This window comes from Halopiger thermotolerans, assembly GCF_054654555.1.
The window spans coordinates 496,830-551,347 of the sequence record NZ_BAAIEU010000002.1 but is presented as its reverse complement, the minus strand read 5'-3'; the positions used below and the strand labels follow the sequence as shown (position 1 = coordinate 551,347).

Genomic DNA, 54,518 nt, shown 5'->3' with positions numbered 1-54,518 from the left:
ACGGGGAAACCGCCCGCATCAAGCCGCGATCCGGGATGGTCGACTCGATCAAGGCGGCGTTGGGATGGCGCCAGCCTCGCGAGGAGGAGGTGACGATCCGCGCGGACGCCGTCAGCGAGATCACGACCGAGACGGTCCGCCTCGAGGCGCCGTCGACGAGAAAATCGACCGACGTGCGGCCGGAGTCCGGTGAGGACGAGAGAGAGGGCGAGAGCGAGCAACGGGCGTCGACCGAGCCCGACGCGCCGTCGACGGCCGATCGGCCCGTAGACGAGGAGCCGCCGACTGAGGGCGACCGACTGACCGAAACGGACGCCCAGCCGGATTCCGACGTCAGTGACGGACCGGAACGCGGCATCGCCACTGACGACTCGGACAGCGGCCTCGAGATTGCCGATCCGAACGACGAGCTCGTGATCGGAGAGCCAGCGGACGGCGCCGACGCCGAAACCGACTCCGTCGACGACCCCACCGGCTCCGCAACCCCACCCGAACCGGGAAGCGGACCGAGCGGTGAGGGGGATACCGAGCGCGACCGGGATCGAGATCCGGGACGCGATCGTGAGCGGGCCACCGAGGCAGACGTCCGCGAACGGCGCGACGATCGCTCGACCGATCGCGAGTCCGAACCTGCAGACCGAAATTCGAGTCCGATCGAACCGCTCGAGACGACCGATATCGACGGCGATGAGCGAAGCACGACCGTCGACGCCGATTCGGACGTGGACGCAGACGCAAACGAACGCATACCGTCCACATCGGATTCTGCCCCCGAGTCCGACGACGATTCGATCGATGTCGCGGACGCGACCGCGACCGAACGCCCGAACCGGGTCGGCGAACCGGGGATCGACGAGCCGATAACCGAGCCTGAGCCAGAGGACGAAACCGCGGACAGCGGCGAGGCACAAACGGAAGGGGAAACGGAGACGCGGGATCTCGCCGACGAACCGAACCTCGGGTCCAGCACCCGCTCGCTCGAGGCCGTCGTCGAATCCGACGACGACGATTCGCCCGACGAAGATAGCCCGGCGGAATCGGCCGCGGCCGAGGGTACCCTCGCCGACGAACTGGACCGCGGGGTCGACATCGAATCCGCGGTCGACACCGAGTCCGCGGTCGACGACGCCGACGCGACGAACTTGGCTGACGAACTCGAGACCGGGACCGATCTCGAGGCGGCCGTCGAGCCGACCGTCGAGCCGACCGAGTCGGCGGTCGGCCCGGCGGACGGGACGCCCGAAGAGCACCGGGACGAGGGTCCCGACCCGGCCCTCGAGATCGAACCGTGGATCGACGCCGCTTCCGCGATGGAAGCGACCGACTCGACGTCGACAGCTGCCGGCGAGTCGAAAGCGGAGTCCGGACCGGCGGGACAGCGAACCGACGTCGATACGGGGCCCGAAACGGCGATGCACCGGGAGCTAACGGACACGGACGAATCGATGACCGAGGTCGACGACGCTGACGACGGCGAAAGCGACGGAACGCTGGAACCGAACGGCGAGCGAACACGGCGCCCGTCATCGGAACGAACCGCTTCGGACCGATCTTCGGCCGACTCGGTCGCAATGACGCCCGTCACGGCAGCCGTCGCCGCGCAGCGGACGGCGCTCGCGACTAACCGGACTGCAGCCAAGCTGGGAGCGACCGCCCAGCGGAACGCGGCACGGACCGCGCTCACGGGGACGTTGCTCGCGCAGCGAGGCACGCTTGCGTTCGCGCAGACGGCCGCGCGCGGCTACGCGAACGGCGTCGCAGCGATGCTGGGGACGGAGACGACGAGCGACGCAAATCAGCCGGACGAGGGCGATCGGTGAGCGGTCGCCGCGACGTCGTCAGTCGAAGCGCGCCTCGAGCAGCCGTTCGACGTACTTCGCGAGCACGTCGACCTCGAGGTGGACGGGATCGCCGGGCGCCTTCTCCGAGAGGGTCGTGAGTTCGTAGGTCGTCGGAATGATCGCGACGGTGACCCGGCCCGCGTCGGGATCGAACTCGGCGACGGTCAGGCTGATACCGTCGAGGGTGATCGACCCCTTCTCGACGACGTAGCGGCCGTAGCCCTCGGGGAGTTCGAACTCGAAGAACCAGTCTTCCTCGACCGACTCGACGTTCGTCACCGTCGCGACCGCGTCGACGTGACCCTGCACGACGTGGCCGTCGAAGCGGCCGTCTGCCGGCATCGCGCGCTCGAGATTGACCGCGTCGCCTGCCTCGAGGTCCCCGAGGTAGGTCCGCTCGACGGTCTCGCTCGCGAGGAAGACCTCGAACCACTCGCCGGCCGTGTGGTCCTCGACGGTGAGACACGCGCCGCTGACGCTGATGCTCTGTCCGTGCTCGAGGCCGGTCGCGACCTCGTCGGCGCCGATCCGGAGCCGGAGGCCGTCGTCGGTGCGCTCGCGCGCGACGATCTCGCCGGTCTCCTCGACGATTCCCGTGAACATACCCGACGGTTCCCGGCGACGGATAAAGGCGTTCCGGAGGCAAGATGCGTTCCAGTTCCGTTACTGCGGTCGGAAACGCCGCGGTCGAACACGGCGCGCAGTCGTCGCGCTTTTGCCGACACGCGCGCTATCGAGACGCGATGGCCGGTATCATCGACACGATCAAACTCGCGAGCACCCTCGTGCTCGCGATTCCCGCCGCGATCGCCGGACTCGAGTTCCTGCTGGTCCGCGGGGAGACGACGACCGGCGCAATACTGCTCGTGCTCGCCGTCGGACTCGTCGGCCTCCAGCACTGGGTGCCGACGCCGGGGGACCTCCCGGAACTGCTCGCCCAACGGGTCGTCGGCTCGGTGGTGAAGGAGCCAGACTCGGAGCCGAACCCCGAGTCGGACGACGAGCGATAACCGACCGCGGCTCGCTCGAGCGGCCCGAAGACGGCGCTCGACAGCCCGGAGAGCGAGTCGGGGAACGAAAGAGAATCGTCAGTTCGCGTTCTCGCTCTCGTCGTCGCCGAGCAGCGCCGTCGGCTCGAGCGACCGTGAGAGGGCGGCGAGCCGCTCGACATCGGTCCGTCCGTCGGCGTCGACCCCGCTATCCTTCGCGAAGACGTCGGCGATCCGAATCCAGGTGCCGTTGCCGTCCGCGTTTTGCTCGTCGGTCTCGCCGTCGAGATCGACGGCCGCCTCGAGACGGACGACGCTGCCCGGTCCGACGTCGTCGCCGCCGGCGACCGGCCGCTCGCAGGGCTCGAGGCCGACGCCCGCGACTTGGGCCTCGATCCGGCCGTCCTCGCCGAACGCGCGGATCTCCGCCTCGAGGTCGGCTTCGACGGCGGTCACGGACTCCGTGCCCGCGGTCAGCATCGCCCGACTCGAGCGGAACGCCTGCGTGACGGCGACGTGGGCGCGCCGCTCCCGGCCGCCGTCGCCGTCGACGACGAGCGTGCGTGCAAGTCGGCCGTGGTAGCCGTCGGGGCCCCGCGGCGTCGCCGCGAGGACGATCGGTTCGCCGGGTCGGAGCGCGGAGTCGGCCCCATCGTCCGCACCGGCGAACTCGACGACGGTATTGCCTCGCGGGAACGCACCGGCCTCGACGATCGCCGCGTCGATCGCGGTTCGGAGGCGGTCGGCCGTCAGCGGCGCGCCGTCCGCGACGAGCCGCCCGTCCTCGACCGCCGCCGACGCGAGCACCGAGGCGCCACGGCGAACGCCAGCGGCCGCGGCGCGCTGTGCGGCCTCGATGCGGGCGCGTTCGCCGTCGGTCTTTTCGGCTCGAGCGCGGTCGACGGCGTCCGTCGAAGACAGCGAAAACGCGCCCTCGCTCTCAAGGTAGAGCGCGGCGTCGTGGGGGATCGTAGGGGGCGTCAGGACGGTCGTCGGCGCTTCGTCCGTGGAACCCCCGGCGTCGACGGAACTGTCGGCAGCCGACGACGCCCGCTCCGAAAGATCCCTCGCGAGTTCGACTGCGGGGTGTGCCCCGGACTCGTCGGCCGATCGGCACAGCCAGTCGGTTCCGTCGTAGCCGATCGCGACGACCGTCCGCCCTCGAGTACCGTTCCGGTCGCCGCGACCGGTGTCGGCGCTGGCGGAACCGGACGTCGCGGAGCGACTCGCGGCCGACAGCTGCAGGCAGTACCGGAGCTCCGGATCGCGAACCGGCCCCGCGTGGACGAACGCCGTCGCGTCGCGGGACGCGAGTTCGTCGTCCAGCACTGCCTCGAGGTGGGCCGACTCGAGGACGGTCGTTCCGTCGCCGCCGCTCGGGGTGTGAGCTACGGACCGAAACGATCCGTCCGTCACGGGTTACGGCGCTTCCGCGCCCGCTTCGGGTTCGACTTCCTCTTCGTCATCGTCGTCGCCGGCGGGCTCGGTCGGCTGCTGGGCCTCCTCGATTAACTCCTCGAGTGTCCTGTCGGTGAGTTCGTTGTGCAACAGGACGTCGATCGGCAGCGTCGGCGCGCCGTCGACTAAGTTCTCCAGCAGGACGAGCCGCTCGCGGGCCCGGGACATGCCGACGTAGAAGACGCGCCGTTCGTTGTCCGTCAGCACCGGGACGGGCGAGGTCGACTTGGTGAACTCCTCGACGCCGGGGACGTCCTCGGGGTCGTCGACGGTCGCGACCATCTGCTCGACGACCTTCTCGGTGAGGTCCGTGCCGACGATGACGTGGTCGGCCTCGCGACCCTTGGCGGAGTGGATCGTGCCGACGCGGACGCGGTCGGTGTCCATCCCGAGGTACTCGCCGATCGCGAAGTACGAGCGGACGCTCTTCTTCTGGAAGTTGGTCACCTTCCGGACCATGTCGGCCGCCGACGCGGGGCCGGGCATGAACGGGACGTGATCCTCGACGACCTCGGCGGGGATCATCAGTTGCTGGAGGTCGTCGATCCCGACCTCCTCCTGACGCTCGTCGATGGTGTCGAAGAGGTCGTCGCGCTCGTTGGTACCGAAGGCCGACTCCTGGAGCATGTCCGCGAGTCGCCGAGCCTGCAGGCCGGTGACGTCCTCGCCCTCGTCGATCGCCTCGACGGCGCGGACGTACTGGGTGAGCCGGTCGGTCCACATCCGCTGGTCGGTCAGCGACGTGAACGGAATCCCTTCGGTGATGAACTCATCGATGAACTGGAACATCTGGTAGCGCGCCCGGAACAGGACCATAACGCTGCCGTCCGTCTCGAGGAGCGTCCGCCGGACGTTGCGGACGACGTCGAGCATCGACGCGTTCGCTCGCGCCTCGACCGCGCCGCCCTCCTTGCGGGGCTTGAGGTCCTTGTCCTGTCGCTTCTCGATGTGGCGGATCTCTTGGTTGACCGCGTTGAGGACGTTCGAGGGTAGACGGTAGGAATTAGGGAGAATGATGTCCTCGTCGACCTCCTCCTCGAGCAGCAGAGCGGGGTCGGCGCCCTGCCAGGAGTAGACGACCTGGTCGTCGTCGCCGGCGATCAGCACCTGCTCCATGTGGGGTTTCCACTCATCGTAGACGTCGTACTGGAGGGTGGTGATGTCCTGGAACTCGTCGATCACCAGGTAGTCGACGTTCGGGAGCAGCGAGCGCTGGCGGACGCGCTCTAGCATGTCTGCGAAGCCGATCTTGCCCTGTTCGCCCTTGTAGGAGCGCCACGCGCGGATCGCCTCGGGAACGTCGATCCGGTCGTCGTCGCTGGGCCAGGTGGGCGTGTACTTGTTGCCCTCCTGTGCGTTCGGGTCGATCTCGGGCGGCAGCCGGACTTCCTCCTCGTCCCACTGGAAGGGGACGTCGTACCAGTCCGAGACGTCCCGTCGGGTCCGCTGGAGCCACTGGCTCGTGGCGATGATCTTGTTGCCGATCGTGGTCGAGCGCGCGGTGCGGCGGCCGGCGCCGCTGTACTCGTCCTCGAACTCGAGGCCGTACTCCTCGCAGAACTCCTCCTTCTCGGACTCGCCGATGACGTCGCTTCGGGAGAGATCCAGCAGATCGTATGCCTTGGCGTGCATCGTACAGACGTTGCCCTGCAGCGCACGCGGACTCTCGTCGAGTCGCTCGGCCAGTCGTTCGCGAACTTCCTGGGCTGCCGCTCGCGTGTACGAGACGACGAGGATATCCCGGAACGTGACGCCGTCCTGCTCGAGGATTTCTTCGACGTGGTCGAGAAGCGCGGTCGTCTTCCCGCTTCCCGGACCACCGAACAGCCGGGTCACCTTCGTCTCCGTGGTAGCCATTGTACCCATTCAAGGGCGCGATACTCTTAAGTGACGTGGGTTCCGTGTAGGGGGAAAATCGTCGGCGCGATCGGAGACTCGGCGGCCGATTGGGACCGTCGAAGACCGTCGGGGACCGGTTACGGGTTCCGCGGCGAACGGGCGGCGCGGACCTCCGCACCGTCGCGGATCTTGTCCTGGCAGTCCGGACAGACGCGCGGATCGTCGACGCCGGGCGGCGTGAACACTCGAGCGTACGCGTCGGTCACGAACGAACCGCAGTTCTGGCATTCCGGCATGGTTTTACGTTCTATCTATTGGGAAATAACACACTATAATTGTATCGTATACTGCGGTCGGAACGAAGGTTGAATTAACGTTCCGTAGACTCACGGCGATGATCGAACGAACGGAAACCGCAACCGCGAGCGTCGTCGGACCGACGAACGACGACGAATTCGACGGGAACCGACGAGTCCGTCAGGCCGCCGGCTCCCAACCGCAGACGGAACAGATGTCGGCGGACGTGTCGTGGAGGCCGCCACACTCCGGGCACTGCTTCTTGTTATACTCCTGCTCCCACCCTACTTCTTCGACTGAGTGGCCGCGGTCGGTAAGGAACTGGTCGAAAACGTCGTCACCGGCACCATTGGGTGAGGATGCCATACGTGTGTCAATGATAGGCACAGTATTAAATCGTTGGGTTGCCCCGAGGATCTGCCTCATCTTTGCTACACACCCACATACGACGGCGGTACAAGGCGGGCGAACGGCGAGGGCGAACGCTGGCAGACGACGATCACCCGCGGGTTTTTCCCGGTCTCGGCCCTACGTCGATGTATGAGCGATCTCCGCCTCGATGCGACGCAACTCGACCGGTACTCGCGACACGTGATCATGGACGAGATCGGTCCCGAGGGCCAACAGCGGCTGCTCGAGGGCAGCGTCCTCGTCGTCGGCGCGGGCGGCCTGGGATCGCCGGCGATTCAGTACCTCGCGGCCGCCGGGATCGGTCAGCTGGGCATCGTCGACGACGACGTCGTCGAACGATCGAACCTGCAGCGCCAGGTCGTCCACGGCGACGACGACGTCGGCCGGCCGAAGGTCGAAAGCGCGGCCGACTACGTGGCGGCGCTAAATCCGGATATCGACGTCGATACGTACGAGACGCGTCTCACGGCGGACAACGTCGGGGATCTCGTTGCCGAGTACGACGTCGTCTTAGACGCCAGCGACAACTTCGCGACCCGGTACCTGCTCAACGACCACTGCGTGCTCACGGAGACGCCGCTGTCCCACGGCGCGATCTACCGGTTCGAAGGGCAGGTAACGACGTTTACGAACGAACGCGGCGGCGAGGACGAAGATCCACCCTGTTACCGCTGTCTGTTCCCCGAGGCCCCCGAGCCCGGCACCGTTCCGGACTGCGCGACCACCGGTGTCCTCGGCGTCCTCCCCGGCACCGTCGGCTGCATCCAGGCCACCGAGGTCGTCAAGTACCTGCTCGGGAAGGGCGAGCTGCTCGAGGGCCGGCTGCTGATGTACGACGCGATGGACATGACCTTCGAGACCGTCGAGATGCGTTCGAACCCGTCGTGTCCGGTCTGCGGCGACGACCCCGAGATCGAGTCCGTCGCGGACGCGACCTACGAGGGGACCTGTTCGCTGTCGGCTGACTGACCGCCGACCGTCCGACACTCGCAACCGTCTCGACTCTCGTTTCTGACGACGGTTCCTGCGACCGAGAGCGTGATGCGATTGCGAACCGGATCTCTATCTCGAACTCGAGCGGGGACCCGAAACCCTAGCTTCGCAACAACCCGCCGTCGATCGGTATCTCAGCGCCGTTGACGAAACTCGCCCGCGGACTCGAGAGAAACGCCACTACCTCGCCCAGTTCACGAGGTTCACCGATCCGATCCATCGGAATCTCGCTCGCGAGTTCCGCAAGCCCCTCCTCGTAATCGTCGTAGGTTCCCCGGTCGATCCCCGATTCGATCAACTCCTCGATTCGCGGCGTCTCGATCGTCCCCGGAAGTACCGCGTTCGCCCGGATCTCCGGCGCGAACTCCCTCGAGACCGTCTTTACCAGTCCGATCACGCTCCGGCGAACCGAGTTCGACAGTAAGAGCCCGTCGGCGACCTCCCGAACCGTCCGCGAGGTGATACACGTGATCGTTCCCTGCTCCGACTCGAGCAGGTGCTCGTATGCCTCCTCGATCGTCCAGACGACGCTCATCACGAGCAGGTCGTACGCCTGGTACCAGTCCTGCTCGTCCGTCTCGAGAAACGTCGTGCTCGGCGGTCCGCCCGCCGACGTCACGAGGTGATCGAGGCCGCCGAACTCGTCCACCGTCCGGCTTACGAGCCGAGAGATATCGTCTGGATCGGTGATATCCGCTTTGACGGCGATCACGTCACCGTCCGCGTCGGCTTCGACGAGTTCGTCGCGCGCCCGCTCGAGCCGGTCTGCATCGCGCCCGCAAATCGTCACGTCCGCTCCCGCCTCACGGAGCGCCTGTGCGCTCGCGAACCCGAGTCCGCTCGAGGATGCCGTTACCAGTGCCGCGCTGTCGTCGAGCTCGAGCTCCATACCTCGGCCGACTACGAGGAGCGTCAAAGTTCTCCGGCTTGTGGGAGTTACGACTGCTCGAGATCGATAACCCCACCGCTAATTGCTTCACGATGTGCTCCGCGTATGAAAGACGAAAAGCCCCGCCGGGCGACAACCACCGATGGCTGTCGCTCGACGGGGCTTAAGATGGAGTATGAGTGGGGCGGCGAATCGACGTTCCCAGAGGGTCGCCCACTCCAGTAGTTGCCGATACGCAGGCGAGCTTATCTTCCGTGTTCGGGATGGGTACGGGAGGAACCTCGCCGCTGTGGCCGCCTAACGCCGATCGACGGAATCGAACCGCCGTCATACCAATATCGGTGTGAGTGACCGTAGTGTACGTGTAGTCCAGTGTGCGTCTGGACCCGTTCGTGGGTCACAGTGCAGATCCAAATGCGTGTCTCAGTTATGAGTGTGTGGCTTGGCCGGTTAGTGCTCGCGGGCTCAACGCCTCGTTGCCTTGGCGCGTACACCCCGAGTCTATCGACCTCCTCTTGTAGGAGTGGCCTTGGTGGTTCCTCGTTTCCAGGTGGGTTTCCGGCTTAGATGCGTTCAGCCGTTACCCCGTGGTGCGTAGCTGCCCGGCGCGTGCTCTTTCGAACAGCCGGTACACTAGTGGCACCCATTCGTAGTTCCTCTCGTACTATACGAACGTTCCCGTCAGGAACCGTAACACCCCCAATAGATAGCAGCCGACCTGTCTCACGACGGTCTAAACCCAGCTCACGACCTCCTTTAATAGGCGAACAACCTCACCCTTGCCCGCTTCTGCACGGGCAGGATGGAGGGAACCGACATCGAGGTAGCAAGCCACCCGGTCGATATGTGCTCTTGCGGGTGACGACTCTGTTATCCCTAAGGTAGCTTTTCTGTCAGCAATTGGCCGCATCAAGCAGCCTAATTGGTTCGCTAGACCACGCTTTCGCGTCAGCGTCCGTCGTTAGGCCGGACACTGTCAGACTTCCGTTTGCTCTTGCGCTCTTCCTCGGGTCTCCGACCCGAGTGAGGAAATCTTGGGGCGCGCTCGATATCTTTTCAAGCGCGTACCGCCCCAGTCAAACTGCCCGGCTACCAGTGTCCTCCGCCAGGAGTGAGAGTCGCAGTCACCATCGGGTAGTATTTCAGTGTTGGCTCGGTGGCCCGCTAGCGCGGGTACCTGTGTAACGCCTCCTACCTATGCTGCACAATGGCGACCACGTCTCAGTGACAGCCTGCAGTAAAGCTCTATAGGGTCTTCGCTTCCCCTTGGGGGTCTCCAGACTCCGCACTGGAACGTACAGTTCACCGGGCCCAACGTTGGGACAGTGACGCTCTCATTGATCCATTCATGCAAGCCGCTACTGAAGCGGCAAGGTACTACGCTACCTTAAGAGGGTCATAGTTACCCCCGCCGTTAACGGGTCCTTCGTCCCATTGTACTGGGTGTTCAGATACCCGCACTGGGCAGGATTCAGTGACCGTACGAGTCCTTGCGGATTTGCGGTCACCTATGTTGTTACTAGACAGTTGGAGCGTCCGAGTCACTGCGACCTGCCTCTTTCCGAGGCAGGCATCCCTTATTGCGAACGTACGGGACTAACTTGCCGAATTCCCTAACGTCGGTTATTCCCGACAGGCCTTGGCTTTCGCCGCCACGAGTACCTGTGTCGGATCTCGGTACGGACAGTGTGCTCGCCTTTTCACGGGCTCTGGGTTGACCTGACTTGCGCTATCCTGCCATTCGATCGCTTCGTGCCATTACGGCTTCCACGATCTTCGACAGTTCGACTGGGCGAAAGCCCAGCTCAGGTGGCCCCAAAGCGTCGGCTTTGAGTGCACACTGGCACAGGAATATTAACCTGTTTCCCTGTTGTCTGCTGCGAGTTACGAGCAGACTTAGGACCGGCTAACCCTCAGCTGATCAGCATTGCTGAGGAACCCTTACTCGTTCGGCCGTCGGGGTTCTAACCCGACTAACGCTGCTACTATGACCAGGATTTTCGTTACTGAACGGTCCACACGAGCTCTCGCCCGTGCTTCCACCCGAACAGAACGCCGACCTACGCAATCACCCTGTGAGGGGTGTGGCCAGGTCTCGGTGGTGGATTTGAGCCCCGATCATTTTGGGCGCCCCGAACCTCGGCCGGTAAGCTGTTACGCTTTTCTTAGAGGGTAGCTGCTTCTAAGCTCACCTCCCGGCTGTCTAGGGCTCGGGACCACCTTCGATCGCACTTAATCCACACTTGGGGACCTTAACCCGGCGCTGGGTTGTCTCCCTTATGGTACACAGGCTTACCCCGTGCACCGGACTCCCTGCGTCGAGCGGCGTCCGTAGGTTCGGAGTTGGACAGGGGGGCGCACTCCTCTCGGAGTGCGGTCCCCCAATCCGTCGCTCTACCCCACGGACTACCTCGGCAGAGGTCATGCTTCGACATGTTTCGGTCGGAACCAGCTGTTTCCGGATTCGATGGGCCTTTCACCCCTAGACGTAGGTCACGCGAGGGTATTGTAGGACACCAACGCTAACAGACCTCCACGTGCCTTTCGGCACGCTTCGTCTTGCCCACGCCTAGATCATCCGGTTTCGGGTCGTGTCCGATTGACTCCCCGCGCTTGAACACGGCGGCCCTCGTCGTAAGACTGCGGCCATGTCGGTTTCCCTTCGCCTTCCCTGATGATCAGGTTAGACTCGCCAATCAGACACACTCCCTGGTTCGTTTTTCAAAACGCACGACGGAACATCGGCTTCCCTTACTTCTTACTGGTAGCTCGCGCTACGGTCATTGTGTAAGGGACCTTGTATGCCCCGTCGTTCGATCGCCAACTGATTTCACGCCCTATTGCACCTCCCTTCGTGGGGTGCTTTTCAGCGTTCGCTCACGCTACTTGTTCGCTATCGGTCTTGAGGAGTGTTTAGTCTTCCCAGTCGATGCCTGGGATATTCACGAGGGATATCCAACCCCCGCTACTCTGGAGCTGACGCACAGCATACTTCACGACAGTACGGGACTGTCACCCTGTTTCGTGCTCCGTTCCAGGAGACTTCGTGTCGCGCTTCTGCTGCTGAGAGTCAGTCCGAACACCACATTGCCCGAAGGCTTCGGTTTGGACTGTGTCGCGTTCACTCGCCGTTACTAACGACATCACGATTCCGTTTTCTCTTCCTGCCGATACTAAGATGTTTCAGTTCTCGGCGTTCCCCATTGCGCGAAGCAATTGCGGTGGGGATTCCCATTCGGAAATCCTCAGTTCTTCCCCTCCGTGCGGGTCCCTGAGGCTTATCGCAGCTTGGCACGTCCTTCTTCAGCTCTCAAGCCGAGCGATCCACCAGCTGGCACAGTAGCCACGTTCATCGGATCTGCGCTGCACAAGGCAGCATAGTGACCCGGGAACGGGTCCAGTGGACGCCTGGACTACACGTACACACGGTCGCATCTGCAGGCCAGTAGACGGCTGGCTGCATTGACCCTTCCCACCCACGTTTGCACGGGGTGGTGCATCGGTTTGCGTTCGGATTGAATCGAACGAGTCGTTCCCACTTAAGGGGAACGATTCGCCGATCCGCTCCGAGACATGGACCCACTGGGATTCGAACCCAGGGCATCCTCCTTGCAAAGGAGGCACTCTCCCACTGAGCTATGGGCCCTTCCCCTCGAACGAGGGGAGCGAGGTGTGAGCCTTGGTAGTTCAAAGGTGCCCGATCGGCCCGGACGAGTGGGTGACGATCGCGGCGAAATGGACCGCTTGGGTGGGCCGGGGCAGCGCCCCGGTCCCGGTCTGTGGAGGTGATCCAGCCGCAGATTCCCCTACGGCTACCTTGTTACGACTTAAGCCCCCTTGCGAAGCCCAGATTCGACCTGGTGGCCAGGCCTCATCCGGACCTCACTCGGGTGCTTTGACGGGCGGTGTGTGCAAGGAGCAGGGACGTATTCACCGCGCCCTTCTGAGGCGCGATTACTACCGAATCCAGCTTCATGCGGATGAGTTTCAATCCGCAATCCGAACTACGACCGAGTTTCGGAGATTAGCGTCGCCTTTCGGCGTTGCATCCCACTGTCTCGGCCATTGTAGCCCGCGTGTCGCCCAGCACATTCGGGGCATACTGACCTACCGTTGCCCGTTCCTTCCTCCAGTTTGGCACTGGCAGTCCTCCTAATGTACCCAACCACCACGAGGGTGTTGCTGGCAATTAGGAGTGCGGGTCTCGCTCGTTGCCTGACTTAACAGGACGCCTCACGGTACGAGCTGACGGCGGCCATGCACCTCCTCTCAGCAGGTCTAGTAAGGTCATCAACCTGACTGTCACTCCTGCTGTCGATGCTGGTGAGATGTCCGGCGTTGAGTCCAATTAAACCGCAGGCTCCTCCGGTTGTAGTGCTCCCCCGCCAATTCCTTTAAGTTTCATCCTTGCGGACGTACTTCCCAGGCGGTCTGCTTCACGGCTTCCCTACGGCACAGCACAGGCTCGTAGCCTGTGCCACACCTAGCAGACATCGTTTACAGCTCGGACTACCCGGGTATCTAATCCGGTTCGTGACCCGAGCTTTCGTCCCTCACCGTCGGATCCGTCTTCCTGAGGCGCTTTCGCCACCGGTGGTCCGTCCAGGATTACGGGATTTCACTCCTACCCCGGACGTACCCCTCAGGTCTTCCGGTCCCAAGCCAAGCAGGTTCCACCGGACGCCCGCATGTTGGGCATGCGGATTTCCCGATGGACTTGCCTGGCCAGCTACGGACGCTTTAGGCCCAATAATAGCGGTCATCACTTGGGCTGCCGGTATTACCGCGGCGGCTGGCACCGGTCTTGCCCAGCCCTTATTCCTGCACCACCTTACGGTGCAGAAAAGCGAGGACGATATGCCCTCGCAGATGGAGTCCCCTTATCGCACTGGCGTGCAGTGTAAAGGTTTCGCGCCTGCTGCGCCCCGTAGGGCCCGGTATCTTGTCTCAGATACCGTCTCCGGGCTCTTGCTCTCACAACCCGTACCGATTACTGGCACGGTGGGCCGTTACCCCACCGTCTACCTAATCGGCCGCAGCCACATCCTCTGGCGCCGGAGCATTTCACGTTCTCCCCACTCCAGGGTGAGAACGCTATTCAGGATTAGCCTCAGTTTCCCGAGGTTGTCCTGATCCAGAGGGTAGTTTGGCCACGTGTTACTGAGCTATCTGCTGCGGGTCTAACCCGCGCAACTAGCATGGCTAAATCGGACTCCACTAGCAATGACCTCCGGCAGGATCAACCGGAATGTCTCCCCTCACAAGGAGGGGGGTTGGCGGTGAATGTAGGTACACACTCACACTATGGGTCCAGTTCGGCGCGCTCGTCGGCCCACGGCGTGGACCGGTCGGGCGTCACCGAACTACCAAGGCTCACATCAGATCCCATCTGTACGGAAGACCGCAGGGGTGGAATCCTCATCTCCTTCGGACCTACTCGTAAGCCGTCAGGGGTACTTAACCCCTTCGGACTGCGAGCCGTCCGAGATGACGGCCCGGGTTGAACGGTCCGTCGATCACTTCTGCTTTGCAATCCATCCGAATCCCCGTATACACTTAAGGGCAACGGATCGCAGTCACGCCGAAAACCGCAGCCGGCGGACCGATTGCGTATCCTATAGTACGCGCCGAGCGTATATAAGGATCGCGTCTCGAGTCGATCCGAACGCCCTCAAGGAAGCGGCGGATAGCCGCTGTGCGAGGAGTGGATGGAGCGCCTGCCTCCGTGCCGGATCTCGGCCGGAGGGAACGTGGCGGAGTACGCCACGTCGTTCGCATTAGTGTCGAAGGCCGGGTTGATACATAAGGCCGTCGTCTCGGGAGCCGTCTGATCTACGTTGGTCAGTCCCACGAAGTAATGTCGTCGTAAGCGGAGACGCGGACGCCAGCAAGCTGGTCCGGGTAGTCGCGTTGCTCCGGGAGAGGACGGGAAAGTAGCGGTAAACGGTGTGGCGGCCGGATCAAGCCAGGGAAGCGACCGACGACCGATGAGAGAAGCGACGTTACGCGATAGCGGGGTCGGTAACTCGGTATTACTCAAGTGAGAATCGAGAAAGCAGTGACTGCACGCTACCCGTCGTGGATTCGGTCAGAATAAAACGGAGCGTGACGCCGTGAGAAGCGCCAGGACTGGGATTTGAACCCAGAATCCCGAAAGGGAACACGCTTTCCAGGCGTGCGCCTTACCGTTCGGCCATCCTGGCTCACCTCATCCTAACCGCGTCCGTCGTTTAACTCTTACTTTTACTGTCGCCGCGGTCGTGCGATTCGGTACCGTGGGCCGACTCGTTCGTCGCCCGCCTTGCGATCCGGGGCTCGAGGACGTACGTCCCGAATGCTGCGCCGACGCCGACCGCGACAGCGATGGCGATACCCTGAACGATCGTCACGAGCGGGGCGGCGACGAGGGCGTAGCCCTGAACGAGGACCAGAAACGCCAGCGCGCCGACGGCGCCCCAGAGCAGCGCGGACGTCGTCCGCGGGCCGAGCACCGACGCGATCGGCACGGCCATCTCACTCGAGGGAGGCGACGGCTTCGATCTCGACGCCGACGCCCTTGGGCAGGGCGGCGACCTCGACGGCGCTGCGGGCCGGGGGCTCGTCGTCGAAGTAGTCGGCGTAGGCCTCGTTCATCTCCTCGAAGTCGTCGATATCGTCGAGATAGACGGTGACCTTGAGGATGTCCTCGGAGCTCGCGTCGGCCTCGTCGAGGATGGCGTCGAGGTTGTACAGCGCCTGTTCGGTCTGGGCCGCGATGGGTTCGTCGTCGAGCAGTTCCCCGTCCGCGGTCAGCGGGATCTGTCCGGCGGTAAAGAGCAGCGAGCCGTTGCTGGTCGCCTGACTGTACGCGCCGACAGCGGCAGGTGCGTCATCGGTTTCGACGATTCGTTTCATATCTGGTACGACGGTCCGATCCGGCTTAAAAGGGGCGAAGCGTTACGCGAGGACGTCGACCTCGTAGCCGGCCTCGCGGAGATCCGAGAGGAAGGCGTCGACGTGGTCGGGGCCGCGCATCTCGAGTTCGATCTCGACTTCGGTGTCGCTCATCTCGACCTCCCGAGAGGTGCGATCGTGGTGGATGGCGTAGATGTTAGCGCGGTGGTCCGTGAAGATTTCGAGCAGTTCCTCGAGCGCGCCGGGCTGGTCGGTGAGGACGGTCCGGATCTTCAGGTAGCGGCCGGTTTCGACGAGGCCGCGGACGATGACGTTCGTGAGGGTGTTGAGGTCGATGTTGCCGCCCGAGAGGACCGGAACGATGGTCTCGTCGTCGGCGTAGTCGAACTTCTCGAACAGGACGGCCGCCAAGGGGACTGCGCCGGCGCCCTCGACCAGCGTCTTCGATCGCTCGAGGAGGTAGGTGATCGTGACGGCGATCTCGGGGTCGGAAACGGTGACGACCTCGTCGACGTACTCCTGAATGTGCTCGAAGGGTCGTTCGCCGATGCTGCGGGTTGCAATCCCGTCGGCGATCGTCTCGACGCCCTCGAGCGAGACTCGTTCGCCCTTCTGGAGGGAGGCCGCGGCGCTCGAGGCGCCTTCGGCCTGCACGCCGATCACGCGCGCGTCGGGGTTCTCGCCCTTGACGGCGGCCGCGATACCGCTGATGAGGCCGCCGCCGCCGATCGGGACGACGACGGTTTCGACCTCGGGGCAATCCTCGACGATCTCGAGGCCGATGGTTCCCTGGCCGGCCATGACCAGCTCGTCGTCGAAGGCGTGGACGTAGGTGCGGCCCTCCTCGCGCTCGAGTTCGTGGGCGTGCTCGGCGGCCTCGGCGTAGTCCGCGCCGTGGAGGACGACCTCGGCGCCGTAGCTTTCCGTTGCCTTGACCTTCGAGATGGGCGCGTGCTCGGGCATGACGATCTTCGAATCGACGCCCACGCGCGTGGCCGCGAGCGCGACCCCCTGCGCGTGGTTGCCCGCGCTCGCGGTGACGACGCCCGCGTCCTTCTGTTCCTCGGAGAGCGTCGCGATCCGGTTCGTCGCGCCGCGGATCTTGAACGCCCCCGTCCGCTGAAACGTCTCGAGTTTCAGGTGTACGTCGGCGCCGGTCATCGACGAATACGTGTGCGAGTACTCGAGCGGCGTGTGCCGAGACGTCTCGCGAACCCGGTCGCGCGCCTCGAGGATGTCGGAGCGGTCGAGCATACCCCCGACTACGGGGCGCGTCCCGTAAGGGTGTCGGACAAACGACGTGCACAGCACGTACTGATCGAGTCGACGAGCGCCGCGCTCGGCGGCGTCGGAAACTGTCGGGGAAAGGAAACCGGTCGATCCGGTGCGTGGCTATCGCCGTCCCCCAACAGGGAACAGGAATGTGTCGCCGGAGGCGACACGACAGGGAATACACGGCGTGTGACGTGCGAGTGAAGACGGGAACGCAGACCACATAAAACCCATCCCTCCGAAGTGAAAGTGAAATCGCAAGCGGGCGCCGGGGTCATCGGCTCGTCAGACGGCCGGCAGACGGGTGTCATCCGGTCCGGTGGACGGTCACATCGTGGCGAGTCACGAAGGTTCGGACGCGGTCCGCAAACGAGTCCCCGGTCGGCCAGTCGACCCGCTCGTCGATCCCCAGCCGCGCCGGCTCGCCGACGTACACCGCGGCGCGGTCGTCGCCATCGTCGACGGGGACCGACACTCGCACGTAGAGGCCACGGTCGACGCCCTCGTAGCGGTCCAGACGCTCGAGTCCGGGCTCGTCGACCGAGAGCAGCCGCCCGTCGACGGTGCCGCCCGGGGCGAGGGTTGGGTACTCGCCGTCGACGCGGTGGAGCCCCTCGAGCATCGCGTCACCGCCGAACGCGTACGCGGCCGGCGGCCGCCCGTCGAGGACGGTTTCGACGCGCTCGGGATCGGTCAGCGTTCCGTAGACGAACACGCGCACGCCCGTGAGTCGGACGGTGCGCCACTTCGCTGTTCCGCCGTCGGAGCGCCGGTTCGTGATCCGCTCTCTGCGGGCTCGCGGAACCGACCCCCATTCGACCCGCAGTCACGTTATACTACACAAAATCGTCGTATTGCTCGGGTCGCTGATCGGGATGTCGCTGCTCGTCCGCGAACTCGACTGAAACGACCGTCGAAAGAAGCTGAATCGAACTGCAGTGTGTCGCTGCTGTCGGCTGCCTCGTGGGCCGAACGGTTACCGTTCCTCGAGGGGCACGAACTCCTGGCTTTCGGGCCCGGTGTAGCGGGCACGCGGCCGGATGAGACGGTTATCCTCCTGGTACTCGAGGACGTGGGCGATCCAGCCGCCGGCGCGGCTCATCGCGAAGATGGGCGTGTACATGTCGATCGGGATGCCCAGCTGATAGTAGACCGAGCCGGAGTAGAAGTCGACGTTCGGGGCGATCCCCTTCTCGACGAGGCCCTTCTCCTCGGTGAGGTACTCCTCGATGGTGGTGGTGATCTCGTACCACTTCGGGTTGCCCTCGGCGGCGAGTTCCTTGCTGCGCTCCTGGAGGATCTTCGCACGGGGGTCCTTGACGTTGTAGACGCGGTGGCCGAAGCCGGGGATGCGCCGGCCCTCGTCGGTGGCCTCTTCGACCCACTCGAGGGGGTCCTTGTTGCTCTCGTCGATCTCCATCAGGACCTCCATGACGTCCTGATTCGCGCCGCCGTGGAGCGGTCCAGAGAGGGCGCTGACGCCACCGGTCACGGCGCTGTAGATGTCGGCCATCGTCGAGCCGATCACCATCGACGTAAACGTCGAGGCGTTCAGGCCGTGGTCCGCGTGCAGAATCAGCGCCTGGTCGAAGGTTTCGGCGGCGACGTCGTCCGGCCGCTCGCCGGTCAGCATGTAGAGGAAGTTCGCGGCCAGCCCCAGGTCGGGATCGGGGTCGATCGGCTCCTCGCCGAGCCGGTAGCGCTCGAAGGCCGCCAGCGCGGTCGGAATCTTGGCGGTGATGCGTCGCCCCTTGCGCAGTGACGCCTCGAGGTCGTCGGGCTCGGCGTCGGATTCGGGTTCGGCGGCGGAGAGCATCGAGACCGCCGTCCGCAGCGCGGCCATCGGCCGCTCGTCGGCGTCGGCGAGTCGCTCCATCGTCGCGAGCACGTCCTCGCTGACGGCGCGCTCCTCGTTGAGCGCCGCGGTGAACGACTCGAGCTCTCCCTCGTCGGGGAGGTGACCGTGCCAGAGGAGGTAGAGGACTTCCTCGTAGCTCGCGCCGCGGGCGAGGTCCTCGATCGAATAGCCCCGATAGATCAGTCGACCCTCGTCGCCGTCGATCGAGCTGAGTTCCGACTCTGCGACCAGAACGCCTTCCAGCCCTTTCTTGAGGTCGTCAACCATACACGCAATTTCGCACCCCGATGGAAAAGTATTGTCGTTTGTTCGCTCGTGACGCCCGAACGCGTCCGATGTGCCGTTTCAACTCCCGGACGCGGAGCACTGCGAGGAGTAACCGGACGGGACGGTAGACATATGTATAAATATCGGTCGAAGAAACGGTCTATAGTGGTTATTTGTCAAGGATCTCGGCCATCAGCTTCGTCTGGGCGGCGGCCAGGTGCTCGGTGAACGTCGAGCGCGCGACCCCCAACTCCTCGGCGACGTCGGTCGCGTTCGCGCCCTTGGGATAGTCGAAGTAGCCCAGTTCGTGGGCCGTCTCGAGGATCTCCCGCTGGCGCTCGGTCAGCACCTCCCGGTCGACGATCACCGGGTCGGCCGAACTGTCTTCGTGATCCTGCGTGAGGTCCTCGACGAGGACGCCGTCGAACCGCTCCCGGAGCTCGTCGACGATGGCGGCGATCTCCTCGAGTTCGAAGGTCCGGAAGGATAGCAGTAGGGAGCCGTCCTGCGCGCGGACCGACGAGATCGGCGTCCCCGTTCCCTCGACGATTTCGCAGGCGCAGTCGTTCGTGCTCTCCCGCTCGAATCGGTACACCGCCTCGCGGTCGTTCGACTGAACCGGGTCCAGATCGACGTCCGTCGCCAGTTCGGCGTCGTCGTCTCCCTCGACGGCGGCGTCGGCCGGGACGCCGAACTCCTCGACGACCGTCTCGCCCGTCGCTCCCGTCCCGCGAGTCCGGGTGACCGAATCGATCGCCTCCCCGACGTCCGCCGACACGGTGGCGACCGGGCACTCCTGCGGGTCGTGGACCACGACGGTTGCGCGAAAGCCCGTCATAGCTGCTAGTACGGGACATTCCGGTCATAACCGCCAGTGGGAATTCCCACGCCGTGAAAATTCTCGGGCCGCCCGCTAACACCACTCCTCGTACTGGTGGACCCGCGCCGGGTTCAGCGGCTGCGGCTCGCGGTCGGTGCCGTCGTAGGCCTCGCGGTGTCGCTCGTACGAGATGCCGATCTCCCCGTCGGGATCGAACTCCCGAGGCAGGATCGACTTCGCGCGCCGCTCGTTCCAAGCGGCGATCTTCTCGAGCGCCTCGGGGCGATCGATTGCAGTCGTCTCGAGCCCGTCGGCGGCCGTCGTCCACGCGTCTTGCCCGGTCTCGGTACGGACGACGACCGTCGAGTAGCCGTTCGCGCTGCCGACGTTGCCGGCGCTGATGTCGGCCGCGCCGCCGACGAAGTCCGCACACTCGTCGCAGCCGCGCAGCCCGGCGGCGTCGAACTCAGAGACGTCGGTCTCGAGCAGCGCCTCCCCGTCGGCGTCGAAGGCGACGAGGACGCCGTCCCTGACGTCGATCTTGTCGACTGTCTTGGGATCGACGCCATACGATTCGATCCGCGACAGCAGCCGCTCGTGCTCGAAGGTGCGGGTGCACATCAGCGCAACCGTCAGCGCGATCGGATCGGCCGGTTCGTGGCCGTAGCGGTCGAGCGCGGTCGCTCCCTGGATTACGCAGGGGGTTCCGACGAGCGCGAGGTCCGCCTCGCTCGGGTCGAGGTCGACGTCGGCGAGCAGGTCGTCGATCCGCCCCAGTCCCATCGTCTGCGTGTAGCTGCTACCGCTGGCCTCGAGCAGTTCCTCGCGAGAGGTCGCGAGGAACGCCTCGCCGCGAAGCGGTTCCTCGTTGCTCTCCCGCGCGACGACGGCACCGTCGATCTCGCCGGCCTCGAGCAGTTCGGCCAGCAGCGCGGTCACGGCGCCGCCGTCTTGTCCGGCGTCGGCGGCTTCGTCGTTCGCCCGTGCGGCGTAGATGTCGGGCTCCGCGAGCGAGCGCTCCTGATCGAGCAACTCGAGGGCGCGCTCGTAGCGGAGCCCGCTGCGGGGACAGAAGTCCCAGCAGCGCGAACAGCCGGTACACATCTTGACCAGCGTGGGGCGTTTCTCCTCGGCGTCGATGCCGATCGAGTCGGACGGACAGGCCGCGACGCAGGAGGCACACTGGATGCAGCGGTCGGCCTCGATGACGGCCTCGTCTAAGTCGCGGAACCAGATCTTGCCCGGCGCCTCCTCGACGTCGGGATTCTGCTCTCGCGGGTCGTTGCCGACGCCCTTCGGCTCCGTCGGTCCGTTCCGTTCGGGGACGCCCGGGTGATTCGCTCCCGACATCTCAGCTCACCTCCGTGCCGATCGCCGGCGGATCGCGCGCTGGCTGTTCGGTGATGATTTCGCGCAGGTCGGCGTTCGCGGTGCGACGCGTCCACTCGGCGAACGACTCGTCGGGCTCGCGGTCGTCCTCGTAGGCCAACATCGTCGCCTCGATGACGCTCGGTACGTCTTCGATCGGAATCTTGCCGACGAGCCAGTCGATGAACTCGTCGTTGCCCAGATCGCCGCCCAGGCCCATGTCGGCCGCGCGGCCCGATTCGAAGTCGTCGCGGTAGACCTCGCCGCGCAGGCCGAAATCGCCCAGTTGGGGCTGGGCGCAGGAGGCCGCACAGCCGGACATGTGGACGCGGACGGCGTCGTGGTTCTGGGCGATGCCGACGTCCTCGGCCCACTCGTCGAGCTGCCGGGCCCACCTGATCGCGCGGTTTTTCGTCTCGATGATCCCGTAGTTGCAGAACTCCCGCCCGGTGCAGGTGACGATCCCGCGGGTGAACGGCCCCGGATCGGGGCTGTACCGCTCGAGCAGGGGATGCTCGAGGAACCGCTCGAGATCGCCGTCTGCGAGATGGGGCACGAGCACGTTCTGATTCGGTGTGAGCCGCAGTTCGCCGCCGCCCAGTTCGTCGGCGAGGGCGGCCAGTTCGGCGAACTCGTCGCCGCTCATCCGCCCCGTCGGGACGTTCAGCCCGACGTAGGAGCGGCCGTCGGCCTGCTCGTGGACGCCGACGTGGTCGCCGCGGTAGTCGGTCGTCAGCCGCTCGGCGGCCGCGGCGGACTCGAGTTCGAAGTCGGCGTAGGTCGCGAGTTCCTCGCGGAACGTCTCGGGCCCGAGTTCCTCGACGAGGAAGCGCAGCCGGTTGACGGCCGTATCGAGGTAGCTGCCGTGGTCCATGAACAGGTCGGCCATCGCGGCGACGAGGTCGTCTACGTCCTCGGGTTCGACGAACAGGTCGATGTCGCTGGCGATGCGCGGGCCGTCCGAGAGGCCGCCGCCGACCTGCGCGACGAAGCCCTCACGACCGTCCTTTCGCGCCGGCGTCAGCCCGAGGTCCTGAATCTGTGCCCGGGCGCAGTTCTCGTGACAGCCCGTGACGCTGACCTTGAACTTCCGCGGCAGGTTTGCATAGTGGTGGTCCCCCAGGAACCGCTGGCTGACCCGCTCGACGACGGGCTGGATGTCGACCGTCTCGTGCGGGTCGATCCCCGAGGCGGGGCAACCGACGACGTTGCGCACCGAGTTGCCGCAGGCCTGCATCGTCTCGAGGCCGACCTCGTCGTAGCGGTCCCAGATCTCCGCGACGTCCTCGATCTCGATCCAGTGCATCTGGACGTCCTGCCGCGTGGTCACGTCGAGGAAGCCGTCGCCGAAGACGGGGTTCTGGTCGGGGCCGCCGTACTCCTCGGGGGCCCGGGCGAACTCGTCGGCGACCTCGCCGATCGTCCGGGCCTGCTCGGCGGTGAGGATCCCGCCCGGCGCGCGGGTTCGGAGCATGAAGTACCCGCGCTGCTTCTGGTGGTAGAGCCCGATAAGCTTCAGGCGATTCAGGACGTCCTCGCCCAGTTCTTCGACCATCGCCTCGAAACCGCCGCCGTTCGAGTAGGCCCGGACCTGCGCTTTGAGTTCGACGGGATCCCACTCGGGGGCCTCCGCGCGGACCCAGTCGGTCAGGCTGCCCTCGTAGAACGCGACGTTCTCGTAGCCGAGATCGCGGAGCACGACGAAGGTGTGGCTGAGCCGCCGCGCGGTGTTACAGTAGAGGACGATCCGCTCGTCCCGCGCGATTCCGCGGTCGGCGAGGATGGCCTCGAGTTCGCCCTCGGGCTTCAGCCGTCCAGAATCGTCGAGCAGGTCTTCCCAGCCTAGCTGCACCGCGCCGGGGATGTGCGACTGGTCGTACTCGGCGGCCGTCCGGGTGTCGACGACGACCGCGTCGCCCTCGACGGCAGCCTCGACGCCCTCGCGGTCGACCAGCGGCGCGTCGGCGTCGCGGTCGGCCTCGTAGTCGGTCGGTTCGGGATCGGGCGCCTCCTCCTCGAGGTCCCCACCGGCCTCGAGCCAGGCCTCGAGGCCGCCGTCGAGCAGGTACAGCGGGCCGTCGTGGCCGTAGACGACCGCCGTGAGCAGGAATCGGGCCGCATTGACGCCGTTCGCGCCGTCGACGGCGACGACGGCGTCGTCCTCGCGGATCCCAGCCGCCCGCATGAGCGCGGCGAAGTCCTCGGCCGCGGGGAGCTTTCCGGCGGCGACGCTGCTCGGATCCCGGAACGCGTCGGTCGGCACGTTGACCGCGCCCGGAACGTGGCCCAGTTCCGCGTAGTCGCGGGCCTCGCGGACGTCGACGACGGGCACCGAGTCGTCCTCGAGGCGGGTCTCGAGCCAGTCGGGGGAGACGACCGTCGGTCCCGCACTTCCGCCCTCGCTCATGGCCGATCACCCGTTCTCCACCGATCGATTCGCGTCGTTCGACGCTGCGGCCGCCCTGGGGGCGTATCGCGCGTCCGGTCCCCCGGCTTGACCCCCGTCCGGCGGCGCGTCTCTCGTGTAGTCATCCGTACCCCTCGATTGCCCCGCTTCCCCCTTTCAGCTACGCGTACGGGTAAGTCGTACCGTGGCTCCGGGACGACGGCAGCGAGCCGACGGCACTACTGACAGAATACGTACCCTTTATGCGAACCGACTTTATCCGGCGCTCGAGACGCGACGAGCGGTACGGACGATGTATCGGGTATTAGGGAGCGAACGGGTCCGTCACCGGATGCGGCAACTTCTGCGCGCCAAATGGTCTGCTAGTTGGTATTTTCGGGCGACGGTCTGCCAGCAGGAAGCGAGACGAAAACGACGAGAGGAGAACGAAATCGGTCCGGTCCGTACTGTCCCGCAGGCCGGGCAGTTCAGGCCGACTGGCCGAGCTTCTCCCGGCTGACGCGGACGCCGGTCGGCGTGATGATCATCTGGTCGTCGCCCTTCCGGACGATGTCGCCGTCGACCTCGCGGGCGACCTGCCGGAGCTCGTCGATGATGTGCTCGACCGTGCTGTCCTCCGTGCGCAGGCGGGTGATGTCGGCGATGACGATGTCGCCGTCGTAGACGGCGTCTTTGATGTCGATCGCGTCGGTCTGGTTGGCGACCTCCGCGATGCGAACCTGCATCGTCGCGTCGGCCGACTCCGCCGCAACGTCGTCGAGGTTCAGTTCGACGTAGTCCTCGGTCGTCCGGGACTGGTCCCCGCCGAGGATTTTGCTCATGAGTCCCATTGGCGTTATCCGTTATCCACCGGGGCCGCGAGTATAGTTCTTACGTCAGACGCTACCAGTCAATTAACTTAAATTCTCGGAGAAACGGCGCCGCTCGAGCGCAGCGGCCGCTGCGGACGGTACCGGCGGCTTCCGCGGGGACCGACGCCGCCGACGCCGGGACCGACACGCGTTGCTGCCACCCGAGGAATTTTGTCCGTCATCCGCCCCCACGAAAACGAGCGATGACGTTCAGCATCTGCGTCCACGAGCGCTACGAGACGCCCGACGGAACCGAGCACGAGCGGTTCGGCGTCGCCGTCACGACCCGCCTGCCCGGCGTCGGCACGCTCTGTCCGTTCGCCAGCGAGAACGGCGCCGTCGCGACCCAGAGCCTCGTCAACGTCGACCTCGGCAGCCGGGGCATCGAGTACATCGACGACGGACTGGCCGTCGAGGACGCCCTCGAGGCGCTGCTCAACGCCGACGACGGCGCGCCCCAGCGCCAGCTTCACGGGGTCGATAGCGAGGGCACGTTCGCCTTCTCCGGCGCGGAGTGCGTCGACTGGTTCGGCCACCGCGAGGGCGACCACTTCACCGTCGCCGGCAACATGCTCACCGGCGAAACCGTGATCGACGCCGTCGCGGAGGCCTACGAGGCGAACGCGGTCCACGAGACGACCGACCCGGCGACGGGACCGGCGGGCGTCACCGCGGACGTCGACACCGATCCGCTCGCCAAGCGACTGATCGACGCCTTGGCCGCCGGCCACGTGGAAGGGGGCGACAAGCGCGAGGAACTGCCGATCCAGAGCGCGGCGGTCGTCGTCGAGTCGACCGAATCCCACGACGTCGTCCCGCCGTACAACGATCTGCGGGTCGACGCGACCGAGACGCCGATCGCCGACCTGCGGGAGACCTACGACCTCGCCGCGCAGGGCTACCGGGACACGCTCGCCCGCTACGAGGGGGCCTTCGAGGACGACTCGCTCGAGGACGTCGACGGGTAGGTGGGCGGGGCCGCGGCCCGTCGACTCCCTCGCCGGGGCCGCAGCGCCGTCGCCCCGACGTTGCGCCGCCCGTGCACGAGCGCGCAACCGTTTACATCCGCTCGAGGAGTACGGCGAGCAAATGGAAACGGATCCCAGGGAAGCCCTCGCCGAGACGCCGCCGAGCGCCAAACTCGTCTTCAAGGCCCTCGAGTACAACGAGTCGCTCACGCAGGCGGAGATCGCCGAGGAGACGATGCTTCCGCGGCGGACCGTTCGGTTCGCCCTCTCCCGGCTGGACGAGGCGGGGCTGGTCGACGGACGGGTGTCGTTCAGGGACGCGCGCCAGTCGGTGTACACGCTCACCGACGACGGCGAACGGGTAACGCGGACGTCCGCCTGAATCCCGTCCGCGACCGAACGACCGGCCGTCCGTTCAGTCGGCCAGAAACGCCGCGAGGCGCTCCGCGTACGCGTCCGGCCGATCCTCGGGCACCCAGTGGGTCGCCTCCTCGAGGCCGACGACCTCGGCGGTCGGGATGTCCTCCTCGAGCCGCTCGGCGTACTCGATAGGCTGGAACTCGTCCTCAGCGCCCCACAGCAGGAGCGTCTCTGCCTCGATCTCGGCGAGATCGATCTCGGTCGTGTGGCTCGTGTTCGTGCCGATCGCGTTCCGCGACAGCGAGATCTTCGCTTCCTCGGAGTCCCACGGCGCGACCATGCCCTCGACGAACTCCTCGTCCGGGTCGTCGCCGTACAGCGTGTTCCGGTAGAGCTTCCGGAGCATATTCTGGAGGTCGTCGACGCTCATGTCGGCGACGGCGTCCGGCAGGCCGAGCTCGAGGATCGACTCGACCGGCCACGAGTCGTAGCAGACGGCGTTCGAGAGCACCAGCTTCGACACCGCGTCCGGCTCGTGGGCCGCGTACCGGAGGGCGACGCCGCCCCCGAGGTCGTGCCCGACGAACGCGACGGTCTCGAGGCCCAGTTCCGCGATCAGGCCGTCGATCATCGCCTCCTGAGCGCGGATCGAACGGTCGAAGCCGTCGCGCATGGCCGAGTTGCCGTAGCCGACCATGTCGGGCGCGATGACCCGGCGCTCCTCGGTCAGTTCGGGCGCGGCGTGGCGCCAGAGGAACGACGAGGTCGGGATGCCGTGGCAGAACACGACGGGGGCCGCGTTTGCGTCGTCCGCCGTCGGCCCCTCGTCGTAGTAGGCGACCTCGAGGTCGTGGCCGTCGACGGTGACGGTCGTCGATGCCTGTCGATCGGACCAGGTATCGTAGTCCATGCGTTGGTCTCCCACGGCGAGACCGAAAGCGGTTGGCGTAGAACGTGCGCGTAGCGCGTGGGCCGACCGTCGACGGCTGCGGAAGCTGGGACGTTCAGGGTCCGATCGACGGCGTCACTCGTCGGGCTCGACGATGACCGGGCCGCGCTCGCCGTCGTCCGTTCCCCCAACTAGTCGTTCGATCTTGTCCTCGCTGAGGTCGTCGATAACCGCTGTGGCCTCGTTCATCCACGCGGCCAGTCCGATCGTGAACTGCCGGCGAACCGCCTCGGCGGAGCGATGCGAGTAGACGTTGACGCGGCCGCCGTCCGAGAGGACCCGCGACCGCTTCTCGACCATTCCCAGGTCGACGAGGTGATTGAGGTGTCTGGTAACGACGCTCCGATCCCGATCGACGAGGTCGGTCAGCTCGTTGACCGTGAGTTCGCCCTCGGACATGAGCTGCCGACAGACCTCCAGTTCCGTCTCGGAGATGTCGAACACGGCTCGCATCAGGTGGGCTTCGTCCGGCGAGTTGATCGGAACCGCGTCGTCGACTTCCGCCATCGGCTCGTCGCAGCAGGTCGGCGCCGCGGACGCCAACCGGGACTCGCCGCACGATCGACAGGTGTAGACGGCGAGTTCGGGGTCGGAATCGGAAGATGCCATCGGCGTGGCTACGCCGGCTCCGCAGTAAAGCCTTTCAGCGATCGCCGGGCCAGCCGAGCGTGTCGTTGCACCGCCCCGCCGCATCTGACGCAACCGCGGCGCCGGGCGAGCAGGGATCGGCGATCCGTCTCAGAACGTGATGACCTCGTACCCGTCGTCGACCAGCGATCGAACGCTGGGGTGGCCCTCGTTTTCGTCGAGCCGCTCGACGCCGGCGTCCTCGACGGCGTCGGCCGCGCCGAACGCGCCGGCGCAGTAGTCGCAGACCGCCACCTCGTCGCGAACCGATCGGTAGAGCTCGTGGTACTCGTGGTCCTCGTCCTCGAGTTCCGCGACCCACTGCGTACCGGCCCCGTCGAAGATCAGCGCCAGATCGTCGCCGGCGGTCTCGGCGAACTCCCTGGCCGCCTCGAGGCCGTTGACGAGGCGACCGGTGTCGGCGCGCGATTCCGTGCCCGCGAGGATGAGTACGGCTGCGTCCACCATGTCGTCCCCCTATCGCGTGGCGGCATAAAACGGGACGGCGAGAGTGTGCGTGGGGGTCGTCACCCCGCGACCTCGAGCGACCCGCGCATGGTCTCGGGGTGGACCTGGCAGTAGTACGCGGCCATCTCGGCGGTCGCCGTGAACGTGACCGTCTGCGTGGCCCCTTCCTCGCCGACGAATTCCGACGCCAGAACGTCGTCGCCGTTCTCGTCCTCGATCGCGAAGTTGTGCTGCAGGCCGTCGGCGTTCTCCCAGACGAGCGCGTACTCGGTCCCCGCCTCGAGCGCGAGCGTCGGATTCTCCGCGTCCGCGATGGCGTCGGGAGCGACGCCCCGCCAGGCGGACGCGTCGCCCAGCAGCCTGATGTCGGCGTCCGTCCCGCCGGCTGATTCCGCGGTGTCGGGTGCCTCCGCGTCCGCTTGCCCGGGGAACTCCCAGTCGTCGAACGGCGCCTCGACGAGTTCCTCCTGCTCCCACATCGCGTGGATGAACGGCTGGGTCTCGCCGTTCGGGAGTTCCATCGCGGTCGGCACCGGATCGTAGACGGGACCTTCCGGCGTCGGCCGGATCGGCAGGACGACGCCGTGGGTGTGGTGGATCCGCCCCGCGATCGTCTCGTCGGGCGCGAGCGGCAGCTCCTCGTCGAGGACCATCCGGTACCGCTCGTCGCGGACCGTCTGGGTCGTCATGAAGTGGATGACGCGGAACCCGTCCTCGGTGGCTACCTCGCCGTTGATCCGGACGTCGCCGACGCCCCACGACGCGCCGTAGGTGTACACCCGGGGGAACAGCGGCGAGCCGGTCCCCGTGATCCCGTGGAGCCAGCCGCCCGACCGGATGCCGCCGCCCGTCTCGTAGCCCGGAATCGGCGGCTGCACGACGTGGTCGTGCTCGAGTTCGTACTCGTTGCCCGCCGGATCGGTGAACTGCGCCGCGAGTTCGACCCGATCGGTGGTGTCGCCCGGCGCGCCGGGCAGGTCGTACGGCTGGTGGTCGCGGTAGGTGATCTCGAACGCGCCGCTTGTCACCTCGGCCTCGTCGCTGTACAGCGTCGGTTCGGTGAACCGCTGCCGAGCGATGCCGTCCTCGTCGTCGATCGGTTCGCGGGCCGCCTCCGGCGCGGCCACGAGCGGCGGCAGGTCCGCGAGCAACTGCGGGATCGCCTCGTCGAGCGGCTCGGGGAGTCCCTTCGCCTGTTCGATACGGGCCTCGAGCAGGTCGCTCCCGCGCAGCGGGTTCTCGGGCGTGCCGAACACCTGCGGGCTCAGCCGTCGCTCGCCCGGCAGCACCCAGTAGAAGGCGTTGCCCGGTTCCTGCCGGACCGTGATCTCGCGACCCGAACCGGTCGCTTCCGCTCTCTCGCCGCCGTCGTCGTGTTGGCCGACCGCGGCCGACTCGGCCCCGACGCGCCCCGCGGCTGCGCCGACCGCGGTCGCGCCCCCGGCCGCGAGCAGCGCCCGCCGCGTCACTCGATCGCCCTCGTGCGCTCCGTTCTTATTTGTCATGTGTTACCACGAATGTCCCCGGCGGAGAGCGAGGGAAGAAACGGCCGAATCGTTGTGGCACGGCAACCGCTCATTCACGTAACGCTTTAGTAGGAGACTCCTGCGAACCGATCGGCTACCGGGCGATTCCGGCCACAGTTCGGTCGACTAAGTCGATATTACCGGGACGGACGCCGCTAGAAGCGACGGCGCCGGTCCCGAAATCGGCCGCGCCTGCGAAAACGAACTGCGGGCGGCGTTAGAACGTGATGATCTCGTAGTCGTCGTCGACGAGTGAGCGGATGCTGGGATGGCCCTCGTTCTCGTCGATGCGGACGATCCCCGCGTCGTCGACGGCGTCGTCGACGTCGAACGCGCCGGCGCAGTAGTCGCAGACGGCCGCTTCGTCCTGAACCGACCGGTAGAGGTCGTGGTACTCGTGGTCCTCGTCCTCGAGTTCGGCGATCCACTGCGTGCCGGCCCCGTCGAAGATGAGTTCCACGTCGTCCGCCTCGTTGACGGCGAACTCCCTGGCGGCCTCGAGGCCGTTGACGAGGCGACCGGTGTCGGCGTGCGATTCGGTTCCGGCGAGAATGACGACGGCTGCGTTTACCATTGCACTCGAACCAACGCCGTAGCCGTACAAAACGGGCCGCCGGGCGTGTACGCGCGGTGCACGACCGCCGCCGCGCGATCGGCGTCCCGTCGTCCGCCGTCGCCGACGCGTTCGGGCTCGAGTCCGGCGGCGCGGGGAAGCGACGAACCGACCCTCGCGGTCCCGCAGCTTTATTTCGGCGTTCGGTGACACCCTTCGTGGGCGGCCGCCGGCGCGACGCGGCCGCACGAAATCACGGTGACTACGCAATGAGCGACTCCGAGAACGTCATTCCCGTCGAGGTCGAGGCGGATCGCGAGACGCCGACCAAATCGACGGTCACGGCGCGAGACTTCGAACTGGTGATCGACGAACCCGAGGACATGGGCGGCCAGGACGACGGCCCGAACCCCCTCGAGTACCTGCTGGCCGGCCAGGCCGGCTGTCTCAACGTCACGGCCTCGCAGGTCGCGAAGGACATGGACCTCGCGCTCGAGGGCCTCGAGGTCGAGATCACCGGCGAGTTCGACGTCGACGCGTTCCAGACCGAACGGCCCGACGAACACGTCGGCGTCCGGAACATCGAGGTGCGGATGGACATCGACGCTGACGCGGATGAGGAGACCCTGCGGGAGTTCGGCGAGCGCGTCGAAAAGCGGTGTCCCGTCTCGAACAACATCGCGCAGACGACCGGGATCGACCTGACCGTCGAGCGGTCGTAAGCCGGCGAGGTCGCGGTGCGAAAGCCGGTCGCCGGCCGTCGGTCGGGACCGTCTTCTCGAGGACAATTCCCGGGTCGGATGACTGAAATCACGGCCGATGTCCAATCTTTACGGTCGGATCCGTGGAAGGCGCGCTCGCATGACCGACGACGAATCCGACGACGAGATGGACGAGGAAGAAACGGAAGAAAGCGAGGAGGAGGAAGAAGAGGAGGAGTCCACCGAACTCGAGTACGAGCACTACCACTCCCGCGATGAGGTCGTCGCCCACATCGAGTCGTTCCTTGAGGGGTTCCGCGAGGGCGAGACCGTCACGCTGACGATCGGCGAGGAGACGATCGACCTCGAGCCGCCCGAGCACATGAACTTCGAGGTCGAGTACGAGGAGGACGGCGATATGCGCGAACTCGAGTTCGAACTCGAGTGGGAGGAACGCAGCGAGGATCTGGAGTTCGGCGGGTCGTAACGCTCGCGACCGGAAGCGGCGATCAGTCGTCGCCGTCGGCCGGCGGCGCGTAGTCGCTACCGGCGTCCTTCCCGAACAGCATCTCACGCGGGGAAAGCTGGTAGTACTGCTCCTGGTACGTGCGCTCGACCGCCTGGAAGTAGTTGACGACGGTGACGAGCACCACGCCGCCGATCGTGTTGCCCAGCAAGACCGGCAGCACGAATTCGGTAATGCCCGTCGCGAGCGCCGGGTGGCCGCGGAAGGCGAGGAACGCGACCTCGGTCGCGGAGACGACGACGTGATAGAGGTCGCCGAGCGGGATCGCGAGGAAGGCGACGTAGACCTGCAGGAGACGGGCGCTCGTCTCCTGAGCCGCGTAGTCGAGCCAGACGAGGCCGGCGACGATCAGCCCGGCGAACATCCCCTTGAAGAACGTCGCCCACCGGTCGGTCTCGATCCCGGACTCGGCGAGCACGACCGCTGTCGCCGTCGCGTCCGCGGAGAGAACGCCCGTCGACGCGAGGACGAACGCGCCGACGGCGCCGCCGACGACGTTGCCGACCAACACGATCGTCCAGACGGTGAGGAGGGCGGGGACGCTCGCCAGTCGCTCGAGCACGAGCGCGACGGGCGGCAGCGTGTTCTCGGTGAACAGCTGGTAGTCGCCGACGATGATGTAGACGAACCCCAGCGGATAGAGCAGCGCGCCCACGATCGGGGCACCGCCGGCCGCCTCCGTCACCGACGCGTAGAGCATGAACGTTAGCGTGATCGCGAAGCCGGCGGCGAGCGCGCTGAAAAACAGCTCCCGCCGACCGGTCGCGATCTCGTCGTCGGCCGCGGCGACGATCCGGTGGAAGATCTCGTCGGTCGAAAACCGGTCGCGGACGACGGCACCGGCCGCCGGGACGCCCTCTCGCGACTCTTCGACGACCTCTCGAATCGATTCGTCGACGTCCGCTACGTCCGCTCCGTCGACGTCCAATCCGTCGACGGCCGACTCGGCGCCGTCGGCGGCCGTCTCGTCCGCCGGCGGCTCGACGCGGCGCTTACCGTCTTGCATGGTGACGAGCTCGGAGAGATGCGACTACCTGTCTCAGCACGTCTTCGATCTGGACGCAGCCGGTGATACGTGTTTCGTTACGCGCAGCCGCTACCGGGGCGTGGGTCCGACCCCGATCGGGACGAGGGAGCACGCCGCGGGGTGCGCTACGACTGCGACGGCGACCTACAGCGGGAACGTCGCCCCGGTGAAGAGCAGCAGGTAGACGATCGCGGCCACGAGCGCGAGGCCGAGCGTCAGTAGCATGAACGTGAACGTTCCCTCGGGCGTGTAGATTGAGGGGCCTGGCATGGACGGCGGGTGGATGTACGGGTTCCGGTCGGTTAAACGCTCCCGCGGTGCGGGACGTCGGATCCGCGTAGACCCCGGACCTCGAGCGCTCTGGACCGACCGTCGAATACTCAGGATCGGTCGGCGTCCCGCTCGATCACCCGCGCGACGACGTACGTCGCGACGATCAGGAGAACCAGCGGGAGGAGCGTCAGTGTGTGCGTGAGGACGACCGTGAGCGGATCGAACGACCACGTCTCCGCGATCTCGAAGAAGACCGCGAAGTACGCGAGGATCACCACCGGAACCGCGTTGATCGAGGCGTCGATCGCCGTCTCCCGCGAGAGCCACTCCAGCATAGGTCCACCTTCCGCCGCGAGGGGGATAAACCGTATCCACGAGCGTTGATAGGCTGGACGCCGATAGATCAGTATTCCGGACAAACGCTTATGGAGGGGGTTAATGTAGCCACCCGGGTAGATGAAGGGCACACGTCGCACCGTCGTCATCGTCGCGTTTCTGGCCCTGGTGACGGTCGCCGCGGTGCCGACCGTCGCCGTCGCCTCGGTGACGGATCAGGTCATCAGCCGGCTCAACCGACAGCTGCTCTATCTCGCCGTGCCGATCGCGGTCCTCGTCGAGGCGATCCTCGCGTACACGGTCTGGCGGTTCCGCGACAACGACGAGCCGGAGCCGACCAAGGAGAACCGCCAACTCGAGATCACGTGGACGATCGCGACGGCAATCGTGTTGCTGTTCGTCGGAACGGCCTCGTTTTACGTGCTGGCGCAGCCGACGGTGTCGACGGTGCTCGATGAACGGAATGGGGACACCGGGGACGTCGAGCCGGGCGGTGCACCAGCGGACGCCGTCGAGGTCCACGTCAACGCCGAGCAGTGGCAGTTCACGTTCGAGTACCCCGACGAGAACGTGACGACCTCGAACGCGCTGGTCCTCCCCGAGGATCGGACGGCGTATCTCTACATAACGTCGGAAGACGTGATACACTCGTTCCACGTCCCGGATCTCGACTGGAAACAGGACGCGATACCGGGCCAGTACAACCTGCTGCGGACCGAGCCGACCGAGGAGGGCGAGTACCGTCTCTACTGTGCGGAGCTGTGCGGACCGGGCCACCCCGAGATGCTCTCGACGGTGCGGGTCGTCGACCAGGAGGCGTACGAGGCGTGGCTCGAGAACCCGGAAGCGGCCCCCAACGAAACCGCCGGCAACGAAACCGCAGGCAACGAGTCGTCGCCGAACGCCTCGACGATCGGATCGGCGACCGGCGGTGAACCATGAAGCGATTTCCGAGCGCGGTCGCCGCCGGCTTCTCGGCGACCACCGTCATGACGCTGTTGCTCCTGATGCTCGAGGTCGAGACGCGCTCGGTGATCGACATCTTCTACGTCATCGCGCGGTTCATCGGGACGCCGAACGATCCCGTCGTCGGCTTCGTCCTGTTCGTCGTCGCCGGGGTCGTCGCCTGGCCACTCCTCTTCCTCGCGCTCGAACCGTACCTCCCCCGGGGTCCGGATCCCGCCGCCCGCGGCGTCGTGTTCGCCTCGCTCCTGTGGATCCCGTTCGTGCTCACGGGCCGGGGGGACATCGGCGGGCCGCTGCTGGTCCTGTTCGGCGCGTACACGCTGTTCGCCCACTGGGCCTACGGGTTCACGCTCGGGGCCGTCTACGGGCGCCTGCTCGACGGCGCGTAGCGCCGGCCTGCCGGCGTCGCCGGACCGGATCGGCGTCGACGTCCGAGCGGTAACCGCCGGTTTCGAACGGTGCCGACACAAACCTTTACCTCGCGTTCGTTGAAGACCGCGGTGACCGTGGGGGCGAACGCCGTCGTTCGATTCGCCCCCGCCGACAGGTGCATACGATGTTGGATACGATACCGGGAGTCGTCCTCGCCGCGATCGGACTGGCCGTGCTCGTAGCCTACTACCGCCTCCGGAGCGATCGGCCGGCGAGGTCGTTCGCCGACGGCGGCACCGCCTCGGTGACCGTCGGGCTGACGGGAACGGAGAAGCCGGCCGGTCTCCGGCGGTGGCTCACGACCGTCGACCACAAGGACATCGGGCTGCTGTACATCCTGTTCGGGACCGTCGCGGCGCTGTGGGGCGCGACCGACGCGATGATGATCCGCACCGAACTGCTGGTCCCCGAGAGCACGGTCTGGAACGTCGAAACCTACAACGCCGTGTTCACGACCCACGGGTTCACGATGCTGTTTTTCTTCGTGACGCCGGTGTTCACCGGCATCGCCAACTACGTGTTGCCGCTGCTGCTCGGCGCCGACGACCTGGCGTTTCCGCGGATTAACGCGATCGCATTCTGGCTGCTCCCGCCCTCGCTCGTGATGGTCCGGGGCGGGTTGATCACGGACATCGCCGGAATCGTCCTCGGGGTGTTCCCCGTCGACGTGACCGCCCTCGAGGCGCTCGAGCCGGTCTCGGTGGGCTGGACGATGTACACGCCGCTGTCGATCGAGATGGCGAACCCGCAGATCAGCGTCGCCCTGCTGGGGTTGCACTTGAGCGGGGTCGCGACCACGATGGCGGCGATCAACTTCATCGTCACCATCTTCACCGAGCGGCCGGACGACCTCGGGTGGGACAAACTCGACATCTTCTCGTGGAACATCCTCGTCACGAGCGGGCTGATCCTGCTCGCGTTCCCGCTGCTCGGCAGCACGCTGATCATGCTCCTGCTCGATCGCAACTTCGGAACGACCTTCTTCACGGTCGACGGCGGCGGGCCGATGCTCTGGCAGCACCTGTTCTGGTTCTTCGGTCATCCCGAGGTCTACATCCTGGTGCTGCCGGCGTTCGGCCTGGTCAGCCTCATCCTGCCGAAGTTCTGCGGCCGGCGGCTGTTCGGGTTCCGCTTTATCGTCTACTCGACGATCGCGATCGGGATCATGTCGTTCGGCGTCTGGGCCCACCACATGTTCGCGACCGGGATGGACCCCCGGCTACGAGCGAGCTTCATGTTCGTCTCGCTGGCGATCGCGATCCCCAGCGCCATCAAGGAGTTCAACTGGATCGCGACAATGTGGAACGGCCGGCTCCGGCTCGACGCGCCGCTGATCTGCATCATCGGCGGCATGAGCACCTTCGTGATCGGCGGGATCACGGGCGTGTTCCTCGCGTCGGTGCCGGTCGACCTCCCGCTCCACGACACCCACTACGTGGTCGGCCACTTCCACCTCATCGTCGTCGGCATCATCCCCCTCGCGATGATCGCGGCGAGCTACTACTGGTTCCCGCTGATCACCGGCCGGATGTACAACCAGCGGCTCGCGCGGGCGCAGAGCCTCCTCCTGATCGTCGGATCGTTCATCACGTTCATCCCCCTGCTGATTCTCGGATACGAGGGGATGCCTCGCCGGTACGGCGCGTATCCGCCGGAGTTCATCACGCTCAACCAGGTCGCCTCGCTCGGGGCCTTCGTCCTCGGCGCGAGCGTGGTCCTCTGGGTGGTGAACATGGTCCAGTCGGCCCGCGTCGGCCCGGTCGTCCGCGACGCCGACATCTGGAACCTCAAGGAAACCGGCCAGTTCACCCGCGAGTGGCAGTGGTTCGAGGAGCGCCTCGAGGAGCGCCGCGCTGAACCCGCTCGCGATCGAGCGGCCGACGGGGTCGCGCGGGAGGACGGCGACGGGATCGACGAGCGGGCCGAGCACGACGACCGAACCGGGGATAGGACGTGAGAACGGTGCTCCGGGTCCCGGATCGCGCGAACCGGTAGGCGGGACTGTCGAATCGGGCGGCCACATCGAACCGTCACACCGAGATCACACGGAGTGCTGGGGCACGTGCGCGAGCCACTCCATCACCTGGCCGAGCACATAGCCGTAGACCCAGTGGGCCGCCAGCGACAGCCCGAGAAAGAGCACGCCGGCGTACTCGCCCGGCCAGAAGGCGATGATAAAGCCGGTCCACATGATCGTCGCGAAGGTGACCGCGCGCGCGGCCCGCGGCTCCCGCGGCGGCAGGAACGCGCCGGCCACGACGAACAACAGCGGCAGGGCGATCGTTCCGCCGGCGGCGAACACTAAGATGCCCAGCAGGAGGTTCGGCTCGAGCCCGAGCACCCGGCCGAGTTCGGCGACGTCGACGAGCGCGTCCGCCTCGAAGAGGTCGAAAAACGCCGGCGGGATAAAGAGGATCGGCACCATCGCGAGCAGGCCGACGGCGCCGCCGACGAACGCCGAGAGCACGACCCGCAGGGTGATGTCGAGTTCGGCGTCGAGGTCGTCCCGGTCGAGCGGCGCCCCCGAGACCGCCTGCGCTTGCTCTGCGGTCGCGTCCGATCCCGTCTCGTCGCGCTCGCTCATCGTCGGTCGTCGGGGCGTACAACGGTCCGCGTAATAACTGTCGGGCAGGCCGTCGCCGCCGTCGCCCTGTCGTCGCCCCGTCGTTGCGCCTCGAGTCGAAGCGGACCCGACGACGCCCGGCGGTTCGTTTTTGGTCGGCGGCGTCGGAGCGCCGGTATGGGTCGCAAGGAACTGTTCGCCCTGCTGCTGGCCGGCGTCTCGCTCGGCGTCTTTCTCGTCAGCTTCGTCGTCGTGCTGGTCTAATCGGCCCGTCGACGGTCAGCCCTCGAGGTTTCGACCGCCCGGCCGCCCGCGACTCGAGACGGCGGGGCCGGCGACGCCGGCGACGATCAGCAGCGCGGCCGCCCCAAGGACGACGGCCGCCCGCACGGCGACCCCGTCGGTCGCCGCGGCCTCGGCGAGGGCGGTCGGCGTTACCGCGGGCGCGACGGCGATCCAGACCGCCGCGCTGGCGACGGCGACGACCGCGCCGATGAGCCGCAGCGGCCGCCACGGATCCGCCGCGTAGCCGGCCTCGTGGAGCATCCCCGCGACGCTCGCGCCGACCGCGAGGACGCCCGCGACGGCGATCACCACCAGCCCGAACAGGACGCCGGCCTCGGTCGCGACGATCCCGAGCGCGGCGATCAGCGGCCACGCGCTCGAGCGGCGCGCGTCGGCGTCGGGTTCGGACACGCGCTCGGGTTCGGGATCGGATTCGCGGTCGCGATCGCGTTCCATGCCTCGGCCGTCCACGCCGACCGGCATGAAGGTACTGTCGGCTATCGTCCGGTACGGACGCGGCGCCGTCGCGGTCCTCGGTCTACCGCCACGCTCGAGGAGCGGGAGGCCGGCGCGTGCGGTGCGGCGACGGTGCAGCGACCGCGGTGCAGCGCGTGACTCGCTGGGCGGGTGTTTTTGCAAGCGGCCGTCGTAGCTGTCGGTATGGGGTCCGCCGTCGACGGCGAACCGGGCGCGCAGGCAGAGCACGAGGACGGTTCCGGCCACGGAGGCGGCGACGGCCACGGCCACAGCCCACCGGCGCCGGAGGACTGGCCGCGCGGGTTCGGCGAGGCGAGCTGGTGGCCGCTGGTCACCGGCCTCGGGATCGCCGGCCTCTACTTCGGTACCGCGCTCGTGCTCCTCTCGCGCGGCGACGACCCGCTCATCGGGCAGCGGCTCCCGCCGGTCGTGCTCGTCGGCGGCGTCGCGGTCTTTCTCGGCGGGCTCTACGGCTGGACGTACCACGGCTTCGTCAGCGCCTACTGGGAGCGAGCGACGGCGCAGGCGAGCGGGGGGATCGACCTGCGCTGGGGCATGGTCCTCTTTCTCGCCACCGACGTCATGACCTTCAGCGCGGGGTTCGTCTACTACTTCTTCATCCGGACGGGCACGTGGCCGCCTGGGGAACTGCCCCATCTGCTCTCGTCGCTCGTCCTCATCAACACCACCATCCTGATCGCGAGCAGCGTGACCTTGCACATCGCTCACGAGGCCATCCGCGACGGTCACCGGGGCCGGTTCCTCGGCCTGCTCGGCGTGACGGTCCTGCTCGGGATCGTCTTCGTCGGCGGACAGCTGTACGAGTACTACGAACTGCTGGTCGTGGAGGGGGTCGGCGTCACCGACGTCTTCGGGAGCGCCTTCTTCGCCCTGACGGGCCTGCACGGGCTCCACGTCGCGCTGGGCGTGGTGATCCTGGCGATCGTCTTCGTCCGCGCGATCGCCGGCCAGTTCTCCGACGACCGGCACGTCGCGGTCTCGACGGCGTCGATGTACTGGCACTTCGTCGACCTCGTGTGGGTCATTCTGGTCGTGATCCTCTACGTCGGGTCGGTGGCGTAGGTGTCGGCGGTCGGGGCCGGGATCAGGACCGGGCGCGGGGTACGGCCCCGACCCGACCGTCGCGAGCCGGAGTTTCTATAGTCCCCGCGTGGTACGCGAGTTAACTCCCTCGCCATGACAGAGTGTACCCTCTGCGGGTTGCCCGCCGGCGACCGACCGATCCGCGACGACGCGGTCGAGGGGACCTTCTGCTGCCGGGGCTGTCTCGAGGTCCACCGCGCCGTGGCGGAAACGGAGGGAGACGACGAGCCCACGGACGACGACGCCGTCTATCCCGACGCGATCGAGGACCTCGAGCGAACCGACGCGGACGACTCGCTCGATCCACTTGAGGACGGAGCCACAATCGACGGCGATAGCGATGTCGTCGCCGACGGTGTCGCGGACGACGACCTCGAGACCGCCTTTCTCGCCCTCGAGGGCATGCACTGCACGACCTGCGAGCGGTTCCTCGAGGCGGTGGCGACCGAAACCGAGGGCGTCCGCGGCGCGCAGGCGAGCTACGCCACCGAGATGATCCGGCTGCGGTACGATCCCGAGGCGATCGACCGCGAGGACCTGCCGGCGGCGATCGGCGGCTTCGGCTACCGCGCGCACGAACCCGATTCCGATGCCGGCGCGGACGACGCGGGGAGCGGCTTCGATCTAGGCGAGTATCGGACGATCGTCGCCGTCCTCCTCGCGATGCCCGTCATGGCGCCGTACCTGCTGTTCGTCTACCCGACCTACCTCGGCGTCTACCCGGAGTCGTTCCTCTACGGCTCGACGATTCGGACGATGGTGTTCGTCCCGCTGATCGTCTGGAGCACCCTCATCGTGCTCGGGCTGGGGTATCCGATCTTCAAGAGCGCCACCGTCAGCCTCGCCGTCCGGCGGCCGAACGTCGACGTGCTCGTCTCGATCGCCGTCCTCGCCGCCTACGCCTACTCGCTGGCCGCCTTCGCCGTCGGCTCCCGGCACCTCTACTTCGACGTCGCGGTGATGGTGCTGGTCGTCGTCACCGTCGGGAACCGCCTCGAGACGAGGGTCAAGCGGCGGGCGATCGACACCCACGCGGCGCTGGCCGCGGCCCGCGAGACGACCGTCCAGTTGGTTTCGGCGGACGGCTCGCTTGAGGAGGTCCCCCGCGAGAGCTGCGAGCCCGGCGATCGGGCGCTCGTCACCGCCGGCGATCGGCTCCCCTTCGACGGGACGGTCCGCGAGGGGGAGGGGACGGTCGACGAGTCGTTCGTGACCGGCGAATCGATCCCCCGAGCGGTGGCCGTCGGGGATCGAGTCGTCGGCGGCGCCGTCCTCACCGACGGCACGCTGACCGTCGAAATCGAGGCGGACTCGAGCACGCTGGATCGGCTCGTCGAACTGCTGTGGGAGGTCCAGAGTTCCGAGAGCGGCGCCCAGCGGCTCGTCAACGCCTTCGCCGCGGCGTTCGTACCGCTGGTGGTCGTCCTCGCGGTCGCGGCCGCCGCGTTCCGGCTGCTGGCCGGCGAGCCGGCGAGCGAGGCGCTTCTGATCGGCCTCTCCGTGCTGGTGGTCTCGTGTCCCTGCTCGCTGGGGATCGCGACGCCGCTGGCGCTGGCCGCGGGGAGCGAGCGCGCGGCCGAGAACGGCGCGGCCGTCCTCTCGGCGAACGTCTTAGAGCGGATCACGGACGCGGAGATCGTCGTCTTCGACAAGACCGGGACGCTCACCACCGGCGAGATGACCGTCGAACGCGTCGTCGCGGACGACTCGGAGCGGGTGCTCGAGCGCGCGGCGGCCGTCGAATCGCGGTCGAACCACCCGATCGCGACGGCGATCGTCGAGGCGGCGTCCGAAGGCGGTGCGGAGGAAGGCCCGCTCGAGGTCGCGAACGTCGAGCGCGAGGCGCGAGCCGTTTCGGGGACCGTCGACGGCAGGCGGGTTCGCGTGGGGTATCCGGCGGCGTTTCGCTCGGAGTCCGAGGCGTCGGGCGCGTCGGGCGCGTGGACGTTCCCCGGCCGCTTCGCGGACGCCGTCGACGCGGCTCGAGAGCGGGGGTGTCGGCCGACCGTCGTCGGCTGGGACGGCGCCGTCCGCGGCGTCGTCGCGGTTCGGGACCGGCCGCGGGAAAACTGGGAGCAGGTCGTCGCTGAGGTGGCCGGCGCGGACGAATCGCGGCGGGTCGTCGTCCTCACCGGCGACGACGAGCGCGCGACGGGGTGGCTGCGGGACCACCCCGACGTCGACGACGTCTTCGCCGGCGTGCGCCCGGAATCGAAGGAGGCCATCGTCCGCCGGCTCCGCGAGGACGGCACGACGGCGGTGATCGGCGACGGCACCAACGACGCGCCGGCGCTGGCCCGCGCGGACATGGGCATCGCCCTCGAGAGCGGCACCGACATCGCGATGGACGCGGCCGACGTCGTCGTCCGGGACGACGACCTCGAGTCGATTCCCGCGGTGTTCGCGGTGTCGCGCGCGACGCGCCGGCGGATCCGACAGAACCTCGCGTGGGCGGCCGGCTACAACCTCGCGGCGATTCCGCTGGCGATGGCCGGCGCGATCAACCCGCTGATCGCCGCCGCGATGATGGGCGCGAGCAGCCTGATCGTGGTGTGCAACTCGGGCCGGGGATCGGTTCGCGGGCGCAGTGCCGAGGGGAATGAGCGGTCCCGCCGGTGGGGACCGCGCGGTAACGCTCGCGATCGCGATGCCCGCGGCCACGACGGAACCCGCGACGAGCCCACGGGGGCCGGGTAACGCTCGGTTGCCACGCCCGGCGATCGTGCGTCGGCGTCGGGGACGACCCTCGAGTGCGGACCGTCTGACCGGCGTCAGACGCCCGTCAGAAAACCACCACCGGTCTTTATACGTAGGAATGTGGCAGCGCTGGGCATGGACGGGGAGCAATCCATCAGTTACAGCGTACTCGAAGCGGTCGCAGCGCACGACGGCGTCGCACTCGAGGAGATCCGGACGCCGCTACACTCCGCGGTCGATCCCGAGGCCCTCGACGCGCTTTTCCAGTCGACCGACGGCGAACGGGGCGCCGTTTCGGTCTCGTTCACGTACGACGGGTATCGGATTCGGGTCGACGGGCCGGACGATATCACCGTCCGCGAGCGGGCGCGGGATTCGGATCCGCGGAAGGAGGCCGTCTGAAGGCTCGGTAACTGACTTGTTGACGGTACTCCGACTCCGACTCGGTCCGTCTCGACTGCCGGCAGCGCGAGCCAGCGGGAAAAGCGGTGGATCGGACGGATCAGGTATGGGCGCGCGCCGTCACCGGTCCGTGAAAACTCGCAGCGCGCCGCCGACGAGGATCAGGAGTCCGCCGAGCACAATTCCCAGCGGCGGCGGGAGCGGCGTGAGGCGTACGATCCCGATGAGGATGACGATCGTGGAGAGTCGGACCATGTCCACCCTTCCCCCGGCGGGCGGAAAAGATCGCTGCGTGATTTACAAACGAGCTCCGCCGGGCGAACGTCGCACCGCGGCGGTCGGACCGTCCGCTCGCCCTCGCCGGCGGATTCCGGGAAGCCTAACTGGACTCGAACGTCTCCTGGGGTGGCGTGAACGTCCCCACCGACACCGAGTACAGCGACACCGTCGCAACTCGGAGCAGGGAGACGACCAGCACCGCGAGCGGCGAGAGGATCACGCCGGTTGCGACCGCCACCACGATCGGCATGTACGCCGGATCGATCGTGGTCGACACGCTCGGGGCGGTCGCGTAGACGGAAGACAGGTAGTACGTGACCAGGACGGCCGGAACTCCGGTGTACATCAACTCCCGGGAGAGCCTGGCGAGCTCCTGCTGCAGGGTGAGGGTCTTGAAGAACTGCCGCATCGTCGTGACGGCCTTCAGCAGTTCGAAAACGTCGTCCAGCGCCGCCGCAGTCTCGTCGGGAAGGCGCTGCCCGTACTTCCCCTTGAGCTCCCGCGTCTCGTCGAGATGGTCGGCGTAATCCTGGCCCAGCACGAGGAGTAAGACCTTAAACGGGTCGTCGAGATCCTCGGCGGTCGAGAGGTACTCGGCGTAGTCGATCACCGCCGCGGCGTACGCCTCAGGGTCGTCTCCCGGATCGAAGTCGACGGCCCCGCTCCCGACCTCGCGTCGGAAGTCCTCGAGACGGCGTTTCAGCGTGTCGGCGAGGAATGTGAGGAACGCGCTGGGGTCGTTCGGACTCGCGGCCACGTCCGCGATGTCCTCGACGGAGCGTCGGTAGTCGAGCGTGCCCTCGAGCTGGTCCGAGAGGCTCCCCGCGGACCCGAACAGCCGCGAGAGGATGAGCTGGTTGATCGACAGGGCGACCGTGAGCAGCGTCAGCAGTCCCGATAGCAACCCGCTCGAAAGCGCGGTCGAGAGGTTGCTGCCGGGACCGACGTAGACGAGGTCGAATTCGATCAGCAGCGCCGTTATGATGACGAACAACAGCGACAGGACGGCGGCTACCCGGAGGCGACTCCCCGTGAGGAATACCCATCTGATTGCTGGATGAGGGGCGTCTTTGGTCCACTCCTCGCTCATCGACTGATCACATACGGCCGTATTACTGACCGAGCCGGTTAACGGCCGGGGTAGCGGCGACGCCTCGAGAGAGCGGGACGGCGAGGACGCCCGACCGTTCCGTGGCGCGATCGCAGCGACCGAGACGAGATGGGCAGCGGTTTCAGGCCGATCCCGTCAGGCGGTTCGCCGCCGTCCTCGGCAGTGGCGTTTGCAGGCAGCCGGCTTATCGAATTATGTCCCATACGACACGCTGGAATGGTTGACATAACGGGCCACCTGGCGTTCGGACTGCTGTTCGCACTGCCGGCGTGGTTCATCTGGCGAAAGCGCATCAGCGCCGCGTTCGTCGGCCTCGCGCTGATCACGTCGCTGCTTCCGGACATCGACCTCTGGCTCGCGAGGTGGTTCCCGGGACAGATCCACCACCACGGCGTGACGCACACGATCGTGTTCGTCGCGCTCGCGAGCCTGGTCGCGGGGCTGATCGCCGCCGCCTTCCTCACGGGACCGCTCGATAACTGGCTCGGCTGGGACCGCTTCGATAAGGGAAGCATGTTCGCCTTCGCCTTCGCGGCGTTCCTGCTGGGCGGGCTGAGCCACGTCTTCGCCGACATGCTCTCCGCACCGGACATCTCCACGCCGATCGAGCCGTTCTGGCCGTTCTTCGACAAGGCGTGGTCGGTCGACCTGATTTATTACAACGACCCCCTCTGGAACAGCGTCTTCCTGATCGCCATGGTCATCCTGCACGCGGCGCTGGCGTACGCGGTCGGCCCGATGGATCACCGCTACCGCTTCAGGGCCGACCGAACGACCGACTGACACCGATACGAACAGTCCGTGAAATTCAATGGCAGATCGTAGCATCCAGCGGAGCATCGTCGCACCATGAGCTTCGGAAGCGGACGCGGCGTCGGGGTCACCGACGCGCTTCACGGCGGCGCGGAGTGGCCGGTAATCGTTCTGTTCGGACTGCTCACCCAGCTCGGCGACGGCTGGTTTCTCTTCCTGCTGGGCACCACCTCCTACGTCGCCGACGACGAGCTTTCCCGCTTTGGAATCGACCGGCGTCGCGGCCTGTTCATCCTCGCACTCATCCTCGTGGCCGTCGCCCTGATCGCGGGTCTCAAAGCGTACTTCCAGCTTCCTCGACCGCCGCACGCGGGCGCGAGCGAGTCACTGGCGCTTCCGCTGGGACTCGACGTCCTGTTCGAACGCGTGGCGACGCCCGACGGGTACGGCTTCCCGAGCGGTCACGCCCTCGGGAGCACGGTCGTCTGGGGCGGCCTCGCGCTCGTGCTCGATCGCGGATCGCTACGGAAGCGGGTCGGGATCGCCGGCGCGGTGGTCCTTCTCGTCTCCGTCTCGAGGCTGGTCCTCGGCGTCCACTACCTCGTCGACGTCGTCGTCGGAATCGGCGTCGGCGTGCTCGTCCTCGGCGTCCTCTACCGGCTGACCGGAAAGGGAGCCGAGCCCGGCAGGGCGCTGCTCGTCGCGGTCGGAATCGGGGTGGCCGGCCTCCTCGTCGCCGTCACGTTCGAAACCGTGGCGGCACTCGGGGGGGCGGTCGGTGCGTGGGCGGTTTGGCGCGCGGTAGCCGATTCGACACCGGCCCATCCGACGACCCGCCGAGCGGTGGCCGCGGGCGCCCTCGTCCTCGCCGCCGCGGCTTTCCTTTTCGTCGTCACCAGGGCGCTCGACCCGCCGCTCGTGCTCGTATTCGTCGGGACCGCGGCGTCCGCCGGCGGGGCCGTCGGGGCGCCGCTGGTGGGCGAACGGTTCGCGTAACTGGACGCGGAAAACGTCGTGCTTCGGAGGGTCGACGGCTCTGGTAGCCGTCGACTCGATCTCGGCCACAGAACGTCGAGTACGGTGTAAGGTGATGGTCCCAACGGATCCGAAGCAGGTCGGAGCGAAGCACCGCCCTGCTTCGAATCCGCAGGGTTCGTTCCGTCCCGCTCGCTGTCGCTCGCAGGACTCCATGGGCCCTAACGGATTCGAACCATTGACCACTCGGTTATGAGCCGAGCGCTCTAACCAGACTGAGCTAAGGGCCCGCGTCATTCCGAGCAAAACGCGGGCGAGAGTTAACGCTTACTCTCTGTCTCTGTCGGTCTCGGGTCTCGACCCTCCCTCGAGGATGTCGTCGCCGGTCCCGACACCGCCACGTCGCTTCGCGAAGTCCCGCAGCCGCGGTCGGCCCGCTGCCGGCGACGGGCCTATGTGGCAGCCGACCCAACGACCGGTAATGGCGGATCGGCGTCGGCTCGAGCGATTCCTCCGATCGAAACTGCGGGAGGCGGGCGAGCAGTACGAACAGCTGCGCGAATCGACCGACGGGCAGCTCGAGGAGGCCCGCGAGGCCTACGAGGTGGCGAAAAACGCCCGCGGCCTGCCCTCGGACGAGGAGGGCCGGGCCAAGATCGTCTGTCGGCGCTACGCCGAGCGCCGCGCGGCGATGCTCGACGACCAGTTCCGACCGGCCTGTTACGAGGCGGGCCACCCCGACTGCGAGGGGTGCGTCGAGGACGTCCGCGAGGGCCGGATCGAGACCTGGGAGTGACCGGGCAACCGGCCGTCACCGACTCACACCGCCCTGCCTTCGCCGTCGGCCGCCGGCGGGCCTCGAGAGCCGGCGGACGGCCCCGATTTCCGGTACTGGGTCGCGCTCGTTACTCCTCGGTATCGGTCCCAGCCTCCGCGTCCGATTCCGCGTCTCCGCCTCCGTCTCCATCTCCGTCGGCGTCGTCGCCCGTCACGATGCGCTCGACGCGCCGCCGCTCGCCGTCCTCGTAGACGTACGTTTCGCCGTCGGCTTCGCCCTCGGTTCGCCGGTGGCTGCCGTCGCAGAAGGGAAACGACTCCGAGAGACCGCACCGACAGACCGCCACGTCGCCCTTTTCGTCGTCGATATCGTCCGGATCGAGTTTTCGCGGGCCGGTGCCCTCGAGTTCGACGAGTCGCGCCATGGCCGTCATTCGGGCCGGGGAATCAAAAACGGTCGCTCGGGGATGGGCGAGACCGCCGCGGGCGCCGACGCCGGGTGCGACCCCGACACCGGTAGTTGCGGGCGCTCGGCCGCGTGAACGGCAAGGTTCTTGGTCGTCGTCCCGCATTCCGAACGTGACAACAGCTATGAGTTCCTACGTCGCGGAGACCCCGACCACGATCGCGCTCGCCGTCGTCAAGACCCTCGTGCTGATCGTCGGCGGGGTCATCACGTACTTCGCGTACAAGGCCTACCTGCGTACGCGCCAGCGACCGCTGGGCTATCTCGCGGTCGGGTTCGGCCTCGTGACGCTCGGACTCTTTCTCGCGGGGCTGCTGACCGAACTGATCGGGGTCACGCTCATGGTCGGCATCCTCCTCGAGAGCCTCCTGGTACTGGCTGGCTTTCTCGTGATCGCCTACTCGCTGTACGCGACCTAGTCCCGGCCGGTCGCGCTTTCTGCTTCCCGCACTATTTTATTCCGCGCCCGCGGAGCGTGGACTAGACTATGGGCTACGACACCGCTGCGAAGACCGATCCGGAGTCAGTCGTCCCCGAAGAAGCCGGCGGCATGTGGTTCCTGAAGGAGGAACTCGACAGCGACCACCTCGGCTTCTCGGTGCTCGAACTCGAGCCGGGCGCCGAAGGGATGGAACACGACGAGAGCGAGAGCGGCCAGGAGGAGATCTACTACGTCGTCAGCGGGACCGTCGAGGTCGCGCTGACCGACGCCGACGAGACGGTCACCCTCGAGGCCGACGAACTCATCCGCATCGATCCCGAGGAGAGCCGACAGATCTCCAACACGGGCGACGAGCGGGCGAAGCTCGTGCTGGTCGGCGCGCCGCTGTAAGTCGGCGCGGTTCGGGCCGTCGACGGCGGCCGCCGGTCGACAGACGGCTCGCCCGTCGATCCTGCCGCCCCACCGATTCGGTCGCCCCGGAGCGACCGCCGCTGCCGTTTCTCGAGTGCGATCATGTTCGGGACCGGAACTTTCGGAGCCGAGGGCCTTCGCTCGAATACGAGGTTTAGGACGGCCTAAATACCGGGCGCGGTCGTCGCGACCGCGGCGCGCTCGACGCCGTCCGTCTCGAGGTGACCACCATGCAACAGGCAACTGTCGATCCGGACGCCCAACTCGGCGAACTCGTCGCATCGAACCCCGAATACGCCCGCGTTTTCGAATCGCTCGACATCGACTACTGCTGCGGCGGCGACAAATCGCTCGCGACGGCCTGCGAGGAGGCCGGCCTCGCGCTCGAGACCGTCCACGAACGGCTCGACGCAGCCGACGAAGCCGACGGCGACCGCGAACACGAGTGGGACTCCCCCACACAGCTCGCGAACGTCATCGTCTGGGACCACCACCGTCCCCTGCGCCGGGAGCTCCCCGAACTCGAGGCGCTCGTGGAGAAGGTCGCCGACGTCCACGGCGACAGCCACCCGGAACTGCGTGAGGTCGAGGCCGAATTCGCGGCGCTCGTCGAGGACATGTTCCACCACATCGACGACGAGGAGCAGAACGCCTTCCCGATCATCAAGAAGCTCGATGCGGGAACCGACCTGACGGCCGACGAGCGAACGTACATCGAGGACGAGATCGACCACCTCGAGGACGAACACGCCGAGACCGCGGACCGCCTCGAGCGGATCAACAATCTCACCGACGGCTACGCGGTCCCCGACGACGCCTGCGCCAGCTACCGGCACATGCTCGAGCGTCTGGCCGACCTCGAGCGCGAGACGCACATGCACGTCCACCGCGAGAACAACGTGCTGTTTCCGAAGGCGGCGGCAATGGTAGACGAGGTGCAGTAACGTCGCGGAGAGGCCGTCACCCTAGATCCTCGTCCCGCTGGGATTCGCGCAGAATGAACGGTCCCATCGCGAGCGTCCGCTTCGCGACCGTCGCAATCCGAAGGATGTAGACGATGAAGATCACGAACGGCGCGAGGCCGATGACGTAGCCCGCGCTGGTCACCCAGACGAGGTTGTCGACGCCGAGCGTCGTTCCGAGGAGGGTGTCGGCGTTGACGTACATCAGCATGATCCCCGTCACGGTCAGCGCCGGAACCGCCGCGTACAGCAGCGCCCGCGAGAGGTTGATCAGCTCCCACTGGAAGTACAGCGTCTTGAAGTGCTCGCGAGCCGGCCCGAAGAACTTGAGGACGGTGATCATCTCGTCGATCTCCTCGTCGGCCCGGTCCGAGAGGTCGTCGCCGTAATCGGCCCGAAGCTTGCGCGCGTCGTAGATCTTCCGCGAGTAGTTGAAGTTGAGCGCGTTCCAGATAACCTCGAACGTGCCGAACTGCGCGTCCTCGAGCTCGTTCTTGACCGACTCCGCGTTGTCGGTGATGTCGTCCACGTAGTCGGCGACCGCCTCCTGCAGCTCGCTGCTGTGGGAGTGAGCGTCGGTTACCGTCTCCTCGAGCTCCCGCGCTTCCTCCTGGATGCCGTCGACGAGCTCGTAGAGGAACGCGGCGGGTTCTGGCGGGGTCACGTCCTCCGTCAGTTCGTCCTCGATGTCCGAGCGAAAGTCCATCGCCGAGGTCATGCGCTCGCGTTGGTCGCCGACCGCGCCCAGTTCCTGGGAGAGCACGAGCTGGTTGATCGTGACGACGATCGACGTCCCCGTGATGATCGCGCCGATGAACGCCGAGAAGATCCAGAACGTGCCGTTGTTGGTCGCGACGATCAGCCGGAGCGGCGCGAGTCCGACGCGACTCATCAAGACGAGGACGGCGAACACGGCCGCCAGCACGATCCCGGTAAACAGCCAGCGATTTAGCTGTAAGAGGACGTAGAGTCGCGGTCCGGTCAGCTTTCCCTGCTCGTTGCCGTCAGTATCCGAATCCGTAGTAGCCATCCGCCGGCCTGATGCAACGATGTCGGCGGGTAAAATACACCGGCCGGGAGCCGACGGCCGCTCGGCGAGGGAAATCGCGCACGTGGCCGGCGTGACCCCCTCCGGGATACCGACTGCCGTCCGGACGGCGAAGGAAAACGGCGGTCGACCGCCACCGCTGTCGGTATCGCGGACGCTATCGCTGTCGCTCCTCGCCGTAGCGCACGTCGAACGGCCCCGCGTCGGGATCCTTCTGGTGAATCATCGGCCCGGTCGACGCGGTGCGGCGAGTGATGGTCGCGGTGCGGAGGATGTACGAGACGAGCAGCGACAGCGGCGAGAGGACCACGACGGTCAATCCGATGACGATGTACGGCATAATCGCGACGTTGACGCTCGCCCCGGTGATGTCTGCATACAGCAGTCCGATGACGATCGCCGCGACGATCGAGGGCGCGCCGCAGTAGATCGTCAGCTGCGAGAACCGCGTCAGCTCCCGCTGCAGGTAGGTCGTCTTGAACTGTTCCCGGGCCACGCCGAACAGTTCGAGGGCGTCGATCAGCTCCTCGAGGTGCTCCGCCGCGGCCGGCGACAGCACGTCGCCGTACTCGCCGCGCAGGTACGTGGCGATGTACAGGTGCCAGGCTTCGTCGTAGTTGATCGCCGCCGAGATGGCATTAAACGAGCCGGGGTCGGGGTTGTCGAGCTTCTCGTCGATGCGCTCGGTCCGTTTCCGCACGTCGTTCGCGTACTGCGTGACGACCCGAGCCACCTCTCGATCCCCGTCGTGGCTCTCGACGGCATCGGCGAACGCGTCGGCGTCGTGTCGGATCGACGCGACGAGCAACTCGAGGATGCGGGTGGGCGTGGCCGGACTCGCGGGGACGGCCGCCGCGTCGGCCACGGCCCGCCGGAACTCGGCGACGCCCTCGAGCCGTTCGCGAGCCATGCCCGCGCCGGTGAACTCCTGGGAGAGGATGAGCTGGTTGACGGAGACGACCAGCGTGACGAGCGAGAACGTGCCTGCGATCATCCCGCTTGCCACCCGTGTGACGGAGTTGGGATTGTTGAACGAGACGATTCCGACGGCGTGGAGGGCGAGCAGCAGGACGAACACGGCGGCCGAGACGAGCACCGCGACGAGGACGCGGTTGCCTTCGACGATCACCCACTCGCGGATCCGACCGACCGCCCCCGACGTCTCGCCGATGTCGGCTCCGTAGGATTCGAACGTCTCGTCGGTCTCGGAGGGCGCCATAGCGACACCGTCCACGTACCCGACAATAAGGGCCGCCGTTGCACACACTGCCGGCGTCGGCGGCCGAACCCGACGCGGCGGCTCGATCGCGACCCGTCGGTTCGGGCGCGGTCCGACCTGCCGTTCCGTTCAAGGCCCACACTGAAATGCGTCGGTGTGGTCGAGTCGATACATGCACTGTGACGGAACCAGCGCGCGGTCGACGATCGAGGGGCGATGACTCGGTCGGAATCGGAATCAGAACCGGGACCGGGATCGGACCGGGAACCGGAACCGACGAGCCGACGGCGGGTGCTCGCCTCGCTCGGGGCGACCGCCGCGGCCGCAGCCGCCGGCTGTACCGGGAGCGGCGGCCTCGACGGCGAGCCCTCCTATCAGGACGCGACGGTCGGCGACGTAAACGCCAGCAACGGCACCCGGTCGGCGTCGGAGATGGCCACGGCGGCGGCGCTCGCCCAGCAGCAGCCGAGCGACACGGTGACCCCGCTCGATTCGCTCTCGCTGGTCGATCACGAGTTCGTCGTCGAGAACGGCTACCTCGGGTCGACGATTCAGGGAACGGTCCGGAATACGGGCAACAGCCGGGTTCAGGTCGTCGAAGTTCGGACCCGCGTCTACAACGACGCCGGAAACATGATCGGGCGTTACTTCGCCAGTACGGGCGATCTCGGCGCCGGAACGGCGTGGGAGTTTCAGGTCATCGTGCTCGAGTCGCCCTCCGACGTCGCGAGCTACGACATCACCGTGCTGGGAACGCCGACCTGACTAACTGACTGAAAAACTGCCGAAACGTCGCAAACCGGCCGAAAACGGCGATCAGGCGTTCTCCTCGTCCTGCAGCTCCGCGAGTTCGGCCTCGACGTCGGCCTGATCCTCCTCCTCGAGGTCGGTCAGGTCCGCCTCGTCGGCCTCGGCCTCAGTCTCGGTTTCGGCATCCGTGTCGGTGCCGGTCGTCTCGGCGTCGGCGGTCTCGGTTTCCGTCGCCGTCTCGCCCTCCCCCATCTCCGACTTGAGCGTCTCGAGTTCGGCCTCGACGCCGCTGTCGGTCGAAAGCTGCTCGAGTTCGCGGTCGATGTCGTCCTTGTCGGAGAGGACGTCCTCGAACGCGCCGGACTCGTGGAGTTCGTCCATCGCCGCGGCGCGGGCCTCCATGTCCTCGGTCCGCTCCTCGGCGCGCTCGATGGCGCGGCCGACGTCCTCGAACTCGTCCCCGGTCGCCGTGATCGCCTCCGAGACCTGCGAACTCGCCTTGGCGGCCTCGTGGCGGGCCTTCATCGTCTCCTTCTTGGTGCGGAACTCCTCGATGCGGCTCTGGAGTTCGTTCTTCTGGTCGATCAGCTGATCCTGCTGGCTCTGCAGGTCGGAGATCTGGCGCTCCAGATCCTCGATCTGGTTCATCTTCGTCTTCTTCTTCTCTAAGGCGCGTCGCGCCAGATCCTCACGGCCCTGCTGGACGGCCGTCCGCGCCTGCTCGTTGTGTTTCTCGACGTTCTCCTCGAGGCGCCGTTTCTGCATCTCGAGGCGCTTTTTCTGCGTGGTGAGATCGGCGATGCCGCGCTTGACCTGCTGGAGCTGGTCGCGCATCTGCTCGTACGAGTAATCCAGCGTCTCGGTCGGGTCCTCGGCCCGGTTGAGCAGCGAGTTGATCTTCGACCGGATGACGTAGGAGGTCCGAGAGAGGATGCCCATAGTCGTACGTATCGCTCGTGATCCTTAAAAACATCACATCAATAACAGACAACGAACGGATCCGGCGATCCGACCCGGTAGCGGAGATCTACCCTCGGTTCGAGGATCGGCGTTCGCGCGAGCGATCCCGTCCGGGAGTCGACCCGCCGCGAGGGGCCGCGCTCGAGATTGATTACGCGTCGGATCCAACGTCCGCCCATGAGCGCGACCGACGAGACCGTGCTGATTCCCGGCGGACGCGACGTCCGGGGAACGCTCGAGGAGCCCGCGGACGGCGACGCGGACGCGATCGTCGTCGCCTGTCCGCCCCACCCCCAGCAGGGCGGATCGCGAAGCGACCGGCGACTGGTCGCCGTCGCGGAGGCGCTGGTCGAGGCGGGGATCGCCTGCCTCCGGTTCGATTACGGCGAGTGGGACGAGGGCTACGGCGAACGCGCCGACGCGCGAAACGCCGTTCGCTGGGCCGCCGACCGCCACGACCGCGTCGGCCTGTTCGGCTACAGTTTCGGCGCGACGCTCGCGCTGCTGGCCGCGGCCGAGTGCGAGACCGTCGACGCCGTCTCCGCGCTCGCGCCGACGGCGCGGCTGGCCGACGACCTCGACGCCGTCGCGGCCCTCGAGTCGCTCTCGTGTCCGGTCCAGGTGTGTTACGGCGAGCGGGATCGGACGGTCGACTGGGAACCGATCGTCGAGCGACTCCGAGAAACGGCGGACGGAACGGACCGAGACGATGAGGCTCTCGTTCCCCTCTCCGGCGATCACTTCTTCGTCGGCCAGCAGGACTCGATCGCCGACGGCGTCGCCGCGTTTTTCGAAACGAGACTTCTCGAGACGACATAACCGGCGGGGACGACTCGACGCAAGAACGAGCGCGGTTGCCGACGATTACTGGCCGCGAAGCCACTCCCGAGCGTCGTCGCGGTCGTCGAAGATGCGCGAGGTCGTGTTCGACCCGACCTCCTGGACGAGATCCTCGACGGAGAGGTTCGCGACGACGCTCTCGGGCTGGACGATCGCCATGTTCGACAGCGAACTCTCGAACGCTCGCGGGTGCCATTCCTCCTGAGTCCACTGCTGGTCGTCCTCCGAGAGGGTTCCGAGGTCCCGCAGGTCCGCGAGCCAGTTGGCCGCCCCCTTTTCGATCGCCAGGTCCAGGCCGGCGTTGAGCCCCTCTCGATACGCTTCGCCCGTCGCGAAGTCGTGCCAGTTCATGACGACGGCCTCGAGGGCCCCGTCCCATTCGATCGTGAGCACGTCGGATTCGTAGTGTGCCATCGGGCGGACGTGGTTATGCCGGTACCGTAAGGATTTTTGCCAGATGTCGTACGCATTACAACTTTGCGAGCGAGACGACCCGTCGTTTGCCGATTCCGCTCGCCTGCCGCCCGATACGCATATCCGACGTGCGGTGGAATCGGATTGGCATGGACCTACTCGAGGAGCAGGTGGCGGTCATCACCGGTGCAGGATCAGGAATCGGACGGCAGACGGCGAAGACCTTCGCCGAGAACGGCGCGGCGGTCGTGGTCGCCGACGTTGACGTCGACGGTGGCGAGGCGACCGTCGAATCGATCGCCGACGCCGGCGGCGAGGCGACGTTTGTCGAGGCCGACGTTTCGGACCCCGAGGACGCCGAAGCGATGATCGAGACCGCCGTCGAGGAGTACGGCGGCCTTGACGTCCTCTACAACAACGCGGCCATCGAGGGGCCGGTCGCTCGGCTCGACGACTACGAGAACGACGACTTCGAGCAGATCATCGAGGTGAACCTGAAGGGCGTCTGGTACGGCATGAAGTACGGGATTCAGGCGATGCTCGAGGACGGCGGCGGCTCGATCGTCAGCGCCTCTTCGATCGCCGGCGAAGTCGCGGTGCCCCAGTACAGCGGCTACGGCGCCGCGAAGGCGGCCGTGAGCCAGCTCACGAAGTACGCGGCGATCGAGTACGCCGAGGACGGCATCCGCGCGAACGCGGTCGCGCCGGGGATCGTCCGCACCGAGATGATCGAGCGTAGCATCGAGGAACACCCCGAGATGGAGGAGCAGTTCCTGAACACCGAGCCGATGCCGGGGCTGGCCGATCCTGAGGAGATCGCGAACGCCGTCCTGTTCCTCGGTTCGGACCTCTCCTCGCGCGTGACCGGCGTCACGCTGCCCGTCGAGGGCGGCTACCTCGCACAGTAACCGACCGCCCCACTCGCAGGCTAATCGTTTTCCGCGCTCGCGAGGTACTCGTCGCCGTGAACCGAACGATCGACCGACCGCGGCGCGACCGACCGCGGCGATGACCGCCGACGGCTCGCCGCGGGTGTACCGGGCCGAGACGTGGAGCGAACTGCAGGAACTGCTCACCGCGGAGATGTGGATGCCGGAGATCGGTCGCCACCGCTCCCCGTACGTCTTCCGGGGCGTTCCCGACAGGACCCACGCCCTCGAGACGTCGATCAAACGGTTCGTCGGGGACTCCGGGGAGTGGAAACTCGAGTCGCTACTGTTGCGGAACTTCCTCCAGTACGCGTTAAACGAGATCGAGGAACCGGAGTCGGTCTGGCACCTCCTTTCGATCGCCGAACACTACGGGCTGCCGACGCGGCTGCTCGACTGGTCCTTCTCCCCGATGGTCGCGACGTACTTCGCGGTCCGGGGCGGCGACACCGCCCACGACGGGGCGATCTGGGCCGTCGACTACCGCA

55 protein-coding genes, 3 tRNA genes and 3 rRNA genes (2 of these 61 cut by a window edge) are annotated in these 54,518 nt (G+C 66.7%); 23 read left to right on the top strand and 38 right to left on the bottom strand.

All coding sequences use genetic code 11. The features are described from left to right. Positions 1 to 1,820 carry the 3' portion of a midas domain-containing protein gene (locus tag ACYQ26_RS05180; protein WP_459807687.1) on the top strand. It extends 82 nt beyond the left edge of the window, so the window shows 1,820 of its 1,902 coding nt (coding positions 83-1,902); the start codon falls outside the window, past its left edge; its stop codon occupies positions 1,818 to 1,820. A gap of 18 nt (positions 1,821 to 1,838) precedes the next feature. Here the strand turns inward: ACYQ26_RS05180 and ACYQ26_RS05175 are convergent, their stop codons facing one another. Beyond that, a complete protein-coding gene (locus tag ACYQ26_RS05175; protein ID WP_459807685.1) occupies positions 1,839 to 2,444 on the bottom strand; it encodes a riboflavin synthase in 606 nt (201 codons plus the stop codon). Positions 2,445 to 2,584: 140 nt separating this feature from the next. Here ACYQ26_RS05175 and ACYQ26_RS05170 point away from each other — a divergent pair, with 140 nt between their 5' ends. Then, a complete protein-coding gene (locus tag ACYQ26_RS05170) occupies positions 2,585 to 2,851 on the top strand; it encodes a DUF7533 family protein (protein WP_459807684.1) in 267 nt (88 codons plus the stop codon). Between the two features lie 78 nt (positions 2,852 to 2,929). On the opposite strand, the gene ACYQ26_RS05165 is transcribed toward ACYQ26_RS05170, so the two are convergent. From ACYQ26_RS05165 to ACYQ26_RS05150, 4 genes are all read right to left on the bottom strand, one after another. Further along, positions 2,930 to 4,246 carry a M24 family metallopeptidase gene (locus tag ACYQ26_RS05165; protein ID WP_459807682.1) on the bottom strand — a complete coding sequence of 439 codons (1,317 nt, stop codon included), beginning with the start codon at positions 4,244 to 4,246 and terminating at the stop codon, positions 2,930 to 2,932. A gap of 3 nt (positions 4,247 to 4,249) precedes the next feature. Further along, positions 4,250 to 6,145 (bottom strand): UvrD-helicase domain-containing protein, encoded by a 1,896-nt coding sequence (locus tag ACYQ26_RS05160; protein WP_459807680.1) that lies wholly within the window; start codon positions 6,143 to 6,145, stop codon positions 4,250 to 4,252. Between the two features lie 119 nt (positions 6,146 to 6,264). After that, complete coding sequence (locus tag ACYQ26_RS05155) at positions 6,265 to 6,423, bottom strand: DUF7563 family protein (RefSeq protein WP_013879502.1); 159 nt, start codon at positions 6,421 to 6,423, stop codon at positions 6,265 to 6,267. A 181-nt stretch (positions 6,424 to 6,604) separates the two neighbouring features. After that, positions 6,605 to 6,790 carry an HVO_0416 family zinc finger protein gene (locus ACYQ26_RS05150; protein WP_459807677.1) on the bottom strand — a complete coding sequence of 62 codons (186 nt, stop codon included), beginning with the start codon at positions 6,788 to 6,790 and terminating at the stop codon, positions 6,605 to 6,607. 174 nt (positions 6,791 to 6,964) lie between these two features. Between ACYQ26_RS05150 and ubaA the strand changes: the two genes are divergently transcribed. Beyond that, complete coding sequence (gene ubaA, locus ACYQ26_RS05145) at positions 6,965 to 7,804, top strand: SAMP-activating enzyme E1 (protein WP_459807676.1); 840 nt, start codon at positions 6,965 to 6,967, stop codon at positions 7,802 to 7,804. 124 nt (positions 7,805 to 7,928) lie between these two features. Here the strand turns inward: ubaA and ACYQ26_RS05140 are convergent, their stop codons facing one another. The 15 genes from ACYQ26_RS05140 to ACYQ26_RS05070 form a co-directional block, all read right to left on the bottom strand. After that, positions 7,929 to 8,717, bottom strand: coding sequence for an SDR family oxidoreductase (locus ACYQ26_RS05140; protein WP_459807674.1), 789 nt, complete (start codon positions 8,715 to 8,717; stop codon positions 7,929 to 7,931). Between the two features lie 179 nt (positions 8,718 to 8,896). Then, a 5S ribosomal RNA gene (gene rrf / locus ACYQ26_RS05135) occupies positions 8,897 to 9,018 on the bottom strand. Between the two features lie 131 nt (positions 9,019 to 9,149). Then, positions 9,150 to 12,069 (bottom strand): 23S ribosomal RNA (locus ACYQ26_RS05130). Between the two features lie 222 nt (positions 12,070 to 12,291). Beyond that, positions 12,292 to 12,363: transfer RNA gene (locus ACYQ26_RS05125), tRNA-Ala, on the bottom strand. 134 nt (positions 12,364 to 12,497) lie between these two features. Next, positions 12,498 to 13,967: ribosomal RNA gene (locus tag ACYQ26_RS05120) — 16S ribosomal RNA — on the bottom strand. Together the 16S, 23S and 5S rRNA genes with 1 tRNA gene alongside form the textbook arrangement of a ribosomal RNA operon. A gap of 871 nt (positions 13,968 to 14,838) precedes the next feature. Further along, positions 14,839 to 14,920 (bottom strand) — tRNA-Ser (locus ACYQ26_RS05115). 27 nt (positions 14,921 to 14,947) lie between these two features. Next, positions 14,948 to 15,229 carry a DUF7981 family protein gene (locus ACYQ26_RS05110; RefSeq protein ID WP_459807672.1) on the bottom strand — a complete coding sequence of 94 codons (282 nt, stop codon included), beginning with the start codon at positions 15,227 to 15,229 and terminating at the stop codon, positions 14,948 to 14,950. Position 15,230: 1 nt separating this feature from the next. Next, the gene (locus ACYQ26_RS05105) at positions 15,231 to 15,611 is read right to left on the bottom strand and encodes a Rid family detoxifying hydrolase (RefSeq protein WP_459807670.1); all 381 of its coding nucleotides are present in this window, start codon (positions 15,609 to 15,611) and stop codon (positions 15,231 to 15,233) included. 42 nt (positions 15,612 to 15,653) lie between these two features. Then, on the bottom strand, positions 15,654 to 16,865 hold the full coding sequence (gene ilvA, locus ACYQ26_RS05100; RefSeq protein WP_459807668.1) for a threonine ammonia-lyase: 1,212 nt from the start codon (positions 16,863 to 16,865) through the stop codon (positions 15,654 to 15,656). 325 nt (positions 16,866 to 17,190) lie between these two features. Next, positions 17,191 to 17,604, bottom strand: coding sequence for a gamma-glutamylcyclotransferase family protein (locus ACYQ26_RS05095; protein WP_459807666.1), 414 nt, complete (start codon positions 17,602 to 17,604; stop codon positions 17,191 to 17,193). A gap of 255 nt (positions 17,605 to 17,859) precedes the next feature. Further along, positions 17,860 to 19,008: a citrate synthase gene (citZ, locus tag ACYQ26_RS05090; RefSeq protein WP_459807664.1), complete on the bottom strand. Its 1,149-nt coding sequence runs from the start codon at positions 19,006 to 19,008 to the stop codon at positions 17,860 to 17,862. Between the two features lie 169 nt (positions 19,009 to 19,177). After that, the gene (locus tag ACYQ26_RS05085; protein ID WP_459807663.1) at positions 19,178 to 19,846 is read right to left on the bottom strand and encodes a helix-turn-helix domain-containing protein; all 669 of its coding nucleotides are present in this window, start codon (positions 19,844 to 19,846) and stop codon (positions 19,178 to 19,180) included. A gap of 75 nt (positions 19,847 to 19,921) precedes the next feature. Continuing rightward, the gene (locus ACYQ26_RS05080) at positions 19,922 to 21,178 is read right to left on the bottom strand and encodes a Coenzyme F420 hydrogenase/dehydrogenase, beta subunit C-terminal domain (protein ID WP_459807661.1); all 1,257 of its coding nucleotides are present in this window, start codon (positions 21,176 to 21,178) and stop codon (positions 19,922 to 19,924) included. Position 21,179: 1 nt separating this feature from the next. Beyond that, positions 21,180 to 23,603 (bottom strand): rhodanese-like domain-containing protein, encoded by a 2,424-nt coding sequence (locus ACYQ26_RS05075; protein WP_459807659.1) that lies wholly within the window; start codon positions 23,601 to 23,603, stop codon positions 21,180 to 21,182. Positions 23,604 to 24,070: 467 nt separating this feature from the next. Next, entirely contained in the window at positions 24,071 to 24,433 is a 363-nt protein-coding gene (locus ACYQ26_RS05070; protein ID WP_459807657.1) for a cell division protein SepF, read from the bottom strand. Positions 24,434 to 24,657: 224 nt separating this feature from the next. Here ACYQ26_RS05070 and ACYQ26_RS05065 point away from each other — a divergent pair, with 224 nt between their 5' ends. Both ACYQ26_RS05065 and ACYQ26_RS05060 read left to right on the top strand, forming a co-directional pair. After that, complete coding sequence (locus ACYQ26_RS05065; protein ID WP_459807655.1) at positions 24,658 to 25,422, top strand: DUF1028 domain-containing protein; 765 nt, start codon at positions 24,658 to 24,660, stop codon at positions 25,420 to 25,422. Positions 25,423 to 25,543: 121 nt separating this feature from the next. Beyond that, entirely contained in the window at positions 25,544 to 25,804 is a 261-nt protein-coding gene (locus ACYQ26_RS05060; protein ID WP_459807653.1) for a winged helix-turn-helix transcriptional regulator, read from the top strand. Between the two features lie 33 nt (positions 25,805 to 25,837). Here the strand turns inward: ACYQ26_RS05060 and ACYQ26_RS05055 are convergent, their stop codons facing one another. From ACYQ26_RS05055 to ACYQ26_RS05035, 5 genes are all read right to left on the bottom strand, one after another. Next, positions 25,838 to 26,692 (bottom strand): alpha/beta fold hydrolase, encoded by an 855-nt coding sequence (locus ACYQ26_RS05055; RefSeq protein WP_459807652.1) that lies wholly within the window; start codon positions 26,690 to 26,692, stop codon positions 25,838 to 25,840. A 114-nt stretch (positions 26,693 to 26,806) separates the two neighbouring features. Next, positions 26,807 to 27,340 (bottom strand): helix-turn-helix domain-containing protein, encoded by a 534-nt coding sequence (locus tag ACYQ26_RS05050; RefSeq protein ID WP_459807650.1) that lies wholly within the window; start codon positions 27,338 to 27,340, stop codon positions 26,807 to 26,809. 129 nt (positions 27,341 to 27,469) lie between these two features. Beyond that, entirely contained in the window at positions 27,470 to 27,826 is a 357-nt protein-coding gene (locus ACYQ26_RS05045) for a DsrE family protein (protein ID WP_459807648.1), read from the bottom strand. Between the two features lie 59 nt (positions 27,827 to 27,885). Beyond that, positions 27,886 to 29,331: a cupredoxin domain-containing protein gene (locus ACYQ26_RS05040; protein WP_459807647.1), complete on the bottom strand. Its 1,446-nt coding sequence runs from the start codon at positions 29,329 to 29,331 to the stop codon at positions 27,886 to 27,888. A gap of 238 nt (positions 29,332 to 29,569) precedes the next feature. Next, positions 29,570 to 29,926, bottom strand: coding sequence for a DsrE family protein (locus tag ACYQ26_RS05035; RefSeq protein ID WP_459807645.1), 357 nt, complete (start codon positions 29,924 to 29,926; stop codon positions 29,570 to 29,572). A 248-nt stretch (positions 29,927 to 30,174) separates the two neighbouring features. Here ACYQ26_RS05035 and ACYQ26_RS05030 point away from each other — a divergent pair, with 248 nt between their 5' ends. Next, positions 30,175 to 30,627, top strand: coding sequence for an OsmC family protein (locus ACYQ26_RS05030; protein ID WP_459807643.1), 453 nt, complete (start codon positions 30,175 to 30,177; stop codon positions 30,625 to 30,627). A gap of 139 nt (positions 30,628 to 30,766) precedes the next feature. Further along, positions 30,767 to 31,093 (top strand): amphi-Trp domain-containing protein, encoded by a 327-nt coding sequence (locus ACYQ26_RS05025; protein WP_459807641.1) that lies wholly within the window; start codon positions 30,767 to 30,769, stop codon positions 31,091 to 31,093. Positions 31,094 to 31,115: 22 nt separating this feature from the next. Here ACYQ26_RS05025 and ACYQ26_RS05020 read toward each other — a convergent pair whose 3' ends face one another. The 3 genes from ACYQ26_RS05020 to ACYQ26_RS05010 form a co-directional block, all read right to left on the bottom strand. Next, positions 31,116 to 32,138 carry a formate/nitrite transporter family protein gene (locus ACYQ26_RS05020; RefSeq protein WP_459807639.1) on the bottom strand — a complete coding sequence of 341 codons (1,023 nt, stop codon included), beginning with the start codon at positions 32,136 to 32,138 and terminating at the stop codon, positions 31,116 to 31,118. Positions 32,139 to 32,303: 165 nt separating this feature from the next. Continuing rightward, entirely contained in the window at positions 32,304 to 32,429 is a 126-nt protein-coding gene (locus ACYQ26_RS05015; RefSeq protein WP_459807637.1) for a hypothetical protein, read from the bottom strand. Positions 32,430 to 32,539: 110 nt separating this feature from the next. After that, positions 32,540 to 32,767 (bottom strand): DUF6684 family protein, encoded by a 228-nt coding sequence (locus tag ACYQ26_RS05010; RefSeq protein WP_459807636.1) that lies wholly within the window; start codon positions 32,765 to 32,767, stop codon positions 32,540 to 32,542. A 121-nt stretch (positions 32,768 to 32,888) separates the two neighbouring features. Between ACYQ26_RS05010 and coxB the strand changes: the two genes are divergently transcribed. The 3 genes from coxB (at position 32,889) to ACYQ26_RS04995 (ending at position 36,123) form a co-directional block, all read left to right on the top strand. Continuing rightward, positions 32,889 to 33,710, top strand: coding sequence for a cytochrome c oxidase subunit II (gene coxB, locus ACYQ26_RS05005; protein ID WP_459807634.1), 822 nt, complete (start codon positions 32,889 to 32,891; stop codon positions 33,708 to 33,710). Continuing rightward, complete coding sequence (locus tag ACYQ26_RS05000; protein ID WP_459807632.1) at positions 33,707 to 34,123, top strand: DUF6789 family protein; 417 nt, start codon at positions 33,707 to 33,709, stop codon at positions 34,121 to 34,123. Before coxB ends, ACYQ26_RS05000 begins: the two co-directional genes overlap by 4 nt. Before the next feature lie 167 nt (positions 34,124 to 34,290). Continuing rightward, the gene (locus ACYQ26_RS04995; RefSeq protein ID WP_459807630.1) at positions 34,291 to 36,123 is read left to right on the top strand and encodes a cbb3-type cytochrome c oxidase subunit I; all 1,833 of its coding nucleotides are present in this window, start codon (positions 34,291 to 34,293) and stop codon (positions 36,121 to 36,123) included. 84 nt (positions 36,124 to 36,207) lie between these two features. On the opposite strand, the gene ACYQ26_RS04990 is transcribed toward ACYQ26_RS04995, so the two are convergent. Continuing rightward, positions 36,208 to 36,750: a DUF6789 family protein gene (locus ACYQ26_RS04990; RefSeq protein WP_459807629.1), complete on the bottom strand. Its 543-nt coding sequence runs from the start codon at positions 36,748 to 36,750 to the stop codon at positions 36,208 to 36,210. 258 nt (positions 36,751 to 37,008) lie between these two features. Then, positions 37,009 to 37,470 (bottom strand): DUF7541 family protein, encoded by a 462-nt coding sequence (locus ACYQ26_RS04985; protein WP_459807627.1) that lies wholly within the window; start codon positions 37,468 to 37,470, stop codon positions 37,009 to 37,011. 204 nt (positions 37,471 to 37,674) lie between these two features. On the opposite strand from ACYQ26_RS04985, the gene ACYQ26_RS04980 reads away from it, so the two are divergent. The 3 genes from ACYQ26_RS04980 (at position 37,675) to ACYQ26_RS04970 (ending at position 41,694) form a co-directional block, all read left to right on the top strand. Continuing rightward, positions 37,675 to 38,574, top strand: coding sequence for a cytochrome c oxidase subunit 3 (locus tag ACYQ26_RS04980; protein WP_459807625.1), 900 nt, complete (start codon positions 37,675 to 37,677; stop codon positions 38,572 to 38,574). Between the two features lie 114 nt (positions 38,575 to 38,688). Next, positions 38,689 to 41,292 (top strand): heavy metal translocating P-type ATPase, encoded by a 2,604-nt coding sequence (locus ACYQ26_RS04975; protein WP_459807624.1) that lies wholly within the window; start codon positions 38,689 to 38,691, stop codon positions 41,290 to 41,292. A 135-nt stretch (positions 41,293 to 41,427) separates the two neighbouring features. Then, positions 41,428 to 41,694, top strand: a complete 267-nt coding sequence (locus tag ACYQ26_RS04970) for a HalOD1 output domain-containing protein (protein WP_459807623.1) — start codon at positions 41,428 to 41,430, stop codon at positions 41,692 to 41,694. 120 nt (positions 41,695 to 41,814) lie between these two features. On the opposite strand, the gene ACYQ26_RS04965 is transcribed toward ACYQ26_RS04970, so the two are convergent. Further along, a complete protein-coding gene (locus tag ACYQ26_RS04965) occupies positions 41,815 to 41,949 on the bottom strand; it encodes a transporter (protein WP_459807621.1) in 135 nt (44 codons plus the stop codon). A gap of 124 nt (positions 41,950 to 42,073) precedes the next feature. After that, positions 42,074 to 43,063, bottom strand: coding sequence for a DUF7972 family membrane protein (locus ACYQ26_RS04960; protein WP_459807619.1), 990 nt, complete (start codon positions 43,061 to 43,063; stop codon positions 42,074 to 42,076). A gap of 237 nt (positions 43,064 to 43,300) precedes the next feature. Here ACYQ26_RS04960 and ACYQ26_RS04955 point away from each other — a divergent pair, with 237 nt between their 5' ends. Both ACYQ26_RS04955 and ACYQ26_RS04950 read left to right on the top strand, forming a co-directional pair. Next, positions 43,301 to 43,867, top strand: coding sequence for a metal-dependent hydrolase (locus ACYQ26_RS04955; protein WP_459807617.1), 567 nt, complete (start codon positions 43,301 to 43,303; stop codon positions 43,865 to 43,867). A gap of 66 nt (positions 43,868 to 43,933) precedes the next feature. Continuing rightward, positions 43,934 to 44,833, top strand: coding sequence for a phosphatase PAP2 family protein (locus ACYQ26_RS04950; protein WP_459807616.1), 900 nt, complete (start codon positions 43,934 to 43,936; stop codon positions 44,831 to 44,833). A 194-nt stretch (positions 44,834 to 45,027) separates the two neighbouring features. Here the strand turns inward: ACYQ26_RS04950 and ACYQ26_RS04945 are convergent. After that, positions 45,028 to 45,102 (bottom strand) — tRNA-Ile (locus ACYQ26_RS04945). A 191-nt stretch (positions 45,103 to 45,293) separates the two neighbouring features. Between ACYQ26_RS04945 and ACYQ26_RS04940 the strand changes: the two genes are divergently transcribed. After that, positions 45,294 to 45,608 (top strand): DUF7091 family protein, encoded by a 315-nt coding sequence (locus ACYQ26_RS04940; protein WP_459807614.1) that lies wholly within the window; start codon positions 45,294 to 45,296, stop codon positions 45,606 to 45,608. A gap of 109 nt (positions 45,609 to 45,717) precedes the next feature. On the opposite strand, the gene ACYQ26_RS04935 is transcribed toward ACYQ26_RS04940, so the two are convergent. Then, positions 45,718 to 46,014 (bottom strand): CDGSH iron-sulfur domain-containing protein, encoded by a 297-nt coding sequence (locus ACYQ26_RS04935; protein ID WP_459807612.1) that lies wholly within the window; start codon positions 46,012 to 46,014, stop codon positions 45,718 to 45,720. A gap of 166 nt (positions 46,015 to 46,180) precedes the next feature. Between ACYQ26_RS04935 and ACYQ26_RS04930 the strand changes: the two genes are divergently transcribed. The 3 genes from ACYQ26_RS04930 to ric all read left to right on the top strand — a co-directional run bounded on the left by ACYQ26_RS04930 (position 46,181) and on the right by ric (position 47,852). Then, positions 46,181 to 46,474, top strand: a complete 294-nt coding sequence (locus ACYQ26_RS04930; protein ID WP_459807610.1) for a DUF7521 family protein — start codon at positions 46,181 to 46,183, stop codon at positions 46,472 to 46,474. 68 nt (positions 46,475 to 46,542) lie between these two features. Beyond that, positions 46,543 to 46,887, top strand: a complete 345-nt coding sequence (locus tag ACYQ26_RS04925) for a cupin domain-containing protein (RefSeq protein WP_459807608.1) — start codon at positions 46,543 to 46,545, stop codon at positions 46,885 to 46,887. A gap of 251 nt (positions 46,888 to 47,138) precedes the next feature. Beyond that, a complete protein-coding gene (gene ric, locus ACYQ26_RS04920) occupies positions 47,139 to 47,852 on the top strand; it encodes an iron-sulfur cluster repair di-iron protein (protein ID WP_459807606.1) in 714 nt (237 codons plus the stop codon). A gap of 16 nt (positions 47,853 to 47,868) precedes the next feature. Here the strand turns inward: ric and ACYQ26_RS04915 are convergent, their stop codons facing one another. Beyond that, positions 47,869 to 48,900: a DUF7972 family membrane protein gene (locus ACYQ26_RS04915; RefSeq protein WP_459807604.1), complete on the bottom strand. Its 1,032-nt coding sequence runs from the start codon at positions 48,898 to 48,900 to the stop codon at positions 47,869 to 47,871. A 175-nt stretch (positions 48,901 to 49,075) separates the two neighbouring features. After that, positions 49,076 to 50,137 (bottom strand): DUF7972 family membrane protein, encoded by a 1,062-nt coding sequence (locus ACYQ26_RS04910; protein WP_459807602.1) that lies wholly within the window; start codon positions 50,135 to 50,137, stop codon positions 49,076 to 49,078. Between the two features lie 216 nt (positions 50,138 to 50,353). Here ACYQ26_RS04910 and ACYQ26_RS04905 point away from each other — a divergent pair, with 216 nt between their 5' ends. Next, entirely contained in the window at positions 50,354 to 50,902 is a 549-nt protein-coding gene (locus ACYQ26_RS04905; protein ID WP_459807599.1) for an FxLYD domain-containing protein, read from the top strand. A gap of 51 nt (positions 50,903 to 50,953) precedes the next feature. Here the strand turns inward: ACYQ26_RS04905 and ACYQ26_RS04900 are convergent, their stop codons facing one another. Beyond that, entirely contained in the window at positions 50,954 to 51,826 is an 873-nt protein-coding gene (locus ACYQ26_RS04900; protein ID WP_459807597.1) for a PspA/IM30 family protein, read from the bottom strand. Positions 51,827 to 52,024: 198 nt separating this feature from the next. Between ACYQ26_RS04900 and ACYQ26_RS04895 the strand changes: the two genes are divergently transcribed. After that, the gene (locus tag ACYQ26_RS04895) at positions 52,025 to 52,666 is read left to right on the top strand and encodes an alpha/beta hydrolase (RefSeq protein ID WP_459807595.1); all 642 of its coding nucleotides are present in this window, start codon (positions 52,025 to 52,027) and stop codon (positions 52,664 to 52,666) included. A gap of 45 nt (positions 52,667 to 52,711) precedes the next feature. Here the strand turns inward: ACYQ26_RS04895 and ACYQ26_RS04890 are convergent, their stop codons facing one another. Continuing rightward, positions 52,712 to 53,101 (bottom strand): STAS/SEC14 domain-containing protein, encoded by a 390-nt coding sequence (locus tag ACYQ26_RS04890; protein ID WP_459807593.1) that lies wholly within the window; start codon positions 53,099 to 53,101, stop codon positions 52,712 to 52,714. 149 nt (positions 53,102 to 53,250) lie between these two features. On the opposite strand from ACYQ26_RS04890, the gene ACYQ26_RS04885 reads away from it, so the two are divergent. After that, a complete protein-coding gene (locus tag ACYQ26_RS04885) occupies positions 53,251 to 54,009 on the top strand; it encodes an SDR family NAD(P)-dependent oxidoreductase (protein ID WP_459807592.1) in 759 nt (252 codons plus the stop codon). Positions 54,010 to 54,109: 100 nt separating this feature from the next. Continuing rightward, positions 54,110 to 54,518 carry the 5' portion of an FRG domain-containing protein gene (locus tag ACYQ26_RS04880; RefSeq protein ID WP_459807590.1) on the top strand. 485 nt of this gene lie beyond the right edge of the window, so the window shows 409 of its 894 coding nt (coding positions 1-409); the start codon lies at positions 54,110 to 54,112; its stop codon lies off the right edge, out of view.

Coding starts and splice junctions, on each gene's coding strand:
- ACYQ26_RS05060 (WP_459807653.1), top strand. CDS start 25,544: ATGGAAACGGATCCCAGGGAAGCCCTCGCCGAGACGCCGCCGAGCGCC.
- ACYQ26_RS04890 (WP_459807593.1), bottom strand. CDS start 53,101: ATGGCACACTACGAATCCGACGTGCTCACGATCGAATGGGACGGGGCC.
- ACYQ26_RS05160 (WP_459807680.1), bottom strand. CDS start 6,145: ATGGCTACCACGGAGACGAAGGTGACCCGGCTGTTCGGTGGTCCGGGA.
- ACYQ26_RS05050 (WP_459807650.1), bottom strand. CDS start 27,340: ATGGCATCTTCCGATTCCGACCCCGAACTCGCCGTCTACACCTGTCGA.
- ACYQ26_RS05035 (WP_459807645.1), bottom strand. CDS start 29,926: ATGGTAAACGCAGCCGTCGTCATTCTCGCCGGAACCGAATCGCACGCC.
- ACYQ26_RS05055 (WP_459807652.1), bottom strand. CDS start 26,692: ATGGACTACGATACCTGGTCCGATCGACAGGCATCGACGACCGTCACC.
- ACYQ26_RS05105 (WP_459807670.1), bottom strand. CDS start 15,611: ATGAAACGAATCGTCGAAACCGATGACGCACCTGCCGCTGTCGGCGCG.
- ACYQ26_RS04885 (WP_459807592.1), top strand. CDS start 53,251: ATGGACCTACTCGAGGAGCAGGTGGCGGTCATCACCGGTGCAGGATCA.
- ACYQ26_RS05030 (WP_459807643.1), top strand. CDS start 30,175: ATGAGCGACTCCGAGAACGTCATTCCCGTCGAGGTCGAGGCGGATCGC.
- ACYQ26_RS04975 (WP_459807624.1), top strand. CDS start 38,689: ATGACAGAGTGTACCCTCTGCGGGTTGCCCGCCGGCGACCGACCGATC.
- ACYQ26_RS04910 (WP_459807602.1), bottom strand. CDS start 50,137: ATGGCGCCCTCCGAGACCGACGAGACGTTCGAATCCTACGGAGCCGAC.
- ACYQ26_RS04980 (WP_459807625.1), top strand. CDS start 37,675: ATGGGGTCCGCCGTCGACGGCGAACCGGGCGCGCAGGCAGAGCACGAG.
- ACYQ26_RS04895 (WP_459807595.1), top strand. CDS start 52,025: ATGAGCGCGACCGACGAGACCGTGCTGATTCCCGGCGGACGCGACGTC.
- ACYQ26_RS04985 (WP_459807627.1), bottom strand. CDS start 37,470: ATGGAACGCGATCGCGACCGCGAATCCGATCCCGAACCCGAGCGCGTG.
- ACYQ26_RS04915 (WP_459807604.1), bottom strand. CDS start 48,900: ATGGCTACTACGGATTCGGATACTGACGGCAACGAGCAGGGAAAGCTG.
- ACYQ26_RS04900 (WP_459807597.1), bottom strand. CDS start 51,826: ATGGGCATCCTCTCTCGGACCTCCTACGTCATCCGGTCGAAGATCAAC.
- ACYQ26_RS05000 (WP_459807632.1), top strand. CDS start 33,707: ATGAAGCGATTTCCGAGCGCGGTCGCCGCCGGCTTCTCGGCGACCACC.
- ACYQ26_RS05020 (WP_459807639.1), bottom strand. CDS start 32,138: ATGCAAGACGGTAAGCGCCGCGTCGAGCCGCCGGCGGACGAGACGGCC.
- ACYQ26_RS05170 (WP_459807684.1), top strand. CDS start 2,585: ATGGCCGGTATCATCGACACGATCAAACTCGCGAGCACCCTCGTGCTC.
- ACYQ26_RS04970 (WP_459807623.1), top strand. CDS start 41,428: ATGGACGGGGAGCAATCCATCAGTTACAGCGTACTCGAAGCGGTCGCA.
- ACYQ26_RS04965 (WP_459807621.1), bottom strand. CDS start 41,949: ATGGTCCGACTCTCCACGATCGTCATCCTCATCGGGATCGTACGCCTC.
- ACYQ26_RS04935 (WP_459807612.1), bottom strand. CDS start 46,014: ATGGCGCGACTCGTCGAACTCGAGGGCACCGGCCCGCGAAAACTCGAT.
- ACYQ26_RS04950 (WP_459807616.1), top strand. CDS start 43,934: ATGAGCTTCGGAAGCGGACGCGGCGTCGGGGTCACCGACGCGCTTCAC.
- ubaA (WP_459807676.1), top strand. CDS start 6,965: ATGAGCGATCTCCGCCTCGATGCGACGCAACTCGACCGGTACTCGCGA.
- ACYQ26_RS04940 (WP_459807614.1), top strand. CDS start 45,294: ATGGCGGATCGGCGTCGGCTCGAGCGATTCCTCCGATCGAAACTGCGG.
- ACYQ26_RS05140 (WP_459807674.1), bottom strand. CDS start 8,717: ATGGAGCTCGAGCTCGACGACAGCGCGGCACTGGTAACGGCATCCTCG.
- ACYQ26_RS05040 (WP_459807647.1), bottom strand. CDS start 29,331: ATGACAAATAAGAACGGAGCGCACGAGGGCGATCGAGTGACGCGGCGG.
- ACYQ26_RS04995 (WP_459807630.1), top strand. CDS start 34,291: ATGTTGGATACGATACCGGGAGTCGTCCTCGCCGCGATCGGACTGGCC.
- ACYQ26_RS04930 (WP_459807610.1), top strand. CDS start 46,181: ATGAGTTCCTACGTCGCGGAGACCCCGACCACGATCGCGCTCGCCGTC.
- ACYQ26_RS04960 (WP_459807619.1), bottom strand. CDS start 43,063: ATGAGCGAGGAGTGGACCAAAGACGCCCCTCATCCAGCAATCAGATGG.
- ACYQ26_RS05150 (WP_459807677.1), bottom strand. CDS start 6,790: ATGGCATCCTCACCCAATGGTGCCGGTGACGACGTTTTCGACCAGTTC.
- ACYQ26_RS04990 (WP_459807629.1), bottom strand. CDS start 36,750: ATGAGCGAGCGCGACGAGACGGGATCGGACGCGACCGCAGAGCAAGCG.
- ACYQ26_RS05155 (WP_013879502.1), bottom strand. CDS start 6,423: ATGCCGGAATGCCAGAACTGCGGTTCGTTCGTGACCGACGCGTACGCT.
- ACYQ26_RS05010 (WP_459807636.1), bottom strand. CDS start 32,767: ATGCTGGAGTGGCTCTCGCGGGAGACGGCGATCGACGCCTCGATCAAC.
- ACYQ26_RS05080 (WP_459807661.1), bottom strand. CDS start 21,178: ATGTCGGGAGCGAATCACCCGGGCGTCCCCGAACGGAACGGACCGACG.
- citZ (WP_459807664.1), bottom strand. CDS start 19,008: ATGGTTGACGACCTCAAGAAAGGGCTGGAAGGCGTTCTGGTCGCAGAG.
- ACYQ26_RS05085 (WP_459807663.1), bottom strand. CDS start 19,846: ATGACGGGCTTTCGCGCAACCGTCGTGGTCCACGACCCGCAGGAGTGC.
- ACYQ26_RS05175 (WP_459807685.1), bottom strand. CDS start 2,444: ATGTTCACGGGAATCGTCGAGGAGACCGGCGAGATCGTCGCGCGCGAG.
- ACYQ26_RS04925 (WP_459807608.1), top strand. CDS start 46,543: ATGGGCTACGACACCGCTGCGAAGACCGATCCGGAGTCAGTCGTCCCC.
- ACYQ26_RS05065 (WP_459807655.1), top strand. CDS start 24,658: ATGACGTTCAGCATCTGCGTCCACGAGCGCTACGAGACGCCCGACGGA.
- ric (WP_459807606.1), top strand. CDS start 47,139: ATGCAACAGGCAACTGTCGATCCGGACGCCCAACTCGGCGAACTCGTC.
- ACYQ26_RS05045 (WP_459807648.1), bottom strand. CDS start 27,826: ATGGTGGACGCAGCCGTACTCATCCTCGCGGGCACGGAATCGCGCGCC.
- ACYQ26_RS05015 (WP_459807637.1), bottom strand. CDS start 32,429: ATGCCAGGCCCCTCAATCTACACGCCCGAGGGAACGTTCACGTTCATG.
- ACYQ26_RS04905 (WP_459807599.1), top strand. CDS start 50,354: ATGACTCGGTCGGAATCGGAATCAGAACCGGGACCGGGATCGGACCGG.
- ACYQ26_RS04955 (WP_459807617.1), top strand. CDS start 43,301: ATGGTTGACATAACGGGCCACCTGGCGTTCGGACTGCTGTTCGCACTG.
- ACYQ26_RS05075 (WP_459807659.1), bottom strand. CDS start 23,603: ATGAGCGAGGGCGGAAGTGCGGGACCGACGGTCGTCTCCCCCGACTGG.
- coxB (WP_459807634.1), top strand. CDS start 32,889: ATGAAGGGCACACGTCGCACCGTCGTCATCGTCGCGTTTCTGGCCCTG.
- ACYQ26_RS05110 (WP_459807672.1), bottom strand. CDS start 15,229: ATGGCCGTGCCGATCGCGTCGGTGCTCGGCCCGCGGACGACGTCCGCG.
- ACYQ26_RS05025 (WP_459807641.1), top strand. CDS start 30,767: ATGACCGACGACGAATCCGACGACGAGATGGACGAGGAAGAAACGGAA.
- ACYQ26_RS05070 (WP_459807657.1), bottom strand. CDS start 24,433: ATGGGACTCATGAGCAAAATCCTCGGCGGGGACCAGTCCCGGACGACC.
- ilvA (WP_459807668.1), bottom strand. CDS start 16,865: ATGCTCGACCGCTCCGACATCCTCGAGGCGCGCGACCGGGTTCGCGAG.